This window comes from Thiorhodococcus drewsii AZ1 (genome assembly GCF_000224065.1).
Classification (GTDB): domain Bacteria; phylum Pseudomonadota; class Gammaproteobacteria; order Chromatiales; family Chromatiaceae; genus Imhoffiella; species Imhoffiella drewsii.
In genome coordinates this window covers 1-50,898 of record NZ_AFWT01000033.1, presented here as the reverse complement: position 1 = coordinate 50,898, position 50,898 = coordinate 1, and the positions used below count along the sequence as shown (strand labels likewise).

32 protein-coding genes and 1 pseudogene are annotated in these 50,898 nt (G+C 63.1%); 18 read left to right on the top strand and 15 right to left on the bottom strand.

What is annotated here, in order from left to right:
* Together THIDRDRAFT_RS18025 and THIDRDRAFT_RS18020 are read right to left on the bottom strand one after the other, a co-directional pair.
* Positions 1–218: pseudogene (locus tag THIDRDRAFT_RS18025) on the bottom strand (hypothetical protein); the annotation flags it as partial.
* Complete coding sequence (locus tag THIDRDRAFT_RS18020) at positions 215–997, bottom strand: response regulator transcription factor (RefSeq protein WP_007042336.1); 783 nt, start codon at positions 995–997, stop codon at positions 215–217. The gene THIDRDRAFT_RS18020 and the pseudogene THIDRDRAFT_RS18025, both read right to left, overlap by 4 nt.
* A gap of 202 nt (positions 998–1,199) precedes the next feature.
* Between THIDRDRAFT_RS18020 and THIDRDRAFT_RS18015 the strand changes: the two genes are divergently transcribed.
* Complete coding sequence (locus THIDRDRAFT_RS18015; protein WP_007042335.1) at positions 1,200–1,931, top strand: phytochelatin synthase family protein; 732 nt, start codon at positions 1,200–1,202, stop codon at positions 1,929–1,931.
* Between the two features lie 52 nt (positions 1,932–1,983).
* On the opposite strand, the gene THIDRDRAFT_RS18010 is transcribed toward THIDRDRAFT_RS18015, so the two are convergent.
* Positions 1,984–2,640: a lysozyme family protein gene (locus THIDRDRAFT_RS18010; RefSeq protein ID WP_159105429.1), complete on the bottom strand. Its 657-nt coding sequence runs from the start codon at positions 2,638–2,640 to the stop codon at positions 1,984–1,986.
* Between the two features lie 275 nt (positions 2,641–2,915).
* Between THIDRDRAFT_RS18010 and THIDRDRAFT_RS18005 the strand changes: the two genes are divergently transcribed.
* From THIDRDRAFT_RS18005 to THIDRDRAFT_RS17980, 6 genes are all read left to right on the top strand, one after another.
* Positions 2,916–3,644, top strand: coding sequence for a DUF1845 domain-containing protein (locus THIDRDRAFT_RS18005; RefSeq protein WP_007042333.1), 729 nt, complete (start codon positions 2,916–2,918; stop codon positions 3,642–3,644).
* A gap of 216 nt (positions 3,645–3,860) precedes the next feature.
* Complete coding sequence (locus THIDRDRAFT_RS18000) at positions 3,861–4,502, top strand: STY4526/YPO1902 family pathogenicity island replication protein (protein ID WP_007042332.1); 642 nt, start codon at positions 3,861–3,863, stop codon at positions 4,500–4,502.
* Positions 4,503–4,505: 3 nt separating this feature from the next.
* Positions 4,506–4,874: a hypothetical protein gene (locus THIDRDRAFT_RS17995; RefSeq protein WP_007042331.1), complete on the top strand. Its 369-nt coding sequence runs from the start codon at positions 4,506–4,508 to the stop codon at positions 4,872–4,874.
* Entirely contained in the window at positions 4,855–5,886 is a 1,032-nt protein-coding gene (locus THIDRDRAFT_RS17990) for a conjugal transfer protein TraF (protein ID WP_007042330.1), read from the top strand. The genes THIDRDRAFT_RS17995 and THIDRDRAFT_RS17990 overlap by 20 nt, the downstream gene beginning before the upstream one ends.
* A gap of 12 nt (positions 5,887–5,898) precedes the next feature.
* A complete protein-coding gene (locus tag THIDRDRAFT_RS17985; protein WP_007042329.1) occupies positions 5,899–7,344 on the top strand; it encodes a conjugal transfer protein TraH in 1,446 nt (481 codons plus the stop codon).
* A gap of 53 nt (positions 7,345–7,397) precedes the next feature.
* On the top strand, positions 7,398–11,333 hold the full coding sequence (locus THIDRDRAFT_RS17980) for a conjugal transfer protein TraG N-terminal domain-containing protein (RefSeq protein ID WP_007042328.1): 3,936 nt from the start codon (positions 7,398–7,400) through the stop codon (positions 11,331–11,333).
* A gap of 779 nt (positions 11,334–12,112) precedes the next feature.
* Here the strand turns inward: THIDRDRAFT_RS17980 and THIDRDRAFT_RS17975 are convergent.
* The gene (locus tag THIDRDRAFT_RS17975) at positions 12,113–13,165 is read right to left on the bottom strand and encodes an esterase-like activity of phytase family protein (protein WP_007042327.1); all 1,053 of its coding nucleotides are present in this window, start codon (positions 13,163–13,165) and stop codon (positions 12,113–12,115) included.
* A 442-nt stretch (positions 13,166–13,607) separates the two neighbouring features.
* Entirely contained in the window at positions 13,608–14,069 is a 462-nt protein-coding gene (locus THIDRDRAFT_RS17970; RefSeq protein WP_007042326.1) for a hypothetical protein, read from the bottom strand.
* Between the two features lie 97 nt (positions 14,070–14,166).
* Between THIDRDRAFT_RS17970 and THIDRDRAFT_RS17965 the strand changes: the two genes are divergently transcribed.
* From THIDRDRAFT_RS17965 to THIDRDRAFT_RS17955, 3 genes are all read left to right on the top strand, one after another.
* Positions 14,167–14,502 (top strand): hypothetical protein, encoded by a 336-nt coding sequence (locus tag THIDRDRAFT_RS17965; protein WP_007042325.1) that lies wholly within the window; start codon positions 14,167–14,169, stop codon positions 14,500–14,502.
* 350 nt (positions 14,503–14,852) lie between these two features.
* The gene (locus THIDRDRAFT_RS24025; RefSeq protein WP_050984766.1) at positions 14,853–17,807 is read left to right on the top strand and encodes an SUMF1/EgtB/PvdO family nonheme iron enzyme; all 2,955 of its coding nucleotides are present in this window, start codon (positions 14,853–14,855) and stop codon (positions 17,805–17,807) included.
* A 239-nt stretch (positions 17,808–18,046) separates the two neighbouring features.
* A complete protein-coding gene (locus THIDRDRAFT_RS17955) occupies positions 18,047–18,610 on the top strand; it encodes an REP-associated tyrosine transposase (RefSeq protein WP_007042323.1) in 564 nt (187 codons plus the stop codon).
* Between the two features lie 286 nt (positions 18,611–18,896).
* On the opposite strand, the gene THIDRDRAFT_RS24020 is transcribed toward THIDRDRAFT_RS17955, so the two are convergent.
* On the bottom strand, positions 18,897–21,575 hold the full coding sequence (locus tag THIDRDRAFT_RS24020) for an nSTAND1 domain-containing NTPase (protein WP_007042322.1): 2,679 nt from the start codon (positions 21,573–21,575) through the stop codon (positions 18,897–18,899).
* Between the two features lie 129 nt (positions 21,576–21,704).
* On the opposite strand from THIDRDRAFT_RS24020, the gene THIDRDRAFT_RS17945 reads away from it, so the two are divergent.
* Positions 21,705–22,826 (top strand): hypothetical protein, encoded by a 1,122-nt coding sequence (locus THIDRDRAFT_RS17945; RefSeq protein WP_007042321.1) that lies wholly within the window; start codon positions 21,705–21,707, stop codon positions 22,824–22,826.
* Positions 22,827–23,612: 786 nt separating this feature from the next.
* On the opposite strand, the gene THIDRDRAFT_RS24015 is transcribed toward THIDRDRAFT_RS17945, so the two are convergent.
* Entirely contained in the window at positions 23,613–24,140 is a 528-nt protein-coding gene (locus THIDRDRAFT_RS24015) for a hypothetical protein (protein ID WP_139058795.1), read from the bottom strand.
* 235 nt (positions 24,141–24,375) lie between these two features.
* Positions 24,376–27,729 (bottom strand): Eco57I restriction-modification methylase domain-containing protein, encoded by a 3,354-nt coding sequence (locus THIDRDRAFT_RS17935; RefSeq protein ID WP_007042318.1) that lies wholly within the window; start codon positions 27,727–27,729, stop codon positions 24,376–24,378.
* A gap of 666 nt (positions 27,730–28,395) precedes the next feature.
* Between THIDRDRAFT_RS17935 and THIDRDRAFT_RS17925 the strand changes: the two genes are divergently transcribed.
* From THIDRDRAFT_RS17925 to THIDRDRAFT_RS24005, 3 genes are all read left to right on the top strand, one after another.
* Positions 28,396–28,677 carry a hypothetical protein gene (locus THIDRDRAFT_RS17925; RefSeq protein ID WP_007042316.1) on the top strand — a complete coding sequence of 94 codons (282 nt, stop codon included), beginning with the start codon at positions 28,396–28,398 and terminating at the stop codon, positions 28,675–28,677.
* A gap of 275 nt (positions 28,678–28,952) precedes the next feature.
* Entirely contained in the window at positions 28,953–33,707 is a 4,755-nt protein-coding gene (locus THIDRDRAFT_RS24010; RefSeq protein WP_007042315.1) for a PAS domain S-box protein, read from the top strand.
* Between the two features lie 477 nt (positions 33,708–34,184).
* Complete coding sequence (locus tag THIDRDRAFT_RS24005; protein ID WP_159105428.1) at positions 34,185–39,869, top strand: PAS domain S-box protein; 5,685 nt, start codon at positions 34,185–34,187, stop codon at positions 39,867–39,869.
* 112 nt (positions 39,870–39,981) lie between these two features.
* Here the strand turns inward: THIDRDRAFT_RS24005 and THIDRDRAFT_RS17910 are convergent, their stop codons facing one another.
* Positions 39,982–40,317 carry a DUF4351 domain-containing protein gene (locus tag THIDRDRAFT_RS17910; protein WP_245535883.1) on the bottom strand — a complete coding sequence of 112 codons (336 nt, stop codon included), beginning with the start codon at positions 40,315–40,317 and terminating at the stop codon, positions 39,982–39,984.
* Positions 40,318–40,382: 65 nt separating this feature from the next.
* Between THIDRDRAFT_RS17910 and THIDRDRAFT_RS27350 the strand changes: the two genes are divergently transcribed.
* On the top strand, positions 40,383–40,706 hold the full coding sequence (locus THIDRDRAFT_RS27350) for a hypothetical protein (protein ID WP_040845301.1): 324 nt from the start codon (positions 40,383–40,385) through the stop codon (positions 40,704–40,706).
* 93 nt (positions 40,707–40,799) lie between these two features.
* Here THIDRDRAFT_RS27350 and THIDRDRAFT_RS25775 read toward each other — a convergent pair whose 3' ends face one another.
* Positions 40,800–42,548 (bottom strand): methyl-accepting chemotaxis protein, encoded by a 1,749-nt coding sequence (locus THIDRDRAFT_RS25775; protein WP_007042311.1) that lies wholly within the window; start codon positions 42,546–42,548, stop codon positions 40,800–40,802.
* A 466-nt stretch (positions 42,549–43,014) separates the two neighbouring features.
* On the opposite strand from THIDRDRAFT_RS25775, the gene THIDRDRAFT_RS17895 reads away from it, so the two are divergent.
* On the top strand, positions 43,015–43,587 hold the full coding sequence (locus THIDRDRAFT_RS17895) for a Crp/Fnr family transcriptional regulator (protein WP_245535882.1): 573 nt from the start codon (positions 43,015–43,017) through the stop codon (positions 43,585–43,587).
* A 40-nt stretch (positions 43,588–43,627) separates the two neighbouring features.
* Here the strand turns inward: THIDRDRAFT_RS17895 and THIDRDRAFT_RS17890 are convergent, their stop codons facing one another.
* Genes THIDRDRAFT_RS17890 through THIDRDRAFT_RS26860 form a run of 3 tightly spaced genes read right to left on the bottom strand, consistent with a single transcriptional unit; the run spans position 43,628 to position 45,160 of the window.
* On the bottom strand, positions 43,628–44,329 hold the full coding sequence (locus tag THIDRDRAFT_RS17890) for a VIT1/CCC1 transporter family protein (protein WP_007042309.1): 702 nt from the start codon (positions 44,327–44,329) through the stop codon (positions 43,628–43,630).
* A gap of 10 nt (positions 44,330–44,339) precedes the next feature.
* Positions 44,340–44,891 (bottom strand): NADPH-dependent FMN reductase, encoded by a 552-nt coding sequence (locus THIDRDRAFT_RS17885; RefSeq protein ID WP_007042308.1) that lies wholly within the window; start codon positions 44,889–44,891, stop codon positions 44,340–44,342.
* On the bottom strand, positions 44,888–45,160 hold the full coding sequence (locus THIDRDRAFT_RS26860) for a histidine phosphatase family protein (RefSeq protein WP_281054773.1): 273 nt from the start codon (positions 45,158–45,160) through the stop codon (positions 44,888–44,890). The genes THIDRDRAFT_RS17885 and THIDRDRAFT_RS26860 overlap by 4 nt, the downstream gene beginning before the upstream one ends.
* 90 nt (positions 45,161–45,250) lie before the next feature.
* Between THIDRDRAFT_RS26860 and THIDRDRAFT_RS17875 the strand changes: the two genes are divergently transcribed.
* A complete protein-coding gene (locus THIDRDRAFT_RS17875) occupies positions 45,251–46,198 on the top strand; it encodes an Rpn family recombination-promoting nuclease/putative transposase (RefSeq protein WP_007042306.1) in 948 nt (315 codons plus the stop codon).
* Positions 46,199–46,273: 75 nt separating this feature from the next.
* Here THIDRDRAFT_RS17875 and THIDRDRAFT_RS17870 read toward each other — a convergent pair whose 3' ends face one another.
* Positions 46,274–46,903 carry a tyrosine-type recombinase/integrase gene (locus THIDRDRAFT_RS17870; RefSeq protein ID WP_007042305.1) on the bottom strand — a complete coding sequence of 210 codons (630 nt, stop codon included), beginning with the start codon at positions 46,901–46,903 and terminating at the stop codon, positions 46,274–46,276.
* 322 nt (positions 46,904–47,225) lie between these two features.
* The gene (locus THIDRDRAFT_RS17865) at positions 47,226–50,633 is read right to left on the bottom strand and encodes a hypothetical protein (protein ID WP_007042304.1); all 3,408 of its coding nucleotides are present in this window, start codon (positions 50,631–50,633) and stop codon (positions 47,226–47,228) included.
* A 91-nt stretch (positions 50,634–50,724) separates the two neighbouring features.
* Here THIDRDRAFT_RS17865 and THIDRDRAFT_RS27125 point away from each other — a divergent pair.
* Positions 50,725–50,898 (top strand): IS3 family transposase (locus THIDRDRAFT_RS27125; RefSeq protein ID WP_007042303.1); only part of this gene is annotated, 174 nt, incomplete at its 3' end.

Here is a 50,898-nt window from a genome sequence, read left to right as displayed (position 1 = left end):
GCCTGCCGCGCGACGCCGATCGCGCGATGCGCCGCCTCGCGGCAGGCGGCGCTCTCGCGGTCGTAGCACTCCACATCGAGCAGCAGACCGCCGCGCGTTGGGTCGTCCAGCAGATCGAGCAGGCCGATCAGCATCCCGTCGCGGATATCGGCGCGCCCACCTGCGCGGGCGAGCGCCAGATCCGGGTCGTAGATGGCCTTGGTGCCTGCGGCGGTCATGACGCGATTCCTCCTCCGGGCTCATCGTCGACGAGGCCGAGCGCGCGACAGAGGCGATAGATCCGGATGGTTGTGTCGACGCCGAGGAGCGCCTTGATCTCGGCGATCTTCTTGTCGACGTATTTCTTGGTGATCGGCAGCGTCGCGGCGATCTCGGCGGACGAATGCCCCTCCAGCAGGAGGCGCAGGACATCGCCGCGACGCCCCGCCAGCAGCTGCGAGCGGACGGTGGCCTCGGCACCCGCGAGGTGCAGGTCGAGCCGCGCCTGGAGCATCGGCTCCACATAGCGTCCTCCCAAGGCGACGCAGCGCACCGCCCGCCACAACTCCTCCGGCAAGACCCCTTTGCCCAGATAGCCCGCCGCCCCGGCGTCCAGACAGGCGCGCACGAGGTCAGGCTGGGCGTGAACGCTGAGACAGATGACACGCACCTCGGTCCATTGGCGCTGCAGTGCGGCGATGGTCTCCGCCCCTCCTAGGGTGCAGAGCAGGCCGTCGCGATCGGGCATGCGCAAATCCAGCAGAACGACATCCGGCTGCAAGGCCCGCGTATCGCGCAGCATCTGGCTGCGAGTGGCACAGGCGCTGACGATTTCCACCGCCGCGCCGGCGACCTGCGGCAACAGTTCCGCGACCGCCGTGCGCAGCAGGGCCTCGTCCTCCGCAATCAGGACGCGAATGGGTGAGATCCTGAATGTGTCAAGATCAGGTACCGCCCTGTGCTCATCAGAGGCCAGTCGGAACGGGCGGCGAGGACGCAGAACCCTTTGCGCAATCATGAATTTAGCCCTGTGTTCGTGCATTCCTGGTCAGCATAGCGATGCGCATCAGGTACACAAGGCGTCAAAGACGCCAATTGTTCCGCCAACGCTGCAGCAAGTGGCGTCAAAGACGCCTAGGCAAGCCGCTCACGCCTGGCTAGTGTGGATTTCAGACCTTGATCCTGGCTCCCAGCCACCGCCCCGTCTGGAGACACACCTGATGAACAACACAACATCCTCGGTATCGATCGAAGCAGCGCGTCGACCTCGGCGCGTCCGCCGATGGGCGCTTGGACTGGTTCTGCTACTCGCCATCCTGGGTGGCCTGAGCGGGTACGGGCGGACGCTGGTGGCGCCGCACCCGGAGCGTTTTGCGCCCGGGGTGACGAACGACGGTCCGGCGCTGACGGCGATCCGACAGACGCCGGTGGCTCAGGCCTTTCTGCGGGATTTCCAGACGCAGGCGCATTGGTCCTCGTGTGGACCGGCGAGTCTGCGCAACGTCCTCCATTCACTGGACCGACCGCTCGAGCACGAGCGCGACCTCTTTCAGGGCGACACGGCGCAGTGGCTACGGATGCTGGTGACGGGCATGACGCTCGATGAGGTGGCGGCGCTGGCCGAGTCGACCGGGATCGGGCCAGTGCGGGTGCGACGTGATCTGAGCGAACCGGAGTTTCGCGCCCTCCTGGAATCCCTGAGCACACCTGGACGCCGGCTGATCGTGAACTTCGACCGGGCTCCGATTCATGGCGTGTCGCTCGGGCATTTCTCGCCCATCGGCGGCTATGAGCCGGCGAGCGACCGGGTGCTGCTGCTCGACGTCACCCCGGGATTCGGCGTGCAGCTCGTTCCGGTTGGGCTGCTCTACGCGGCCATGCACACCCAGGATCCGGTGAGCGGGCGTCTGCGGGGGCTGATCCAGATCGATGCCGGACCACGCGATGACTAGACGCTATGGATCCACGGGTGGCTCGGGGCCGCAATCGGCCAGCCGTGCTCGCTCATCCATGCGCGGTCATGGCCCGCACCATCCGCAGCACGCGACGTCCGTAAGCACGCGCAATGGCGGCGTTCTTCCAATGGTGATATCGGCCAACGCCCAGCTCGAGGTCACCCGGCGCGGATTGGATGGCCTCGACAAGGATCTCGGCAGCGATTTCGAGGTTGGTGTGGGCATCGAGCAACTGGACCGGATCCGCCACCTTGTCGCCGTGCCAATGCAGATTGATTTGCATCAGACCGACATCGATCGCCTGAGGGCGATGGCGGGCCATGAGCTGCCGAAGCGCTCGCACGGCGGCCTGGCGAGACCGATGGAACTCTGGACCTTTGGGTCCGCGCAGGGTGTAGGGCCAGGGTGCGGAGGTGTGCGGCCCGACGCGATGACGCGTCTCTTGCAAGGCGACACCGTAAAGCAGTCGGGGGTCGAGTCCGTGACGACGCGCAACGTCCGTCCAGACGGTGCCATCCAGGAAGCCCGAGGCATCCGCACCTGCCCTCAACGCCGGCGCGGTCCCCGTGACAACGGATACGAGCGATGCAGGCGTCGCGGCTGACGTGGGCGCGGCGGCGACCAGCCGAATCGGCGGGTGATCCTGCGCCGTCGCGGCGACCGAGCAGAACAGGACCAGGAACAGAATGAATGATGAATGGAGCATGCGCATAAATGATTCATCCGATCAATCGACCATCAGAGGTTCAATCAATGCACGAGTCTATCCAGCCTTTTCATTTTTCTGGCGCAATAACGGTTAATTTCACTGCAACCGTTCATCGTCATAAACGGTCACTTCGGATTAACCGTTCTTCATTGCGCGGCAGCGTCCCACTGCGCAAGACTCATTGCAGTGCACATCCTCGACACTCGACTGACCAGATCGCCGCAGCGCGGCGGCTCGGTCGGCCGCCCCTCAGCTCGGAGGAGAATCCCGCGATGGCTATCGACCCCAGCGAAGAGACGACCACTTCAGCGCCGCCCCCGCCCTCGGACGCCGATCCCCGTCAGCCGACTGCAGCGGTCAAGGCCGCAGCATCCGGTCGCTCCACCCGCGCCTATCGTCACAGCCGCCCGGTGTTTGATCGCCAGATCCGCATTCACAGCGAGTATGCACGTCGGCTCGTCAGCCTCCGACAGTTCCGCCCTACCATGACCGCCCTCTACGGTATCGACGTCATCCTGCGGATCGTCGCGACCGATGAGGAAGCCGATCAGTTCGAGACGGTGATCACCCAGCGGCTTGAGGAGCTCAGCGCGGCCATCCTCGCCGACCGCGAGCACTGGCAGCTCGAACTCGAGCGGCACGACCTGCTGAAGGCACGTCCCCGCTACACCCATCCGGTCGATCTCAAGGTACAGATCGCCTCGCCCCACATCGGCGCCTATACCCATCTGATCCTCGAACTCGACCAGGTGATGATCGCGATCGACACCCTCTGGCTGTCGGGTCTGCTCTCCAGCAAGGAGCGTACGGAGATCGAAGTCACCTGGCGCAACCGCCTCGGGCGCGCCGCCCAGAGCTTCATCGAGCTGCATCGCTACGCCTATGACGAGGCGAAGCGACGGGGTCAGCGTGACGCGGTCGACACCGCCTCCCGCGAGATCGTGACCGTAAGCGACGAGGACTTATCAGGCGAGACGGACAGCGATCCTGACACGGAATGACGTGCCAACCGAGTCACCGATGGCGCAGAGGACCGTATTCGGATGCATCGAAGACCTGATCCGATCCATCAAAAACGGTAAACGTGCAATTAACCGTTCACAAAATAATCATGCTCCGCATCCCTTCATGATTCACCGGTCTTTATTCGATGGTCTGCGCTCAAACAAGCCACTTACGGTCGATTGAGCGCCATGCATGCACGCAAAGAGGCTTAAATGGAAAATCAAGACATCACCATTCTCCTCTTACAGAGGATGACCCAACAATTCCACGAAGCAGACTATGAGTGCGCGCTTCGACTTGGGCTCGATTGGGATGAGATTCGCGTATTGGAAGAGCTGTCGCTCCTGGACTTCCATGTCCTGACGACCCTGAGTCCGCACTTCATCCGGATCGACATCCAGATCGATCACGTTCAGCTCGAGCTAGCCCTTCGCCGCGTCGTCGATCACAAGCGCAGCCAGGAAATCCAGCAGCGTCTCCTGGTGCACGGCGCGCCGCGACACCTGATGAGCCGGCTCTATGGCTGGATCCCGCAGCAATATCGCAGTCAGCGCCGGATGCTTCACCTGGATGAGGAGTTCCCTAACGGCGGGCGCCCACCCAATCCCACCGTGACCGAGGAGGAGACCATCCTGGCCCACTGGGACCACCTCGTCGATCTGGATTTGGCGGAGCGCTATCTGGAGACCGCCCTGGCGGCCAAGGTGAGTGTTCGTCAGGTCTGCCGTGCGCTCAGTCTGCGCGAGGAGCGCGAGCGTGAGGCACTCGGCGCGACCGCCTCCGTGCGTCTACACGGGGTGGCATCCGGAGCCCATTCCCAATCGATATCCTCAATGACCAATAGGAGTCGATAGCCCATGCGGCAGGCGATTCTCGACCTTATCGAGCGATGTCAGCGCATTGAGGGCTTCGCCGGCAAGCACTCCTGCCCCCTGAATGGGCAGGTCGTGCTCTGGGAAGGCGTCTCGGACGCCGGCATTGAGGCGCTCGGCCGCCTTCAAACGCGCGGTCAGATCGCCTTCGTCGCCCGCAGTCCGCTGGTGTATCTCACCGACGGGCAGATGCTCCGGCTGCCGATCGCCAAGCGCCGCAACCACACCTACAAGCGACCCCTTTGGTATCCGGTGACCCTCTCGACGCCCGCGCAGGTGGCGGCGCACACCGCGCCGCTGCGCCAGTCACGACGCACGCAAGGGACGCCAAATCATGTCCCACGTTGCGCCTAATTTCTGGCCCCGTCGGTGCAGACCGGTGCTACTTGTCTTGGCGCTGACGAACGCGCCTCATCTGGTGGCGGCAGAACTCGCCCGGTTCTACGAGCGTCAGGCCGAGGGATGGTTCTGGTATCAGACTGAGCCTTCTGTACCGCCCCCCACGCCAACGGAGCCAGAGCCGGAATCAAAGAAGGAGCCACCTCCCACGCCGTCTTCGGAAACACCGGCCGGCAAGATCGCATCCTCAGGATCAGCGCCGCTCTCAGCGGCCTGGCTGCGCGCCCATCTGGAGGACTACCGGCTCCAGGCGATCGACGACCCCAGTCCGACCCGGGTCGCGCTCTACCTCTATTTGCAGAAGCTCGCCCTCGACAAGGCATCGCGCTTCACCGAAAGCTTTCAGCGCGTGGTGCAGGCCGATCCCTACCTCGACGAGACCACCCGCCGCCCGGTCGGCAACTACGCCAACCTGCTCAACCGCGTGGCCGGCGAGCAGCGCGACCAGGTCCTCCAGACGTTGGCCAAAGAGGCCGGGATCTGGCTCTTCTACCGCTCGGACTGTCCCTATTGCGCAGCCCAGGCGCCAGTGCTGCGGCTCCTCGCGCAGCGCCAGGGCTTCGCCATCCAGGCCATCGCGCTGGATGGCCGACCGCTGCCCGGCGGGGCCTTCCCCGACTTCCGCCCGGATGCCGGACAGGCGCAGCGCCTCAGGGTCGTCTCGACCCCGGCGCTCTTCCTGGTGCGGCCGCCGGATGGGATCGTCCCGCTCGCGCAAGGGCTGCTGTCCCTGACGGATCTTGAGCAGCGCATCCTGCTCGCCGCCCATGAGGCGGGCTGGATCGATGCAGACAGCTACGACCGCACCCGCCCGCTAGTGGCCGCGCTCTCGGTGGATGCGTCCGATGCATTCCCAGCGGAAGTGCCCGAGGACCCGACGGACTTCCTCGCGCTGTTGCGTGAACGCGCGCGAGGAGGCCTGGCCGCGGGCAAGGCCAGTGCTGCCGATCCGCTCATCGTGCCCTAAGCGAGGCGTCCAATGCCGACTCATCGTCCTGACCGACCTTGGCCGAAGCTAGCCCTGACGGTCGCCCTTTGCACCGCCCTCCCCGCCCAGGCCGACCTGAGCGATGAAATGGACAGCCTCTTCGGCACCCTGGTCAATGTCACCGAGCCCTCCGCGCACTTGGGGCAGCGTCGGGGCGTGCTTTCGGGCGGCTCGATCGTCTCGCGCAACCGCATCACCAATGTGCATCCGATCTCCATCGTCCCGCCCTCCTACGAGGCCGGCTGCGGGGGCATCGACCTCTTCGGCGGCTCCTTCTCCTTCATCAACGTCGAGCAGTTCACCAACCTGCTGCGCTCGATCGCCTCGAATGCCGCGGGCTATGCCTTCCAGTTGGCGCTGACCACCATGGCCCCCTCGGCGGCGGAGATCATCGAGCAGTTGCAGAAGAAGGTCGCCCAGATCAATGCCCTTTCAGCCAACTCCTGTCAGCTCGCCCAGGGTCTGGTGAACGATGCTGCCTCGGCCCTGACCGGCAAGCGCTATGGCGAGGCGAGTCTGATGGCCGACCTCTATGAGATCGGCGACGTGTTCGAGAACCGCTCGACGGTGACGGGCAAGGGTCCGTTGGAGACGGTCTACGAGCAAGTCCCGGCGGCGGCCGCCAAGCAGTTCGAGGGCAATCTGGTGTGGAAGGCGCTGACCGATCATTCGGTGCAGAGCTGGTACAGCCACGGCGACAAGGCCCTGTTGGAAGCGCTGATGAGCCTCACCGGGAGCCTCATCGTGGGCTCAGCGGGTGGCGGCTTGGAGACCAGCGATGACGGCGGCAAGAGCCTGTCGACCACCTACCTGGAGGCCACCCTGACGGTCAGCGACCTGCTCTATGGCAGTGGCGAGGGCGATCTGCAGCAAGTCCTGATCTGGCGCTGCGCATCGCTCTCGGAGTGTCGCGAGCCGACGCAGGACACTGTGACCCTGGAGGGATTGATCCCGCGCGTGAGTGCCTTGCTGATCGGCGATGCCGGCGACGCGGGACTGGTGCAGAAGTTCAAGCTCGGGATAGAGACCCTCTCGGCCGAGGAGCAGGGCTTCATGGAGCAGGTGCCTTGGGGCCTGGGTGGAGCCATCCGCACCCTCGCCCGCCAGGAGCCGGGCATGGCGCTCGCCTTCGCCGAGCGTGCCGCACCCATCATCGCCATCGAGCTGGTCCAGGTCCTGGTGCGCGACATGCTGAGCAGTGTGCGTGTGGCGAGCGGCACCCTGCAGCACACCCATGCCACGATGCTGATGCAGCATCTAGCGGCGGTGCGCGAGGACATCTGGACCGAGTACGACACCCTCGCCGCCCGCTACGGCAATCCCAACGAGTTGCTGGAGAGCTACCGCAATCTACTCGCGCTCTATCAAGCCCCCAGCTATCTGGACGTGATGCAGGCAACCGAGGGCCAGGGCGATGCGGAGCCGGGCCATGAGTGAAGATCCCTTGCGCGGACTGAGCCAATGGGTGCCCGGCCAAGGAGCATGCTGAGATGTGGACCCTCTACTCGATCGGCGATCCGGTCTTTCTCCAGCAGGTGCTCAATGCCGTGGCCATGTTGTTCGGCTCGGCGGACTTCCTGCAGTTCGTCGCCATCGGCTTTCTGATCGGAGTGCTGATCATCGCCTTCCAGGGGCTGACCCAGGGGGCGCAGGGCATCCGCTTTCAGGGGATGCTGGTGTCCTTCCTGCTCTATGCCCTGCTGTTCGTACCGACGGTCTCGGTGACCATCGAGGGGGCCTACTCGGGCACCGCGCGAGTGGTCGACAACGTCCCTCTAGGTCCGGCGGTCGTGGGGTCGGCGGTGTCAAACCTGGGCTATGGGGTGACACGGCTGTTCGAGCAGGTCTTCACCACGCCGCCCCTGACCGAGCACGGCTATGTCGATGCCCTGCAGGTACTGGCAACGGTGCGCAAGACCGCCCTGTCGCGTCTGACGACGGGGGATGCCAACAGCCCGACCGAGGGTGCGGACGTCGAGCAGTCCTGGATCAACTATGTGGCCGACTGCGTGCTCTATGGCGTGGACCGCCAGATCAATGGGGCAAGCATGGATGCCATTCTCAAGGCGACGGATATGGACGCGGCGCTGCAGACGCCGATCGTGACCGGGACGACCGAGATCCAGCTTGGGACCACCCGTGAACTCCTGCCTTGCGTGGATGCCTACAGCCGGTTGCGCAGCTACACCAATCGCCAGTTCCTGCCCAAATTCCGGCAGGCCCTGGCGGCCAAGCTCGGGACCGAGGCGGCTGCGGTCGACACCCGGGTCAATGGTGCACTCACGGCCTTGGCTCGTGACGCGGTCGATGCCCAGCAGTACATGGTCATGGCCGCCCTACTGCCGATGTTCGAGAAGGGGGTGGTGCAGCACTACCGCAACCTGGGCGATCAGGCAGCGGCAACCCAGACCAGTCAGGCGATCCAGCAGCGTAACAGTCAGTGGGCGACCGAGCAGAACCTCTTCGTCGCCATCATGAAGCCGATGATGGTCTACTTCGAGGGCTTCATCTTCGCCATCGGCCCCTTCATGGCCTTCGTCATCGGACTGGGGCCGATCGGGATCTCCATGGTCGGGAAGTATCTGATCTTTGGGCTCTGGATCCAGCTGTGGATGCCAATCCTGGCGGTCTCCAATCTCTATCTGATCCTGACCGCCCAGCGGGCGTTTGAGGCGCTGGCGGATCAAAACAGCGCGGTGCTGCCGTCGTTTCGGGCGCTCTACGAGAGCGATCTACTGCTGCAGAGCTACCTGGGGACCGCGGGGATGCTGATCGCCTCGACCCCGGCGATCAGTCTGATGCTCATCTATGGCAGCGCCATCACCGCCACTCATCTGGCCGGGCGGCTGCAAAGCGGCGACCACGTTAATGAGCGGCTGACCGCGCCGGACGTGGTGCAGCCGAGTGCAGCCAGCACCGTCGGGCCACTGATGCAGACCACCGCGCTCGGCGGAACCCATGCCCCTGGTGCGCAAGGGATGGTCTGGTCGTTCAAGGCCGGGCAGTCGGCGCAGGCGACGCTGCGCTCGGCCGAGCTCAGTGCCGAGCAGGCGCAGGAGAGTTTTCAGCGCACCTTCGGGCAGGCATTCGCGCAGTCGGCGGCGGCGAATCAGCAGACGGCGACGCAGTATGCGTTGGGGCAGAAGTTCGATGCGTCCTATAGCCGGGCGGATGCGGCGGTCGCCGCAAGCGCGGAGGAATTGTCACGACGATTCAGTGAGTCCGGTCTTAGCCAGGAGGGGCTGAGCACCCTGCTCAGTGCCGGACTCAAAGGGGCCATGGCGGGTGCGACACAGGCGCGCCTCGGAGGAGACCTCGCCAGTCAGATCAGCCAGAAATACGGCGTCACAGACAGTCAGGCTTCCGAAGTCGCCCAAGCCATTGCTCAAAAGGCATCCACAGACCAACAGCTGAAAGCCGCCTTCACCGAAGGCTTGGCAGCCGACATCTCGCGCAGCCATGGGGAATCGTACGCCGAGGGACTCACGCAAAACGACACGTCACAGTTGACGCGAAGCGCCCAGAATGTCCTGAGTACGACGCACTCGTACGAGCAGGCAGCGACCTTCGCCCGCTCGGTCGGCACGGACGCCAGCTTCAGTGCCATCGAGACCTCGGCGATGCTGCTCAGACAACCCGCGACGATGAGCCGACTGGAGCAAGCGATCGATCGTTTCGGCCTCTCGGGCGATGCCGCGCGCCAAACCGACGGACTGCTCGCCGGTGGCGTGGTGGGCGATCCCGTGCAGGCCCGCGCCATCGCCGGCATGGGACTGCTGCTGGGCTTCTATGGGGGTGCACGCACGCAGACCATGACACCGACAGAGCGGCAGCGGGCAGAAACGGCGGCAATGCGCATCTATTCCGGCCTGCTCGGGGTGAACGTCCCCGAGGGACTCGACCCACGGGTCAATGCCACTCTTGCCAACACGACGCCAGCACTGGGGAGCGTGCGGACGGCTGTCACCGCCGCAGGCTTGCACGATAGCCAGGACCGAGTCAGTACGGGCTTGAGCAGCCTGCGAGTCAATGCAGATGGGACCATCGCCCAGGTGACGACAGGCCCGGAGCAGGTGGAGACCTTCGCGGCTGGAGCGCGTCAGTCGGTTGCGGACCAGGGAACCGTCCAAGTCAATCGGCTGCGTGCGCAACGGCAAGCCGAGCTCCTGAAGACGATCGACCAACGGGTCCAACTGCCGGCACCCGCCGCGCGCACCGTCCAAGAGCACGTCGGTGGATTGATGATCCAACTGGGTGAGTCGGGCGCCCTCGCTCAAGCTGGAGTCATGGGCCTAGTCGGACAGGCGTCGGCGAGTGCCGCAGCAGCCCTGGCCTATGGCCAAACCCTCTTGAGCGGCTCTGGCTGGGAAGCAGCCCGAACGGCCGGCGAAACCGCAGCAGGTGGGGCGCAAGGTTGGACGCACGCCCGCCAGACGATGGTCGAGGCGCGCCTCGACGAGATTGCTGGCTATGGGCTGACGGCTGCGCAGACAGACCTTTACCGAACAGCGTCTCAAACCACCCTGTTCGCCTTCGCCCCGAGTGAAGCCCAGCAGACAGCCCGCACGACAGTGATCGGGGAAGCGCCGTCGGTCGCGACCGGAGAACAGATCGCCACCCTGATCGAACGCGCAGTGACCGCTCGAGACGACAGTGATCTGCGCCTGATCGGCGCCTACAACCAAACGCACCAGATAGAAGAGCCGGTCGAACCTGCAGTGCCTGTAGGGCAGCTCGGAGAGCACCTGCTACCCCCAGCCGCAGTCACCCTTCCAAATTCGTCATCCGCCGCAGGCGACGACGGAAAAAAAAACGCTAGCCTCCACGCAGCGGCCCAACTCGGCGGACTCCCGCTCCAACACCTGAGCGTTACCGGAGGTGCACTAGGAAACGTCTTGGACTTGATCGCGGCCCCAGAATCCCACGGGAACTACAACGCCTGGTACCGCCACGCCGATCAAGACCAGGTGATCCTCTCAGCGCTGACCGTCAGCGAAGTACAGGCGCTACAGAGTCAATTGCTAGCGCAAGGAAATGGCGGCTCAGCAATCGGACGCTATCAGTTTCTTGCCGACACGCTCGCCGATCTGACGCAGCGCCTGCAGCTCAGCGGATCAGAGCCCTTTACTCCGGCCCTACAGGACCGCCTCGCACTGACGCTTGCTCGCGATGCAGGCATCAACGACTGGGCCTCCGGACGCCTCGACGACGACAGCTTTGCCTACAACCTATCGCGGATCTGGGCCGGCTTGCCGAAGGATGCCTCGAATCTCAGCTACCATGATGGCGTCGGAGACAACGCAGCCCAGATCGACTATGCGCGGGTCATAGACACACTGACGACGATTCGGCAGGGAGATCGTCCAGTCCTTGCCGCATCCGTCTCAGACCTATCGCGCGCACCCGCGTCGATTCCAGCTCGATGAGCTCCACCCATCGAACTCCATCCGTGAAGCCCGCCGCCCGCCGACATCGGGCGTTACATCGACCAGGCTAATCTCTGGTCAAGCGACAGCGGGTACTCGACGCGCGGGGAACCGGGTTTCGCGGTTGCCTGAGATCATTGCCCTCTGGACTATGCTCTCCTGGTGCGCGACTTCCACTTCAGCGGCCATCTGGGATGCACATGCCAACAGACCATGAACAAGCGGGCTGGAAGCCGATCCACTGGATCGTTGTCCTGCTGTCGTTTTTCGTCGCCGGCCCGCTCGGGATGCTGCTCACGGCCCTCGCATGTCTCCTGTGGACCCGTCGAGCACCAGGAGCGGCAAGCCCATCTGCACCTCGGCGCGCAAGGGTTCCCATGGACCCATTCTGGAAACCCTTTCCAGATCCAGAGGATCCGCTCAAGAGCCATCGGGATCTGTTCGAAGACTGATGGAGTTCGCTGACTCTGGCGATTGACCCAAAAGCGACATAGAGCCTGACCGGCATTCAGAAAGATCGTCAGCGGAAGCCCCTGCATTCCAGCTCGAAGCTGGACGCTTTCGCACACGTCGAGCGGGTTCGTCTATCGGATCGCTGCGCTAGCACTGCAGGACTCAGTGTCAGCATGGCGAGGCCAGAGATAAGTAGCCCGCAACAAGTCCGAAAAAACGACCGTTCCATCAGATCACAACCGCAGAGATCGGCGCAGCAGACAGGCTAAAGTCGGCCATACTCCGTCATTCGCAAGGTGGCGGCTATGACAACGAAGGGCGGACGATCAGTTGTCTCCCGCCGGCTCCAGCTCGAACATCAGAAGCAGGGTGCGCTGCAGCATCGGGTCATAATTGTCGTCCGAGATCAGATAGACATAGGTCTTGCCGTCGGCGTCGCGGCGCAAAGAGACGCCTTCGAAATTGTCGATCGCCTCGCTCATGTCGAATTGGGCGATCTCCTGGCCATCCAGGCGTGCGCCGGGCTTCACGGCGGCCGCATCGACCTCGCGCAAGGCGATGACGAGCCCCGAGAACAGCCCAAGAAAGCGGCGCTCCAGAAGGTAGAGATGCGTGCCGTCTGGCCCCATCGCGGCATCGGAGATGTGATAGGGCGGATGGAAGGCGACATGCAGCATGCCAGCCTGGGCGCAGGACTTCGGCGTTGGATAGCACACCAGCCAGGCGTCCAGGTCAGGGCTGTCGTCGTGCGGGGACTCAATGACGGCGAAGAGGGTGTGGGCGTCGAATCGGGTCAGTCCTTCCAGGCCCTGATTGTTGTCGCCGACAGCAACCCCCTTGGGCATCGCCACCGGCTCGGGCAGCGCATCGAGAGCGCGCCCGGTCTCGTAACGCCACACACGCGCCTTCCGTTCGAAGCTGACCAGCACCGGCCCGTCGGGACCTGCGGGCGACAGCGCGGCCAGGCCCTCCGCGTCGCCACGCGACTTCGGCATCGTCTGGCCATCGAGATCGAGCATGTCGGCCAGTTCGGCATGCGTTACGCCGGCCAGATCGCCATGGCGGTCATACACGATGTCGGCGCGGAGCCAATGCGCCTCGTCTGATTGGGAGAGCAACCGCTTGCCGTCGGCGCTGACGATGAGTCCGGACCAACCTCCGAAGCGTGGATCCGGCGAGGAGAGTTCAAGACCACCGCGATAGATCAGTCGACCGACGCGATCGATGTCCTCGCCCCGGGCGGACAGCCGGTGACGTTCGTAGGAGATCGGGATGGCATCGGCGAGACCCGGGGTCGCTGGTACCTCGTTGGCGCAGGCGCTGATCGTCACCGCCAGCGTGCTCAGCGCAATCAGTCGGACCAGCGCGCGTGCGATCACGCGAGCCACCGCAGCGGTGCATGCCGCACGCCGGACAGTAGCGTCGGGTTGCCCAGCCCGCTATGGGCCTTTTCTTCGATGAAGAGGGAGGTCAGTCGCTCGATCATCGCTCCGCCCACTTGCTCGTGCCGATGGTTTCACCCATGCCGGATGAGCCGAGTGCGGGCACGAGGTGCTGGCGGCCTTTTACTTTCTGCAAAGACAGGTTCCGCATCGTTCGATTTCGCCATAAGGGCCGACAGGATGACAGTCTCCGATCAGAGATTGCGCGATTGCAGAGATGCCGCTAGCTGTCGCGACCTGCCAACGGTCTGCAAACATCCGCGTGGGCTTTAAGGGACTGAATGTGGCGCGGCGGCGCGGGCTCTCGCACTGGAGCACGAGCCTGAGCAGGCCAGACCCCAGCGCGAAGGGGCGGCCCAAGGCCCGAGGAGGCGCCAACTCACTTGGCGCCCTCGCGAGGATACTCGATCCACTTGACCGAAGGAGGCGTGGGCGGAAGATCCTCAAGGCCGGTGCCGTTGGCAATGACGAACTGCCAACGTGCCTCGGGGCCAGAGGCATTGGGGTCTGGGTTGAGATAGGCGGTCCCGATCCAGCCAAGGGGCCTGAGACCCTGATCCAGCGCCTCTTTGCTCAAGGCGTGGGAGCGCACGACGATGGTGTCTCCGGGCTTCACCGGGATGGTGGAACGCAGCACCGAGATGACCTGCATCTGGTAGAGCACCGCGTCGCGCTCCCCTTGTCCCGAGTCTGGCGCCACCTGGGCCTCAAGCACCTTCACCTCAAGCGTCGCTGCTGCACCCACCGCAGGCGCTTGTTCAGCCCATGCGGCCCCGCACAGGACCGACAACGCGCCGAGGGCGGAGAGGGTTGCGATCCGAAGGGAATAGATTTGGAGCATGGCAATCTCCTCTTAACGTTGACGGACGCCACCGCAGTCTCGCGCAATGAAGTCCACTTCCAGTCTAGTCCAGGCCGTGGGAGTGGAGGAATCGCTAATGGATGATCTGAACGCCCTACGCGATCACGTCGGCGATGAGCTGAACGCGCGCAACAGCCAGTACCTGACATTCCTGCTTGCCATCGCCGAGCTGGCCGCCAACGGCGACAACCCCAACCGAGAAGAGCAGCTCCTCATTGATGAGGCTTTCGAGTCCGCCACCAACAGCCTCACCGTCGGCTTGAGCGGTACCGATCGTGTCCTCGTCGCCTGTAGCGCGATACGATTGCACATGCGCCTCAATGGCAAGGGTGTCAGCGTGCCGCGAGCGCTTTCCGGCGTGGAGCGACACGCCCGCTACACTGTCGCTTCCACCGAAGGGTGTGAAGGCTGAGTTCCAGGAGCGGAAACTCGGCGTCCTTCTGCCACTGACGGTTCTGTCCCAGAAGAGGTCACTGAGCCGAACCGCTCCAGCGGCAGGTAAGCACGGGGAAGCGGCCACTCACGATGCCTACCCCGGCGGACCTTCCGCCCCATGACCAGACGTTCGCTGTCTAGTCCTCATACCCTGAAGAAACGTGACGATCAATCGGATTCGGTCATCTGCGCTGATGATCAAGATTCCGCGTTTTTTGGATCGATGGTGCGACTGCGCCCGGTCGCCCGCCGTAGCCGCCTACCTGCCGCGATCTCCTGTGAGTGCTAGAGTGTCCTATCCGTGACACCAAGGAAATGCTGACGTCGATGCCGACCGCCTTCATCTCGTCGACAAACCTGGATCTCGCTGTCTTCCGGACAGAGGTCTCCATGGCCGCGCACGGCGCCAAAGTCCTCGCGGACATGCAGGAGAACTGGACCGCAGAAGACCACCCGCCGCTGGATGCTTGTCTGGAGCATGTTCGGCGGGCCGATGTGCTGGTCGTCATCCTCGCCCATCGCTTCGGCTGGGTGCCGGAGGATGCCAACCGCAATCCGGACGGCAAAAGCATCACCTGGCTCGAATGCGAGGAGGCTGTGAAGCACGGCAAAGATGTTCTGGCCTTCGTGCTCGATGACTCAGCCGACTGGCCGGAAAACCAGAAGGATGAGGCCGACCTCAAGCGTGCCTTGACGTTGGAGGATGACGCAGCGGCCGAACGCGTCCTGAAAGCCACGCGTCAATGCATCAAAGGGCTCAGTGCATTCAACGCCTGGCTCAACTCCCGCGGCCTGCGTCGCACCTTCCGCACCAAGGAAGATCTCAAGCTCGAAGTCGAGCGTGCATTGAAGACCTGGCAGGAACGTCAAGCGACCGCAGTCAGGGTGCCGTCAACCATGAACGCTGGACCGCCACCAATCCCCGTGTCCTATCTCGACTGGCTGCGCAGGCAGTACGAATGCATCGAGCTGCTGGGTCTCGAGGCCCAGACGCAGCACCCGACGCATCTCAGTCAGGTCTATGTTCCGGCCATCACGCCGCCTCGCCGCGAGGAGCAAGCAGGCCCCCCCTCGCGCAAGGAGGAAGAGCGGGCGCGATTCGAGCTGCTGCTCGCCCGTGTGGCGGATGAATCCCTCTACGTGCCAGGTGATCCCGGGGCCGGCAAGTCGACCTTCTGCCGCTGGCTGACCCTGGTCACCGCCTCGGAGGCCCTGCCCGAGCATCCCATTACCGCGCCGGACAGCTATCGCGAGAGCTACCCGGAGTCCTTGCGCGGCCGGCTGCCCGTCCTCGTCCCGCTGTGCGACTTCTGGCCGTCGATGCCTCTCGCGGCGGATGTCCGGCATTTGGCGCCCGCGACGCTGATCGACACGCTCGGCCACTGGCTTGCCGAGCGCTCTTGCGGACGCCTCCCCGTCGAAGACCTATCGGCACTCATGGACACGGGCCGGTGCCTGCTCATCTTCGACGGTGTCGATGAGGTTCCAGTCGTGTCCAGCGCACCGGCGCACCGGACCTGTCCGCGTGCCTGCCTGCTCGATGCCCTGAGCAGTGGTCGCGAGACCTGGACCAGGCTCGGCAACCGGCTCCTGCTCACCAGTCGCCCCTACGGTCTGCGCCCCGAGGACGCCCAGCGACTGGGCCTTCCCGATGCCCCGCTGGCGGAGCTGGACGACGACCTGCAGCAGCTCTTCATCCGCCGCTGGTACGCCGCCGCCGATCCGCAGCAAGGCATGGAGAAGGCCGACGGATTGGTCGAGCATCTCGCCGGACGCCCAGACCTGGCCGAGCTGAAACGCAACCCCATGCTCCTCACGGCCTTGTGCGTGCGCTACGGTGAGGGTCGGCGCCTGCCGCAGGATCGGCACGATCTCTACGACAAGATCGTCAACAACGTCCTCTTCAACCGCTATCGGGATGCCGACCATGAGCGAGCCGCCGTGCGCGGGCGGTTGGGCGCCATCGCGCTCGGGATGCACACGGGGTCCAGCATCCAGAGGCGCCGCTCCGCCCCGGAGGCGGCCGTGACGCTGGAGGAGGTCGAGCGGATCCTCGCCGACTACGCGGAGGTCAACCCCGCCACCGAGGCCGGCAGCACCGCCGCCGCCCAGCGGCGTGACGAGCTCTTGGCCCATTCCGGGCTGCTGCTCGGCCGCAGCGGCGGCAAGGCCGGTTTCTACCACCTGAGCTTTCAGGAGTTCCTCGCCGCCGAGCATCTCGCCCGCACCCGCCGCGAGCACGACTGGTTCGAGTCCCTCGTTGCCGTCCGCTCATCCGTTTCCGAATGGCGCCTCACCCTCTGCTTCCTGTTCGGGCGCATGCTCGAGCGCAACGGCGAGCAATGGGCGCTGGAGTCGGCCAAGGCCCTGCTCGCCACCCAGAACCGCGCGGCGGTGCGCACCAATCCCGCCCCTGCCGTGCTTTGCGCGGACTGGATCGAGATCCTGGTCCGCAAGGCGCTGAACCTGCTCGATCTCAGGGAGCGCTACACGCACTTGGCGCTGAGTGCGATCGAGGACGAGATCCCGCTCCAGGATCGGCACCGGCTCGGTCTGATCCTGGGCCTGGTTGGCGACCCGCGCCTCGGTGATCTGCGCGATCCCGACTGGCGTGCGCAGGGTGCGATCGAGGTCCCGGCCGGACGCTACGCCGACCAAAACGGCCATCAGGAGATCGCGCAGCCCTTCTGGCTCGGCCGCTATCCGGTCACCAACAGCCAATACCGCCTCTTCATCGAGGACAGCGGTTATCAGGACCAACGCTGGTGGTCCGACGACGGCTGGCAGTGGAAGGGGCGAGAGGGCGTGAGCGAGCCGAGGTATTGGCGTAACGGCCGGCTCAACGGACCCAACCAGCCGGTGGTTGGTGTCTCATTCTGGGAAGCGGATGCCTGTTGCCGCTGGGCGGGCGGACGCTTGCCGACGGCGCGGGAATGGGAGGCAGCGGCCCGTGGCGCTGAGGGACACGCCTACCCTTGGGGCGAGGCTTGGGAGGACGGGATCTGCAACACCATAGAATCCAAATTAGGCATAACCTCTCCCGTGGGGTTGTTCCCGCGCGCCCGCCAGCGTGAGCTCGGCTTCGAGGACCTCGCCGGTAACGTCGTGGAATGGTGTCAAGACAGTGCTTCGAGCGACCTCGGTGGGATCCGCGTGTTGCGCGGCGGCTCCTGGTACCTCGACCAGGACCTCGCGCGCGCGGTCTACCGCAACGTCAATCTTCCCGGCTACCGCAGCGGCGGCATCGGCTTTCGGGTGTTGTGGTGCTCCCCCATCCGCTGAGCACTGATCCTCTGCCCACTGGGCCGTCGCGTCAGCGACGGCTTGCGAGGCCGCGAAGCGGCCTCGCTACGGACGACATCCCCGGCGTGCACCCGCGACAACGGATCGACCGCCCGAATCCAGCTCGTAGGTTGGGCTGAGGTACGAAGCCCAACATGGCGGTTGCCTAAACCTCTGATGATCGGGCCAACGCAGGAGACCTAACGAGCAGCCAGGAGCTCGCAACAAGCAAAACGACCATGAGATACCGTCGCACCTTGATTGGCGGAGCCACCTATTTCTTCACCGTCAACCTCGCGGATCGAAACGCTCGTCTGCTCATTGATCACATTGCGGCCCTACGCGCGGCGGTGCGCCATGTGAGGCAGGCACATCCATTCGAGATCATCGCCTGGGTCGTCTTGCCAGAGCACATGCATGCGGTCTGGATACTCCCGCCGGGTGATTCGGAGTATCCGATGCGGTGGAACCAGATAAAGGGCGGCTTCTCGCGGCGCATTCCGTCGGGGGAGCGCGTCTCGGCTAGTCGATCGAGCCGCAGAGAACGGGGCGTCTGGCAGCGTCGCTATTGGGAGCATCTCATCCGCGATGAAAGGGATCTCGAACGGCATGTCGACTACGTCCATTGGAATCCGGTCAAGCACGGGTACGTGTCGCGCGTCGTCGACTGGCCATTCTCGTCGTTCCACACATTCGTTCGCCGGGGATGGCTCGACGCCGATTGGGGTTATGCGGGAGATTTTGGCGAGGGTTATGTTATGGGGAGCCGAGGCAGTCGTCGTGATTTGCGGGTTGAGATGTAGGGTTGGGTCGATGGACCAGGTCCACGGGTGGCGTGGAGCGTTGGGCCTCCTGCGTCGGCCCAACCTACGTGCTGGCGTGCCGGGCACATCAGCTTCGGTGAATTCGACGCCAGCGTCCAGGGCTGGATCAATCATGTGCGCTACGCGGACTCGTGGGGCCTGCGGGAGCATCTGCTGCGCCGATTCGTTTGGTGAAGGGGCACGTCGAGGGGCTCCCGAAGCGACAGAAGGCTGCAACATGCCCGTAACCGCGCTGCGCGCGGTCAGAGATCAGCGAAGTCAGTGCTCAGCGAATGGGGGAGCACCACAACACCCGAAAGCCGTAGCGGCCGAAGCGGTCGACGGGACGACGGTCGTAGCGGAGGTCTGCGCGCGCGAGGCCCCGGTAGTCGCGCCAGGAGCCGCCGCGTAACACGCGGGACTCACCTGACGAGTCGATCGTCAGATCGATCGAATCCTTTCGCTTGCTCGCGCACCATTCCCACAGGTTGCCCGCCAGATCGAGCACGCCCTGGACGCTGGCACCCGCCGGATAGAGTCCCACGGCGGTCGTGCAGCCAAGTCCCGATTCGGCTGTGTTGCAGCGCGTGCTGTCCCATTCCGGCCCCCAGGGATAGAGGTTGCTTGGATCTCCTCCGGTCGCGGCCTGCTGCCACTCGAATTCGCTGGGCAGACGGATGTCGAGCGCGAGGCGGTGCGAGAGCCAGCGGCAGAAGGCAACCGCTTCGTACCAGGAGACCGTCTCGCGTGGGCGATTCGGCTCGGACCAACTTGGTGCCTCTGAGCCCGTCTTGGCGTCGGCCGGCATCTCCTCCCACCATTCTGTTTGGCTGTAACCGTCATCAGCGCTGAGGAAGGCGTCGAACTGTGCGTTGGTGACGAGGTAGCGGGCGATCCGGAAGGGTGCGACCTCGGCGGTACCGCCGTCGTCCTTCAAGGTCACGGTGCCGCCGGGGATCTCGACCCAATCGATGTCTGGTGTGCCGTCTTCCCGCACACCGATGCCGGGCCGAGGATCACCCAATTCGGTTAGCAGATCCCCAATCGCCACACGGGTCGTTTGATCCAGACCTAGATCGTCCAGGCGAGGGATAAGGGTCCATTGGGGCCAGGCAAAGTCTCGCAGGACGTCACTGATGTGGCCGGACTGCGGCTCTCCGATGGCGGCTTGCAAACGCCGCAAGCGCTCGGTGTGCCACAGATAGCGCAGGTCGTAGGCTTGACGCCGCCATTCCAATGCCTCCAGCTCGGCCTGGTGGACCAGGCGCAGATCGTCCTGATGCCCGGCGATCCAGCGCGCCAGGGCCGGCCAGGCGCCGAACAGCCGCTCATGGGCGACCGATACGATCGCATCCGGCCCTTCGCCTTCGGCGGCGAGCAGGCGCTGCCGGATCAGTGCCTCGGCAATCGGGCGCACCGCCTCGGGCAAGGGTTCGACCGAGACGCGGCGGCGTGTCACCGACCCCTCGCCATCGACCCGCACCAGGCAGCGGAAGAGGTCCGATAGCCGCAGCTCCAAAATCGATGGGTCCATGGCGGAAGCCAGCCCCCGCTCCACGTCGTCGGCGTGCTCGGCGATGGCGCCCTCGAGGCCGCCCATGGCGTCATAGGCGTCGAGCGTCATCTGACGATCCTCCCGGGCGTCGAACAACCGTCGTAGGGCGAAGGCCAGTAGCGGGAGGTTACCTGGCTCGGTCCCCAGATCGTCGACGAGCCTTCGGACGAGGCCATCGGGCACGGAGACGCCGGCGCATTGGGCCGGGCGCAGGATCAAGTCATGGAGGCGATAGGGAGCGACTCGCCCGAGCGGGTAATGCCCCGGGCCACGCAGGACCTGGAGCATCTCCGTGTGGCGGTAGCAATGGTGCAGAAAGTCGCTGCGGATGGTGGCGATGACGCGCAGCGGCAGGCTGTGCGCCGATTGGTGAAGACCGGAGAGGAAGCGGACCGCCATGGTGCCGTCAGCGACGAAAAGCTCCTCCATCTGATCGAGAAAGAGCACCAGCAGATCGGCTTGCAACCCGCCGTGGAGCAGGCGCTCGAGGATGACGGCAAGGTCCTCGTGATCCTCGGCAAGCCCCTGGGCGAGCTGGTAGGCGTCGAGTCCCGCGCGCTCGCACAGTCCGTGCAGGACGCGAAGCAGGGCATCGAAGGGGTCACTGCCCCGGCTCGGGGCCAGGCGTGCGGTCTGGACACGCGCGGCATCCGCCAGCCCCTGCTGCTCGAGCCGCGGCAGGACGCCGGCGTCCACCAGAGAGGACTTGCCGCTGCCTGAATCGCCGCTGACGATCAGGAACCGAGCCTCCGGCAGGCGCAGGCGGTCGAGGACGTCGCCGATTTCGAGCTCGCGGCCGAAGAAGACCGGCGCATAGCGGCGGTTGAAGTGCAGCAGGCCAGGGTATGGGGAACCATGCTTGCTCAGATCCCACGTCGGCAAGCTAGGCGCCTCGCCCGAATCATGCTCGCCCGATCCTCTGGGCGGCCGGATCTGAATGACCGCCGACTGGACTTTGCTCGCCAGCTCATGTGGGCTGGAAAAGAAGCTGGCGAGTCTCTCCCGCCCCAACTCATCCCGCAGGGAACGAACGCGAGCACCTCCTTGGCCATCGCCCGTCCACCCGTCGGTGGACGTCATTGGCCAGGGTGCCTTGTCATCCGCCAAGAAGACCAGGGTATGCGTCTTCGGATTTGCTGCAGCACGCCGATATTCGAGCTCGGTGATGGATCGTCCATCGGGGTTCCCGTGCTCGGCTGGCGGAACATAGCCATAGCGGAAGGCGAAGAGGCCCACGTAAATGTCGGCGCAATCGACATCCTTCAGGCACTTGTCGACCGGCCGCTCGTCCGTGGCTACATAGTCCTCCATCGCGATGACCTGATAGCCGGACTGGCGCAGCGCATCGAAGACCGCCTTGCGATGGTCTTTAAGATCCTGGTATGTGGAGGAGAGATAGATCATTGTCATCAGCTAGCGTCCAAAGGCTCGGTTATCATTCCCACACAAATGAACCGCCCATTGGGGCCACTCGCAGAGTAAGCGTTTGGCCGGAGAATGCACAATGCGGTTGACTCTCGGCAGGAGACCAGGGACTACATGGCACTATCGTCGATAGCAAATCGCCCCATCGTCGCGATCATCGGCAGCGCACGCAAAGAGATCACGGGTGACAAGGAAGCGGAGGCCCGTTGGGCTTGCAAAGCCTTGGGAGAGGCACTGGCCAAAGGCGGCTGGCGGCTAGCCGTCTATTCCGAGAGACCCGACTTTATCGAAGCAGACGTGGTGCGAGGCTACGTCGCCAGTGGTGCCGCCGAAACGGGCTCAGTGCTGTGCTACTACCCGCAGGGATCGACCTGTCGATTCGCCGAGCGGACCCAGACCCCCGACGTCTTCCGTGATGTGATCGACCCGTCCGACGACTGGGAAGTCTCCTTCTATCGGTCCCTACTTGAGGTCGACGCCGCGCTGATTCTGGGCGGGGCGTCGTCGACCTTGATCGCTGGCCATCTCATCTTGTCTCGGCACTTGCCGATCTTGGCGCTCGAGTCGTTTGGCGGCGCTGCCTGCAAGCTCTGGCGTTACATAAAGCTTCGGCCGGAGTGCATGGCCGAGACCGATCTGGATGCGATGGTGGGCTGGCGACCAGCGTCAGCCACCGAATGCGTCTCCTCGCTCACCAGACAACACGAGCAATTTCAGGCGCGCGAGCGCGCTGAAGAGACGAAGCGAATTGAGCTGCAGCAGCGATTGGCGCAGTTGGAAACGGCAAAGGTCGCCGACCGACGCCGCCTGACAGACATCACAGTGGCCTTGCTGCTCTTCCTTGGGATGTTCGGCCTGATCGTTGCCTCATTCGCCCACGGCCTTGTCGACAAAACCAATGTTACCCTCCTCCTGGGGAGTCTCTCGCTCGCCGGTGCCCTGGGTGCTGCCGCGAGAATGCTGACGCCAAGCGCGCCGCAATACGCGCGCTGGACCCCGCTCTTACTGGGGCTTTTTGGGGGATTCTTCCTGGGCCTGCTGTACCTGCTTCCGCTCATGGTCGGGGATAACTCACTGATCAGCCTTGGCACGCCTATTACAAACGCCTTGCGCTTCCAACACCTCTCAGCCGTCGTCGTCAGTTTTCTTGCTGGCTTGGGATTTGAAATCACCTTGTCTCAGTTGGTTTCGAAGGCTGAAAGCACCAACAAGAAGACTCTGAAACAGCTCAATTGAAGGATGAGAGAGGGCATCGGCCGGACCCTGCAAAGCCGCCATCAGTTGACGCAAGCGGCTGCTTCGCACCACCAGGCGGACGCATCGCAAGATTCTGAAACGGCAATGACCCCAGGATCCCCATCCATGAAATGGAGAGTGCAGGGGCTTTCCACTATCCGGATCGAGGCGTCACGTCCTCGAGATTGCCGACCGGCGGTTCAGGGAGGCAAACCGGACATTCGGGATGAAAGCTCGGGTGACCGCTTCGGGTCGTGACTTGTCGCTCCCTCCACAGGCTCGACTGACTCCTTCCCGCGTCGAAGAGACGGTCGCGTCAGCAAGGTGACCAACGCTTCGAACCAAGGAGGTTAGCAGACCTCAGCTGGTCGCAGACGCTGGGTCTACGCGGAAGTGGCGGCTGGTGACACGACTGTTGGGTCTACCCCGGATACGGTAAGCCACATCTCGGAAGGCGTCGATCTGTGCGATCGAGAAGAGAATCGGTTGCATGAGAAGTTCTCCATACGAAGTTGACCGATTGCTCCCATCCACATCAGGGAGCCTGCTGCAATGCTCGCCGCGTGAACCTTTGCAGACTGAGTCGGCATTTCGGAAAACTGCTCAGTCAAACCCTCATACTCCTGGACTTTGCCTCCGCGGCAGGCAGGACCGGAGTGCCCTTGACCCTGAAATTTAGTCGGGACCTTAAGCACCTTCAAGGTCCAAGAGCACGAGATATAGCGAATTGCTGTACTAACAGACACAACATCCAGTTGTGAACGCCGTCAGAAACAGCGTGAGCACTCAGGGCGAGCTAAATCGATCCTGTAGCTGCCCCGCGATCCAAATGTACTGTGGACCGAAGAAGCACTCCCCGGCCACCTGCTGGGCGATCTCATCCGCTGAGGTCGGCAGGCGATCTCCCTCGTAGCGATAGAAGACCAGCTCAAAAAGCGCTTCCTCGACGAATTCCCGCAGCTCCTCCTCGCTGAAGTGCTCATGCCCCGGCCTGCCGTCTTCCTCATCGGACTCATCGCGCGCGAGCTGATACACGCACTCCTCGAAGAACAGCCCAAGCAGCTCGTCTTCGACATAGCGGCCGTCAGGAAGCTCGATCGGCCTGCCTTGGCAAACTTCTGCGTCCTTGAAATCCATCGCGAACACGACGCCTTCGCGTGCCGCAGTTTCGGTCGGAAGCATGGCCTCATGGGCGACGACAACCTGCTGCCAGTTGTCAAAATGGACAGAGCGCGCGACGGCTTCGATGGCCTCGTGATGGGGAATGCCCTGCTCGCGCTTGATGTGCCGGGCGCGTTGCTTGAGGCGCTGCAAATCGTCCGTGGAGACGAAGCCTCCGATTCCCGTGCCTGACACGCGGTGCCCACTGCCGATCGTCGTCTCAGGAACGGACGCTCAAATGCTCGGTAAGACGTGTGGTGAAGATCGTCCCGTCCGGGTTTGCCAAGGTGGGCAGCAGGCTTCGATCCAGCCTGCGCCCAGCGTAGCGCAGAGGGGACCGAGTGCCACGCGTCCTGCCAACCAGGACCTGACCAACGGGCTCGAACACTCAGCCGCCTGACAGCGGCATGCGCGGTGGAGCCGTTCGCCAGAGCAGATCGATCTCGTCGTCGGTGAGCCGGTACGCCTGGATGACCAGATCCGACAGACGACGCTCGATGGCGCGCCGCTGCGCCGCCCGTGCCGTCTCCGCCGTCGCGTACTGCCGGTGGGTGTCGGCCAGCTCGGTGACGATCTTTGGCGTCAAGCGGGGTGCCCCTTTCGGGCGGCGTTTGCGAACCTCGGCCGCGAACTCGTCGGCGGTCAGTTCGGCGAAGGACTCGAGACGCTGCCCTGGCTTTTCCACGTCGAGCTCCACGCGCAGCCAGGTGAGCAGCTCGCGTGATGCGTGCTGAGAAGCGCGCGTCAGCTCGATCGCGGCGCTCGCGCCTTCCTCTACCTCCCGGCGGATCTCGGGACTCGGCTCGGCGATCGGGAGTGTTTCCATGCGGAATCCGGCCGGGTTCAGGGCCTCATCCTTCATGTGAGGCAAATAACGCCAGTTGTGCCACCACAAGAGCGGAGCGTTGAGGACGGCAAGCAGGTAATGATCTGAGGTCGGCAGCAGGAATGTCTTGTCGTTTCCAAACAGGCCAGTTAGATCGAGAGCAAACTGCGGGTGAAACTGGATCACCTGGTAAACGATCTTTGGCTGATCGAACGCCTCGTAGTAGTCGCACGATCGCAATTCCCACCAATATCGCCCCTTGTCCTGGCGTCGGCGGAGACGCTCCTCGAAGGTCTTCATGTGCGCATGTAGGCTCGGATAGGTCTGGGCGAAAACCGCCTCGGCGTTTTCCCCTGCATCGTGCCAAGGCCAGGCAAAGGTCTGACTCGACTTCAGGACGATCATCCAGAGCCCTTGCCAGTCCGACGTCCAGCGCTTGATGTCCTGGCCGCGCAGGTAGGGCTTGATGATGTCGGCACAGCCTGGGTCCTGGCGGATCAGCTCAGCGCGCGCAGCATCGTCGATCAAGAAAGCCTCGTTGAGGCCAGTCTTGATCCCGTACATGGGCTTGGCGCCAAGGATTTCGCTGAGCGGAACACCGCGTTCGCGGAGTTTTCCCATCAGGCCGTCCACCTCGGGCGGCTCCAGGCTCCAAGGCTCGGCGTCGTAGCGGCTCCAGGGGACGGGGTAGCCATGCTCATGCACGTAGGTGTCCAGGGACAGCTCGGTGGAGCGGTCACGCGGGACCGGGCAGACCTGGACCGTCGCAGGCTCCGGCGCGGGCTCCAGGGGCTTGCGGTGCGCGACGATGATGCAGGGGAAGGTATCGGCGTCCTCGAAGATGGGCGCATGGCCGAAGTCGAGGATCTCTTCGAGCTGCGCCCGCTCGGCGAAGTGCCGGCGAAGCGGTTCGCCGTAGCCGGCACGCAGCCACTTGTTGGTGACAATGAAGCTGAGCTTGCCCTGCGGCGCGAGCAGCTCCAGGCCGCGCTCGTAGAAGTAGACGTAGAGGTCGGCAACACCGTGATAGCTGGCGTAGCGCTGGGCCAGGTAGGGCTTGATAGGGCCAAGCACTTCTTGCCGGACGTAGGGCGGGTTGCCGATGGCGATATCGAAGCCGCCTTGCGCGAAGACCTGGGGAAAGACACTGCGCCAATCGAAGGCGCGATGCACGTCCAGCAAGCTCGCGAAGGCCTCCGCGAGGTTCGAGGACGCGCCCGAAGCCGGCGGCTCGATGAGCGAATTTCCGCAACGGATGTTGGCGTCGAGGTTGTTGAGCGGCTTGTCCCGCCGTGCAGTCTTGAGCCAGAGACTCAGCTTGGTGATCTCGACCGACTCGGGATTGAGGTCGACGCCGAAGAGGTTCTCCTGAAGGATCTGGCGATCGAGGTCGAACAGCCCGAGCTGCATGGGGGTGCCCTGAAGCTCGGCGATCGCGCGATTGGCCTGCTCGTAGCGGGCGAGCAGCTCGTCGAAGGCCGCGACCAGGAAGGCGCCCGAGCCGCAGGCGAGGTCGAGCACCTTGATGCGACCGAGCACGTCGAGGTAGTCGACCCACACCTTGAGGCGGGTCTCGTTCGACATGGGACCGGGCTTGCCGGTGCGGTGGCGGGCCTCGATCTCGGCCAGGCGCTCGGTGAGCCAGCCGCCGATGGTGCGCGACACCATGAAGCGCGTGATCAACTCCGGGGTGTAGAAGATGCCGTCGCGCTTGCGGCGCGAGCGCTGCTTGTCCGCAGTCGTGCCGTGGATTTCGGCACGGAGGGCCTCGAGGTCGCTGATCGACTGCTCGAAGATATGGCCGAGGATGTTGACATTGAGGTCGGTCTCGAAGTCGTAGCCGGCCAGCTTCTCGATGCCATCGAGGCAGATATCGCTGACTTGCAGCGCCTCGAGGTCAGCATCCGCCGCAAACAGTCCGCCGTTGTAGCCGTTGATCTTCATGGGCGGATGCCCCAGGTCGACGGCGCGGAACAGGCCGCAGAGCTGTTGCCAGCGTGAGACCTGAACGAATCCCTCACTCTTGGCGGTCAGGGCCTGCGTGAGGATCTTAGGCGGCAAGAGTCCGGTGTCCTCGCAGAAGCAGATGAACAGGCAGCGGTCGAGGATCTTCTGCGTCAGCTCGAGCAGGCGGACACCGTGCGCCTCGGCGGCTTGTCCGGCCGGGGCCGGATTGTCGCGGCGCAGGTGGTCGAAGAGGTTCGCGCGCAGGTCACGGTAGAAGACGTAGAACGCCTTGCTGATGCGGTCCTCTTCGGCATAGGTGTGGGTGGCAAGGCGCTCAACCGGGCTGTCGGTGTCCAGCGTGGTCCCGAAGAGGCTCTCGCGCGTGAGTAGAAAGAGGAAGGTGCGCAGGTGCTCGGCGTCGGCCAGATCGGCGAGCGCGAAGCGCCGACAGTAGCCCTGCCCCCGATCGGTGCGGTAGAGCCGCAGCTCGATGAAGTTGCTCACCAATACCCAGCGGCACCCGTCCACCTTGGCGGCGTAGCCGAAGGCTTGCTCGACCGGCGTCAGGCGCCCATAGGCGGCGCCCTGCTTGGCATCGAGGTTCGCTCCAGGAGCTTTGAGCTCGAGCACAGCGCGCGTGCGGTCGATGTCCTGGCCATACCAGCCGAGCCGCGCGTCCGGCGGACGATAGCCCTTGACCGCTTTGGAGCTGGTCTCGGGCTCCATGTGATGGATGCCGTCGCTGCCGACGATCTGGTGGTAGCCAAGCAAGCGATCGAGGACCTGGCTGAGAAACTGGCCCTGGAGGGGCTTCTCCTTCTGACCCAGCAGCGACCCGTTGGCGGCACTCGCCGCCCAGCTCGCGGCGATGCGCCGCTGCTCCTCGTCGAGCGCCGGGACAAAGGCGCGGCGCGCCTCTTCCAACAGGTGTCGGTTGAAAAGTGGCTTGCAGTGATTCGTGGCGGCCATTCCTTGCGGCGCTCCTGTGCGTGATTTGACTCGGCACCCGGAAGTGCCGAGTGACGCCGTGATTCTGTCATGAACGCCGCGCATTCCACTAAGAGAGACCGCTGCTCGCCAACGAGCAACCCCGAGTGTCTTGCGCGCGTCAAGGGGGAGCCGAGAAAACCATAACCTGGATTAACTGACGCCAGCGTGGTCTTGCGGGCAAGCTGAGGTTTTCGACAAACGTGATTAGCGGACCAGCCACGAGACGGCTGAGAAATTGAGCGCGTATGAAGAAACCGAAAACCTTGAGGGTACAAACCCATGTGGAAGATGATGGTCTCGCGAGACGCTCTCCCCGAGCTTCCCCCGAAAGCAGCGCAACTGCTGGCGAGCTTTCTCAGTGTCGCTGACGGAAGCATGTCGCATCCCAACGACGCCAGGCGCTTCTATCGCTTTGTGCGGCACTGTCATGCTCGGCGCGTGCGTCTGAGCGACACGACGCTGGAGGCTATCCTGCTGCGCGTTGGCTGTGTGAAAGCTCAGGCAGCGTCACTCGCCGAAGCCTACCGACATGGCCGAAACGTGCTGAACACTCGATAGCCTCTGTGATGTGCGAGCGGCCAGATGCCAAGATGGACGCAGTGGAGCCGATGATCCGTAACCGTTGGCCGGAGGAGGGCCGCCTAGGTGAGCAAGCGCCTGCCTGGTCTCGTGCTTCCCGATGTCCAGTCAGGTAAGACCGCGAGGTGGTGTCATGCTGAAAAGGCAACAAGGGCGCGCGTCGCCATCGCTTTGCTGTTGTTGATCATTCCGTCCGCCCCGAATTGGGCGTCCGGCACGCTGACAGGACAGGTTGTGCGGATCATCGACGGTGACCAGGACGTGAACCTCGGGTTGGTCGAGGACGGCATGTGCTGGTGGTATCGCAAGTACGCGAACGAGCAATCAGACATGGACCGGCGCCTCTAGGAGGCCGCCGAGCGCGACGCCCGTGGACAAAGGCGCGGTCTTTGGAGCGACCCCAAATCGGTGGCGCCGTGGGAGTGGAGGCGGCGTTGAGGGGCCGGGACCGCACGATGAAGGGCGGGCATATAAGCCTCTAATCTGTGTACGTTATGCCATGTCGATCAATCTGCAGCGCGAAAAGACAACTACTATTATGGCTTGAGATGACTTTGCGTGCTCGACATGGAGCAAACCACGCGACCGCCCTCAGGTTAGGCTGTCCTCACCCGGAGCCGCAGATGCCCTCGCTCGCTAATCGTGTCTTATCCACCCGTCGTCCAAAGGGTGGTCGACTACTGATTGTCTTACTGCTCGTCGTGGTGGGAATTACTCTGACCATTGGCGGCATCTACGGTGTGCTGCGCCAGGACCTTCGGGCCGATACACACGAGCAGCTCGAGCTCATCGCCGCTTACAAGGCCGAGGAGATTCAGGGTTGGTTACGTGAGCGCCGAGGTGCATTGGAGGCTTTGGCCGTCAGCCAGACCTTTCATACGATTTTGCAGAAGATGCTCAACGGTGTGGACGCATCCGAGCAAAGCACGTCAGAACAGGCGCTACGCGCACGCCTGGAGCATCTAAGGGAGAGCCATCACTTCCGGTCTGTGTTGCTCTTGGACACGCGCGGGCAGCCCCTGCTCAGCGTTGGAGAAGCAGAACCGCCGGGGGAGGACCGGCACCTTACCGAACGCGCGCGAACGCCGGGCGTGCAGCTCGATGATTTCCACCGGCAACCGAACGGCGCAATCGCGCTTGGACTCTTCACCGCGATCGCGCTACCGACGCCGGCCGCCCAGCCAGTACTCTATGCCCATATCGACCCCCAAGACTTTCTTTACCCCCTGATCCAGCGCTGGCCCACATCGAGCCCGAGCGGCGAGACACTGCTCGTGCGCCGCGAAGGAGAACGGGTTCTCTTCCTCAACGAGCTGCGCCATCGCGCGCGAACGGCGCTACAGCTCACCCATCCGCTCGATGCTCCCGAGCTGCCGGCCGCACAGGGGCTGCGGGGCCGAAAGGGTGTGGTGGAGGGAAGCGACTACCGCGGCGTGCCGGTCTTGGCCGTCTTGACCCCGCTCGAAGGCACTCCTTGGCTGATGGTGACCAAGCTCGATAGCCACGAGGCCTATGCCACGCTACGACAAGTCACGCGGCTCAGCGCTCTCATGCTGAGCGGCGTGCTCAGCGCCGCCGGACTCCTGCTGTGGCAGTGGTGGCGCGGCCAGCACGCGGCTCAGCGCGCCGAGCGCCTCGCGCGCGACCTGCAGCAGCAGCGCCTCGCCGAGCGCTTCGATTTCCTCACCCGCTACGCCAACGATGCCATCCTGCTCTTCGATGCCGGCGGGCGCGTGCAGGAGGCGAACGAGCGCGCGCTCGCGCTCTACGGCTACAGCCGCGAGGACTTCCTTGACCTGCGTCTAGAGGACCTGCGCGCACCTGGGGAAACCGAGCGTCTTGCTCCCAGCTGGGAGCAGCTAGTGCAGCATCCATCCCTGGTCTACGAGGGCCTGCACCGCCGCTGTGACGGCACTCCCTTTCCGGTCGAGTGCAGTGTGCGTCGGCTCGAGCATCAGGGTGAGGTGCTCTATCAGGAGATCGTGCGCGACATCGGCGAACGGCGCGCCGCCGAGCGGCACATCGCCCGCCTCAGCCGACTGCACCGACTGCGCGCCCGGATCGATGCTGCGATCGTGCGCAGCCCGAGCATGTCCAAGGTGTGGCAGGAAGCCTGCCATCTGATCGTCGAAGATGGCGATTTTCAGCAGGTTTGGATGGGACGGCTGGAGCCCGAGTCGGGGCGGCTCGTGGCGCTCACCGAGCCGGACCTGGGCGATCCCTGCTGCGCAACGCAGCCCGCGCTGAGTGAGGTACAGCGCCTGCTCGGGCAGGACTTGCAGGCGGCACACGAGGGCCGGGTCCTCGTCTGCAACGCGGTGCGTAGCGATCCTCGGACCTCTCCCTGGAGCGCGTACCTGCTCGAGGCCGGGATCGAGGCCTGCGTCCTGCTGCCGGTGCCCAGTCAGCAGGACACGCAGACGGTGCTGGTGGTCGAGAGCGGCGAGCCCGGGCGCTTCGATGCAGAGAGCGTCGCCCTACTCGAGGATCTGGCGAATGATTTGGGGCTCGCGCTCGACAACTTCGCGACCCGGCATCGCGCCGAGCAGGCCGAGGCGGCGCTGCGCCGCTTCGAACTGCTTGCCCGCCATAGTCGCGACATCATCCTCTTCTTGCGCCGCGACGATGGCCAGCTGCTGGAGGCCAACGAGGCGGCACTGCAAGCCTACGGCTACGATCGTGAGGAGTTCCTGTCCCTGACCATCCATGACCTGCGCGTCCCGCAGACGCAGCCCATGACCCTGTCGGAGATGGCGCAAGCGGATACGCACGGGCTGCTGTTCGAGACGCTGCACCGCCGCCGCGACGGCAGCACCTTTTTTGCCGAGGTGAGCTCTCAGGGAGCCTTGATCGGGGAGACGGAGACCTTGATCAGCGTGATCCGGGACGTCAGCGAACGCAAATCCGCCGAGCAGGCGCTGCGGCTCTCCGAGGCGCGCTTCGCCCAAGCGTTCAGCGCCAACCCTGCAGCGCTGACCCTCTCACGGTTCGCCGACGGGCTGATCCTCGACGTGAACGAGACCTGGCTGACGCTCTTCGGCTTCCGCCGCGAGGAACTCATCGGGCATTCGTCGCTGAGCCTGAGCGTGTGGCCCTCGACCCAAGAGCGCGCCCGATTCATGCAGGAACTCGCGCGCGAGGGGTCGGTGCGTGATAGAGAACAGACGCTGCTGACACGGTCCGGAGAACCCATGATATTCCTGCTCTCGGGCGATCGATTGACCATCGGGGATGAAGATCTCGTGCTCCTGACATGGCTCGACATTACGGCGCGCAAGCATGCCGAGCAGGCACTCCAGGAGAGCGAGCAGCGCTATCGCACCGTCGGCGAGGCCATCCCCTACGGCGTCTGGACGACCGATCCCACGGGACGCTGCACCTATGCCAGCCAGTCCTTTCTCGAGATGGTCGGCATGACCCTGCAGGAGGTACAGGAGTTCGGCTGGCTGCACTTGCTGCCGCCCGAGGACGTCGAACCGACCAAGACGCACTGGCTGCGATGCATTCAAAGCGGCGAGGATTTCGAGCAAGAGCACCACTTCCGGGATCGCGACGGGGCATGGCGACACGTGCTCGCGATTGGCCGGCCCGTTCATGACGGCGCAGCGATCGAGTCCTGGGTCGGCATCAATCTCGACATCACCGCACGCAAGGACATGGAAGAGGCCCTGCGCGAGGCGCACGACACCCGCGAGGCGATCCTGCAGGGCATGACCGAGGGACTGGTCATCGCCACCCCAGAGGGGATGGTGCTCGATATGAATCCCGCCGCCCAGCGCCTGCATGGATTCACCCACCAGGGCGAGGCGCTGCACGCACTCGCCGAGTTTCCTAACATCTTCGAGGTTTGCGATCTGGCCGGCGAGTTGCAGCCGCCCGAGAGCTGGCCGCTCTCGCGCGCTTGCCGCGGCGAGATCTTCAGCCACCACGAGCTGTGGGTGCGCCGGCACGATACTGGACAGAGCTTCATTGGCAGCTACGGCGGCACGCCGGTGCGCGACGTGACGGGGCGGCTGCGCCTCGGGATCGTCACCATCCACGACATCACCGAGCAGAAGCGTGCCGAGGAGCGGATCCGCCAGCTCGCCTTCTACGACCCGCTCACCGGACTGCCGAACCGACGCCTGCTCGAGGAGCGACTCGCCACCGCCCTCACCCGGGCGAAGCGTCAGCAAGAATGTCTGGCGGTGATTGTGCTCGATCTCGATTTTTTCAAACAGATCAACGACTCGCTCGGCCACGCGGCCGGCGACGCGCTGCTGGTGGAGGTGGCGCGGCGGATGAGCGCCTGCGTGCGCACCGTCGATACCGTTGCCCGCCCTGGAGGTGATGAGTTCATGCTGATACTGCCCGAGACTGGCACCGAGGGCACCGCTCATCTTGCCGCAAAACTCATCGCGCGCCTCAATGCGCCGCTACACCTTGAGGGCCAGGAGCTCAGCATCAGCTGCAGCCTCGGCATCAGCCTCTTTCCGGACCATGGCACAGAGGCCAGCACCCTGATCTCCTGCGCCGACACGGCCATGTACCGCGCCAAGCAGAGTGGACGCAACCGCTACCAGTTCTTCACAGAGGATATGCAACGAGAGGCGCGTCGGGCGATAACGCTCGAGCAGCAGCTGCGTGCGGTGCTCGCGGGCGAGGGTCTGTGTCTGCACTACCAGCCGCAGGTCACCCTCGCAAGTGGACGGGCGATCGGGCTCGAGGCACTGGTGCGCTGGGCACATCCCACCCACGGGCTGCTCGGCGCGGACGCCTTCGTCCCGCTCGCCGAGCGGAACGGCCTGATCGAAGATCTTGGCGCCTGGGTGCTGCGGGCTGTCGGCGCACAGCTTTCGGCCTGGTCTCGGGCGCGGCTGCCCCTGCTGCCGGTGGCCGTCAATCTCTCCGCCCAGCAGTTTCGTCATTCCGAGCGCCGCCGTGCGCTGATCGCCCAGCTGAACACGCTGCTCGCCGACGGCACCCTCGATCCAAGTCTGATTGAGCTCGAGATCACCGAGAACAGTCTCCTCGAAGAGACCGATGAGACGCTGGAGACCCTTCAGGCGCTGCGCACCCTCGGCGTGCGCCTGACCCTAGACGACTTCGGCACCGGCTACTCGAGTTTGCACTATCTCAATGCCTTCCCGGTGTGCTGCCTGAAGATCGACCAGAGTTTCGTCCGGGCCGCCCCCGAGCAGCCCAGGCAGGCCGCCATCGTCCAGACCATCCTTGCGCTCGGCCGACACCTGGACTTTTCGGTGATCGCCGAAGGGGTAGAGACCGCCGCACAACTCACGCAACTGCGCCGCCTCGGCTGTGAACAAGCGCAGGGCTATTACTTCAGCCGGCCGTTGCCAGCTCGAGAAGTGGAGGAGTGGCTACGACGGGCAGTCTAGCGCACTGTACTGCCACGTCTGAACGCGTTGTGCGGGAACGGGAGAAATCGAGAGGAGGCGATATGCAGAGCGCATCCGGCACGCCGTCCGGTCATTCGTTCTTCGAAGTGGCTATAGAAGAGAGGTGCGCAGAGCCAAATCGAATCCTAGAAGCGGGACAAACCCGAGCGAAAAACCGGTTGTCGCCATTCCATAAGTCCCGGTGACAGCAGGATGTCCCTACCGGGTATCACAAGGGTTGACGCAACACTCTCCGCTTAGAGGGCGTTCACATAACTCACGCGACTTTCCCTAATAAAACAATAATATAGAAAGATAATTCTGATTTCGGGTCGGGCAATCGGCATTTGAGTCGACAGAACGGAGCTTGCGCAACACGCTGCCCGACGAGGTATTGGCGACGGTCGCATTCAGATCAGTTCCATACTTGTCCACAGCAGGTCAAGCGGCGTAACTTTGAAATCGCGACGATGTGGAGTGCGCACGACTGCTCCAACATGGAGTGAGACATTAGATTCTCAGAGAAACGCAGTGGCAACGGACCCCAAAATCGTCTCCCCGAATCACGACAATCCCTCTTTCAAGGTCGCCATCATCGGTGGCTCGGCCGGTTCATTGACAGCCATCCAGGAACTGCTCATAAACCTACCCAGTGACGGCGGGATCGCCTATGTCGTCATTCAACATCGTAAAAGCGGGCACGATAGCCATTTGTCGAATCTCATCGCGCATTGGACCCGGATGCCCGTGGTCCCTGTCGGTGACGGCTCCCGGCTGGTACCGGATCAGATCTATGTCATCCCTTCTGAAGGAAGACTGGATTTAGCGGGGAATGTGTTCAGGCTTTCACCACCGGTCGGAAGAAGCAAAGTATTTAAGCCCATCGACGCTTTCTGCACGGTTCTTGCGCGGGAGCGAGGACCACGCGCGGCCCTGGTGGTCCTATCCGGGACACTCGATGACGGGACGCAGGGTGCGGTGCTCCTCAAGCAGATCGGCGGTCTGGTCATCGTCCAGACTCCGGGTAGTGCCAGCTATTCCGGCATGCCGGAGAGCGTCGTCAAAGCCGGTCAGGCCGACCTAGTGCTGGAACCAGGCGCGATCGCCGCCGCCCTTTGTGCCTGGGGCCAGGACAAGGTGCCCAGCACGGCGACGCCCGTGAGCGCAACGCCCGAAGAAGAGGAGCGGGTCTTCGAAACCATCCTCGCCCTGATCCACGATCGCACCCAGCAGGATTTCAGCGGGTACAAGCCCGCCACCCTGCGGCGGCGCATCAAGCGCCGCCTCGAACTGAGCCGCTGCCGCAGCCTGCACGGCTATCTCCAGATCCTGGAGCAGGATCCCGACGCGCTGACCAGTCTGTCCAAGGACCTGCTAATCGGTGTGACCGAATTCTTCCGCGATCCAGAGGCTTTCGAGACGCTGGCGAGCAAGGTCATCCAGCCGCTTTGTGAGACCAAAACCAACGGTGAGATGCTGCGTGTCTGGGTGGCTGGCTGCTCCACCGGTGAGGAGGTCTATTCCATCGCAATACTCCTGCTTGAGTGTCTCGACGACAATCCCGATGGAGCACGTCCACAGATCTTTGCTACCGATGTCGATGAGGCTGCACTTGCGTTGGCGCGGATAGGACACTACGAAGCGTCCGCCTTGACCGAGATGTCGCCAGGGCGTAAGGCCCGATTCTTCACCGAAGACCTGGATGGCCTGCGGATCATTAAAGAGGTACGCGAGCATATCGTTTTTGCATCACACAATCTGATCAGCGACCCGCCCTTTTCACGCTTGGACTTGGTGGTCTGCCGCAACCTGCTCATCTATTTGAATCCCGACACCCAGTCAAAGCTGATCGACCTTTTCCGCTACGTGCTCAATCCCGGCGGCTGCCTCTTCCTGGGCAGCTCTGAGAGCCTCGGCGCCGCCAACCACCATTTCGAAACCCTCTCACAGCCCTGGCGTATCTTCCGCCAGCTCGACACGGCACCGCGCCCCGCACCACGTCTTCCCATCACCATTCTTCCGACGCTGCAACGCCCCACCGACAGCACGCACACGGAAAATACGATCGACCAGCTTGGCCGCGAGCGGCTCTATCGCCAACAGATCGAGGAGTATGGTCCGGTCCAGATTCTCGTCGATGCACACTATGAGATCCTGTGTGTCACTGGTCGTTCGTCGCCTTATCTGACAGTACCGTCCGGAACCGCCTCGCACAACCTGCTGAAGCTGGCCGCACCCGCCCTGAGCCTGTCACTGCAGTCGGTTCTGGGCCGAGCGGAGCGTGAGCATGTCAGAGCGGTGGCTTATGCGCTCGAGACCGAGTTCCCGACTGAAGCCAGTCCGGGTACCCGCATCGAGGTGACGCCGATCCTGAATGACGGCCGCCTGGTCTCGCTGCTCGTGTGCTTCAGCCCCGAATGTGGTTCCCAGGGCGCGCAGGCGTGCGTCGGGGCGGAGCGGGATGACTGGCTCATCCGTCAGTTGGAGCATGAACTCCGCGCCACCCGGGAGGATCTGGTGCGAACCCTCGAGCAGTCCCGCTTCTCCAGCGAGGACATGGCGGCCGCCAACGAGGAAATGATGGCGATGAACGAGGAGCTGCAATCCGGCAACGAGGAGTTGGAGAGCTCCCGGGAGGAGCTGCAATCGGTCAACGAGGAGCTCGCCACCTCCAACGCCGAGCTGGAGGCCAAGATCAGCGAGGTCAAGACGCTGAACAGTGACCTCGGCAACCTGCTCACCAGTACCGAGACGGCTACCCTGCTACTGGACGCAGAGCTTTGCATCCGTCGCTACACGCCGGCTTGCGCGCATCTGATGCGGATTATCCCCTCGGACATTGGACGCCCGGTGGAGGATCTGGTACGTCAGTTCGACGACCCGGAGCTCGTCAAGGACTGTCGCCAGGTACTCAGTGGCACTTCGATCACCGATCGCGAGACCCAGGGCCAGTCCAAATGCTGGTATCTGCGCCGCATCCGTCCCTATCGCGATCTCAGCGGAGCACTTGCAGGGGTAGTGGTCACCTTCCCCGACATCACCGATCTCAAGCAGGCCGAGGAGACACTGCGCACGCGCAACCAAATGCTCGAGTGGCAGACGAATTTGCTCAGCCGGGCGGCGCCCGTGATCGGTCTAGACCTTCTAGAGCGAATCATCTTCTGGAACCACGGCGCGGAGTTGCTCTATGGCTGGACGGAACAGGACGCACTTGGACGAAACGTCCACGCGCTACTGCAAACCGACTCTAGCGAACCGCTCGTCGACATGCGCGCGCAGCTTGAAGCCCGTGGCGTATGGCGTAGCGAGCTGACCCAGGTGTGCGCCGACGGCCGGGTGCTGATCATCGACGCACAATGCTCGCTGTATCGCGACGAGAGCGGAGCGGTCCAGGCGATCGTGGAGGCGTGTACCGACATCACCGAGCGCAAGCAGGCGGAAGAGCACCTACGGCAAAGCGAGGCCTTCGCCCAGCGGATCCTCGAAGCATCGCTTAATGGGCTCTACATCTATGATCTCGAGCAGGGGCATAATATCTATATCAACCCCCAGTACTCGCGCTTAACTGGCTACAGTCAGCAGCAGCAGGAAGCGACGAGCAAGAGCGCCTTTGAAGCGCTCTTCCATCCGGACGATTCCGCGCGGATCGCGGAACATATCGAGCGAGTCGCACACGCCAAGGACGGCGAGACATTGGAAGTCGAGTACCGCTTTAAAACTGCAGACAGCCGCTGGATCTGGTGTCTGTCCCGTGACACCGTCTTCCTGCGCGACAGTTGTGGCAAGGTCGAACAGCTCATCGGCTCTTTCCTAGATGTTACAGAGCGTCGAGCTGCCAGCGATGCTCTCCAGGAGAGCGAACGCCGCTACCGCGAACTGGTGCAGAGCGCCAACAGCGCCATCATCCGCTGGGCTCGTGATGGCACCATCACCTTCTTCAACGAGTTCGCCCAGCAATTCTTCGGCTGGACCGCCGAGGAAGTCGTCGGCAAATGTCACATCAGCATCCTGGTTCCGGGCCAGGAATCCAGCGGGACTGATCTCAGCGGGCTGGTCCAAGACATCCTGACGTACCCGGAACGCTACCGCAACAACGTCAACGAAAACCTCTGCCGCGATGGCCGCCGAGTCTGGATGACCTGGACCAACAAGGCGTTACGTGATACGCAAGGTGAGTTGAACGAGATCCTCGCCGTCGGCAGCGACATTACCGAGCGCATCCAAGCGCGCCAGGAAATCGATCGTCTCAACGCCGATCTGGAGCGGCGCGTGACCGATCGTACCACCGAGCTAGCCCAAGAACGCGCCCGGGCCGAGACCGCCACGCGGGCCAAAAGCACCTTCCTGGCCAATATGAGCCACGAGATCCGCACTCCCATGAACGCCATTCTGGGTTTGACCCATCTGCTACAGCGCGAGACGCCCACGCCAGCCCAAAAGGAGCGGCTGGGTAAGATCGAAATCGCTGCTCAGCACCTCCTGACCGTCATCAATGACGTCTTGGATCTCTCCAAGATCGAAGCCGGAAAGATGCAGCTGGAACCCGTCGATTTCGCTCTGGAAGAGATGCTGGACCAGGTGCGTTCTCTGATCTTGTTGGAAGCCGACGCCAAGGGACTCGAAGTCCTCCTGGTGACCGACGGAGTGCCATCCTGGCTGCGCGGGGATAGCAATCGGTTGCGTCAGGCGTTGCTCAACTATGCCGGCAACGCGGTCAAGTTCACCGAGCGGGGCCGCATCGTCTTGCGTGCCCGGCTGCTGGAGGAACAAGGCACGCGCTTGTATCTGCGCCTCGAGGTCGAGGACACCGGGATCGGTATTCCTGCCGACGCGGTGGGTGGACTCTTCCGCTCCTTCGAGCAGGCGGATGCCTCCACCACCCGCTGCTATGGCGGTACCGGTTTGGGGCTGGCGATCACTCGTCACTTGGCCGAACAGATGGGCGGCAAGGCTGGTGTCGAAAGCACACCGGGCAAGGGCAGCCTCTTTTGGTTGACCGCCTGGCTCGAACATGGCCAAGGGTGCAAACCGGCGCGGCCAAGCCCGCCGAAAGCGGCTGAGGCCGAGTTGCGCCGACTCCATACCGGAGTCAGGATCCTGCTAGCGGAAGATAACCCTATCAATCGAGAGGTTGCCCTGGAACTGCTGAGCTCCACTGGGCTCATAGTGGAGACTGCCGAAGACGGTGTCGAAGCCGTGGAGAAGGCCGGCACGCGTGACTATGCGTTGATCCTGATGGACGTACAGATGCCCCGCATGGACGGTTTGGCCGCGACACGAGCCATACGCGCGCTGCCCGGGTGGGCTGAACGCCCCATCCTCGCGATGACCGCCAATGCCTTCAGTGAGGACCGCCAGGCCTGTCTTGCGGTTGGCATGCAGGATTTCGTCGCCAAACCCGTGGAACCGGCGGTCCTCTATGCGGCACTGCTGCTGTGGCTGTCACGGGAACCGAAGGCTGAACCCTGCCAGCCAGTCGAACCCTCGAGCGCCCCAAGCGCACAACTCGCCGCAAGTGGCCTCGATCGACTGGCGATGCTGCCCGGCTTCGACCTGAACCGCGGACTCGCGATGATGAGTGGCAAAACAGCTAAATATGTAGCACTCATACGGCGCTTTGTCCTCAACTACGGCGAAACTCCCGAACGCTTGACCACATACCTGCACACGAGCGATAGGGAAGCGGCGCACCACCTTGTCCATGACCTGAAAGGCGCTGCGGGCACCCTTGGTGCGACGGCATTGGCAGAGGCTGCGAGCCGTCTCGATACCATGTTACGTGACGCGCAGGGTTTGGGCGCAGCACCGTGGGAGGCTTTAATTCAACAGATGAGACAAGCGTTCGTGGATCTGTCGAGAGCATTGCCGAGCACCAATGGCGACTTGATAACCACTGACGCCCCTGAGGCAATGACCGCATCCGATCTCCTGGAATCGCTCACCATACTGCTCACTGAGTCCAATCCAGCCGCGCGGGAACTCTGCGACAGACAGGCTTCAAAGCTCCGCGAAATCCTAGGGAATGGCTTTGAACTCCTCATTGAACAGATCGATGCATACGATTTTGACGCTGCACTGGCGCTCGTTCAGACCGAGTGCCCGCAGGATGTAAGGTCGTTTGATCGTCAAGTGACACAAGGTCGATCGGGTCAAGGCAATTGACGGCAACGGCCAACGGATCCGGTTCCCATGCGTGCGCTCGGCGAGCGCTCCCCCTGGCAGAATAGATGTGTATGCCGCAGCAATGCGGCTTCGGCCTGCGAAGAGCTAACACTCAAGCCGGGTCTTTGAGTACCTCTTCCAAGGTCGCACACTCCAGGACGCGATCGGCCCAGACCTCGAGCTCATCCTCGCTCGCCTGCTCAAGATGCGCTTCGGCCCAGGGCGGTAGTACACCAAAGCGTCGAACCAACTGCCGGCGCAGCAGCTTGGCCTCGCCCTCCGAGACACCCTGTTGTTTCCACTCCTCGGTCCAGATTTTCACCCGTTCGGCCAACATGGCACGCATCTCCTGAAGATCGTTGACGTTTGGTAGTTCGGCGCCTGGAACCCGAGCCGGCAGCAGAACACGCTTGAGCCAGACCAGCGCACCTGGCCGCGCTGCTCGCAACGCTCATCCTGCTCGCCTTCCTCGCCCATACGGTGCTTGATCTGCTTGACCCACGATACCGCGCGGTGCGCCAACACCTGCCCTCGCGGCGAACCTTCTTCGAGCACTTGCGCGCGCTTACGCACGACATGCTGTTCACCTCCTGGGAGCACCTGTTCGACTTCATGCTCGAGGCACTCGAGCCCGCCAAACCCCCGCCGACTCGTCGCTCACGCTGTTGGAATGCCCTGGCCGATCCGGTGAATTCCGCCGAAACCCTCCGATCCGGTGATGCATGCGATGGCTTTTCAGGCGAATCCGTCGGCGAGACGGTGGGGATCGAAAACGGACGGATGTTGTACAACGTCGTCGATTTAAACCTCACCTGGCGCGATGCTCGCGTGGCCTGATGCCGCGCACCCGCCTGAAGGCGAGGATCAACGCGTAGGGTGTGCCGTAGCCGACCCGCGCGGCCACCGAGTCCACCGTCGCATTCGGCACGCTCAGCAGCGAAAACGCGCAACCATCGCCCGCAGCTCGCCCGCAAGCTCCTCGAGCTCTTGGGCCGTCTCAGCCGTAGCACGTGTGGATGCACTGGTCTCTTCAACCATTTGAGCAATTTGCTCGACCTTTTGGGCGATATTGTTGCTGGCACTGCTTTGCTCGCGGGTGGCGTCGGCGACCTCACGAATGCGCGCGAGCGCGGCTTCCGCGCCTTCCTTGATCTGACGCAGCACGCTTGCCGCACCGTCGGCCGCCTCTACGCCTCGCTCAACTTGTGGCAAGGCGGTGTCCATGACCTCGACCACGGTGCCTGTATCCGACTGGATGCCTGCAATCATCTCTTCGATTTCGACGGTGGCCGACGAGGTGCGCCCGGCGAGCTCACGCACCTCGTCCGCTACCACGGCGAAGCCGCGTCCCTGCTCACCGGCGCGTGCGGCTTCGATGGCGGCATTGAGTGCGAGCAGATTGGTTTGACCGGCGATGTCCTTGATGACGTTCGTAATCGAGGAGATCTGTTTGGCCCGGTCTTCGAGCTTCCGAACACGTTCTGATGCGTCCTGTACGGTCGAGGCGATCTCCTTGATCTGACTGCTCGCCATTTGTACTTGCGCAGTGCCCTCCTCGGCGAGCGTCGCCGATGTGTCGGCGCCGCTTTCGGTTTCTCTCGCACTCTCGGAAATATGACTGATACTGGCGGTCATCTGCTCGATCGCGGCGGCCATGGTCGCTGTTGCGTCCGACTGTTGCTGGGCCGCGTCGGCGACTTCCCGCGAGTTCGTGGTGATCTGGCCACCGCTCTCGGCCAGGCGACGCGAGCGATCGCCGAGCTCTTGAACCATGGCCCGGATAGAAGCGGCCATTAGGCCGATCGCCTCGAGCATGCTACCCTTCGGCGCCGCTCCCGCATTCACGGTGAGATCGCCGTCAGCAATTCGATGAAGGATATCGTGGACGCTATTCAAACGGCCGCCGAGCACGGCGCGCACCTGTTGCTGGCCAAGCCAGATCAGGACCGCAACCAAGGCGACTACGAGCAGTAGCGCCCCGACGAAGGCATTCTTCGCGGTTGTCAGCTGCCCCTCGGCTGCGGCTACCGCTCGGGCGGTGCGCTTCTCCATCAAGACGTAAAATTCGTCCAAAGGCCTCATGATATCGGCCTTGTAGATGTGATACTGCTTGCTGTGCAGAAGCTCCCGGGCCAGTTGGGTGTCAGGCTCGCGGCGCACGTTGTAGTTTCCCGAAGCATCCGCGAACAGCCCCTTGACGGCTTTCATCGCACGCACTTCCAAGCCGACCAACCCATCGGAGTTGGCCTGAGCCTCTGCAAGCTTGGCGAATTCCTCCTCGGTGAAGCCGTTCTCGCGCATCAATTCCTGCAAAGGCATGGTGACGTCGCTGTCTGGACGAGGCTTAGGATCGCCAGCGGCAACGAAATCCCAATAGACCCGGTAATAGCTTTTCGGGCGCGGCGCCTCTCCGTTCCTAATGGCGAGAATGCTCAGATATTGCTGCTCGTAGGCGGGATCGCCGGTGACAACATAAGTGCGCGCAAGCCGAGTCAAGTCGTCGGAGCTTTGCCTGAGCTCGCTCGCCAGGCGATAGGAGCGAATCTGACGCGCATTGGCCTCCGAAAGCTGAGTAGCAGCGTTGTTGAACATAAGAAATGCGTAAGCAACGCCGAGCAGGGCGAGTCCCACGAGTGCGACCGTGCCAAGCGTCAAGATTCTTCGTGTACGAGCGCTCATGCGTATGCGTCTCCATCGTAGCGCTGTTGTCCAGGGAGTCGGTTCAACCGACATCGTGCCAAAAAAGCAAAGACGCGGAACGCGATATAGGTCTCGATCTTGAGGGTATCTACACCGTCATGCCACTGAGCACATCAGAGGAAAAGCCTCGAAGGCGTTTGGTAGATGTCGATTGAGACTAGCTACGACCGGTCAGGTGATCCTGGAGCCAGTCGCCGCAGCTGCACCAACTCATCGGTCAACGTGCGCACGCGCAGATGCACGAGTCATAGCGAACCCACACGGGTTCGCCAGGCTGTTCGGTCTCGCACCAAGCCAACGAATTTCATGGCTACGTGCGCAACCGTACCGACCGCTCTCGGTCCTGTGCCTATTCTTCCTGGTGGGGTCGGCTATCGCATTCCATGTGCGCGGGCATCGATCGATGCATTTCACGCTGGCCCTGGACTCATTGGCATGACGCTGCATGCATGAACATCCTCTGGCCGAGGATGCGCAGGCGGGGGATGTCCGTCATGTCCTCTTCCCCTTGCCACCAGAGGACACAGGTTCGATGAATGAAAACGATAAGTTGGAAGCGCTTCGCCGCTCCCTCCTGGCGGCCGAACTCGATGATGGCGAAACGCAGGCGCTCGCGGACCGGATGGGTGTGACGACGCTGTGCGATGGTGAGGTGCTGGTCGCCGAAGGGGATCTGTGCCAGACCCTGTTCCTGCAAGCGGCGGGTGCCATGCAATGCTATCGGGACCAGGCTGGCGGTAAAGAGGACATCCTCTACCAGATGCACGTCGGTGAATGCGTGGGGACACGTAGCTTCATCGACGGTTCGGCGTATGTCTTTGGGCTGCGCTCGGTCGGTGACAGCAGGGTTATGACCTTGGAGTCCGCCGCCTTGGAGGCCATGGAGGACGATCATCCCCGTTTACTCTACAAAGTGATGCGTGCCTTCGTGCTCATCACCCACGCAACATTGGCGCGCCTGCGCCTCGAAGACGCCGAGCTGCGTAATTATTTGTGGGCGTCCGGTGGGCGCTATTGAGTGCGCGATGACAACGTCTGCACCAGAAACCGAAACTGCATCAAACAGCGCCACCGAACACTGAACCTACACCGGCCGTGATGGCCATCGCCAGCGCTCCCCAGAAGGTGACCCGCGAGGCGCCGACCAGCATGCTGGCACCACCAACCCGAGCGGCGATGGCGCCCAACAGGGCGAGGAAGGCGAGAGAGGCACCCGACACCCAGGGAATCAGGATGTGCTCGGGTGCCACTGCCGTGACGGCCAGCGGCAGCGCCGCGCCGACCGCGAAACTGGCGGCCGACGCCAGGGCGGCCTGAATCGGCCGTGCGCTGAGGGTCTCGGAGATGCCGAGCTCGTCGCGCGCATGGGCGGCGAGGGCATCGTGCGCCATCAGTTGCTCCGCCACTTGCGCTGCAAGGTTCGGCTCAAGTCCCCGGTTGACATAGATGGCCGCGAGTTCACGGCGTTCGGCGGGTGGATTCTGCTCCAACTCCGTGCGCTCGCGCGCCAGGTCGGCCTTCTCGGTGTCGGCCTGTGAATGGACCGAGACATACTCGCCAGCGGCCATCGACATGGCGCCGGCCACCAAACCCGCAACCCCGGTCAGCAGAATGTCGGCGTGACTGGCATTGGCCGCCGCCACGCCGACCAGCAGACTGGCGGTCGAGACGATGCCGTCGTTCGCACCGAGCACGGCGGCCCGCAGCCAGCCGATGCGGTCCGTGCGGTGGCGTTCCTTGTGGTGTCGCGACCCTGTCATGGCGTCGCGATCAGGCCGCGTGCCTGGTGACCCAGGCGACATAGCGGTCCATCCAGCCCTGCAGGAAATCTCGGCTGTCCACGCCGATGTTGCCGGCCTCATCGAACAACCCGTCCTTGGCCTGGATGAAGGCTTCCGGTTGGCCCAGGGTTGGCACATCCAGATAGGCGAGAATGTTGCGCAGATGCTGTTGCGCCAGGGCGGTGCCCATGGCGCCGACCGAGACGCCCAGCACCCCAGCCGGTTTGCCCGCCCAAGCGCTCTGACCATAGGGGCGCGAGGCATGATCGATCGCGTTCTTGAGCACGCCGGGGATCGAACGGTTGTATTCGGGCGTGACGAACAGCAGACCCTGAGCCGCCGCGATCTCGGTCTTCAGCCGCGTGACGGACGCGGCCGGGCTCGCGTCATCGTCCTGGTTGTAAAGCGGTAGGTCGCCGATCTGCACCTGGCTGAATGAAAACGACGGTGGCGCCAGTTTCGCGATGGCATCCGCCAGCTTGCGGTTGAAGGAATCGCGGCGAAGGCTGCCGACAATGACGGCAATTTGGTAGTGGCTCATAGCGGTTTCCTGTGATAGTGACAGCATTCGTTCCACAGCTCGATCGTGCGCTGATCCGGATGGTGTGCGTCGCAGCCTAGCATGCTGATCGACGCCGGGTGCAGGGTGAAATGCTGGCCTTCGACCAGCGCCAGGCCGATCCAACGCACGGCGAGGGCCGCGCCGAACTGACCATACGAGAAGAGCGCGACCGTGCCCTGCATCGTACTCAGCCGCGCAATGAGCCGGTCGGCGCGGGCGCAGACATCTGAGCGATCGCTGCGGGGCAGATTTGAGGTTCTTTTCGTTGCACAATCGCTGTCATCTGGGTGTGATTCCGGTATGGTTTAGTCACGCTGAAAACACTCCACTCGCCCCTGATGGCCGACCACGATCCATCCTACAAGCTCCTGTTTTCGCATCGCGACCTGGTGGCGGACCTGATCCGTGGCTTCGTGCAGGAGGACTGGGTCGAGCAGTTGGACTTCACCACACTGCAACGCGTCAGCGAGATTGGAATCAGTCACGACCTGCGCGAGCGCGAGGACGACATGATCTGGCGGCTGCGCTGGGGCGATCGCTGGGTCTACGTCTATCTGCTGCTGGAGTTCCAGTCGACGGTCGATCGCTTCATGACGGTGCGGCTCTTGACCTATGTCGGACTGCTCTATCAGGATCTGGCCGCAGCCGGCGAGATCCCGGCCGGCGACCCGCTGCCGCCGGTCCTGCCGATCGTCCTCTACAATGGTGAGAAGTCCTGGTGGGCCAAGACGAGTCTCGATGAGCTGATCGAGCCGGACCTTCCCCAGCAACTGCGCCGCTGGCAACCGCAGTTCCGATACCTGCTGCTGGACGAGCAGCGGCTCGCGGACACCGCGCTGGCCGGGCAGCGCAATATCGCCGCCGCCCTGTTCCGACTCGAGAACAGTCGCCGCCCCGAGGATATCGAGCGGGTGCTGGCGAGTCTGATCGAGTGGCTGGCCGCCCCCGAGCAGGATAGCCTGCGCCGTGCCTTCGTGGTCTGGCTCAAGCGCGTGCTGCTACCGGCGCGGGTTCCAGGCGCCGAGCTACCGAACGTCAACGATCTTCAGGAGATGCGTGCCATGTTGGCCGAACGGGTGAAGACCTGGACCGAGGAGTGGAAACAACAGGGTGTCTCGGAGGGCGAGGCCAAGCTATTGCGCCGGTTGCTGATCCGGCGCTTCGGTGCACTGCCGGCCTGGGCCGAGGCGCACCTCGAGCAGGCGGGCGAGGACGCGCTCGAGGTCTGGGCCGATCGCGTCCTAGAGTGTGCGACCCTGGAAGAGATACTCAAGGACCCGACTTAAGGATCAGCTCTTCGCAGGCACCCATGAATAGACTTCCGAGACGCGCCCAGCCTTCGCTGAGCGCCTGCCTCGTCTTCAGCACTCAATGTGCTCGGCAATGTCGAGAGCGTCATCCACCTCCACTCCAAGGTAGCGCACGGTGCTTTCGATTTTCCGATGCCCGAGGAGCAACTGGACGGCCCGCAAGTTCTTGGTCTGTCGATAGATCAACGTCGCCTTGGTCCGGCGCAACGAGTGCGTTCCGTACTCCTGGGGATCACCTCCCATGAGCTCGATCCACTGCTTCACGATGCGCGCGTACTGACGGGCGGACACGTGTGGCGAACCACTTTGCCGACTCGGGAAGAGAAAGTCTGTGGAGGACAACGTCGCTTTCTTGATCCAATCCTCCACGGCCTCGCGCGTCTGCTCCGTCAGCTCGAAGCGCACGGGCTCCTGAGTCTTGTGCTGAACAACGCTCGCCCGGGAGACAACATGATTGCCATGGGCGATGTCGCGGACCCGCAGACTGACCAGATCGCACCCGCGCAGCTTGCTGTCGATTGCCAGGTTGAACAACGCCAGTTCCCGCGTCTTCCCTGCCATGCGAAGCTGCGTTCGGACGGTCCAGATCTCGTGCAGCTTCAACGGCGGCTTCTGGCCAATCAGCTTGCCCTTGTTCCACGGCTCATGTGCTGCTTGGGATGTTGTCGTGTTGGTCTTCATCGTCTGTTTCCTCATTTTCAGGAAGGGAAACAGAAGCATGGTCGGCGGTTGACGAAGCGGCTCGGCCTGAAAGCAGTCACTGCTGGGTGACTGATCTGGGGCAGTAGGGTCCCAGTATCGGTCACCCGGCCTTCCGGGCTATCTGTCAGCTCCATCCTGACAGCTATCACTCCGGTTTGGCACTGAAACGACAGGATTCTGCTGGAGAGCGGTCACCAAATTGGCGTCTGCGGCGTGAACCATGCATTTTCATGGAATAATCGCGAAGTCAGACGGTTGACGGTCAACGTGAGGTCGTCGACGTTGAGGCGCTAAGCGAGGGTTATTCGAAACGCTCATCCCTATTACCCTCGCGTTCGCGCTCGAAGGCGATTTCATCCTGCAACGTCCTTTCGATCTCGAGTGCAGCTCCGGCAACCCATACATCTTCATCATCGAGGAATGGCAGTATGAGAGACCGTCGCTCCTCAAGGAGGTCCGCCCGTGAGCCAAAGCTGTTGGGGCGAAACTGTGGTGCCAGCGCTTCTAGGACTGCTGAACGATCCGGTGCCTCTTGCAGGAGTGAAAGCGTTGTCTGGGAAAAATTGGCAATCCCATCGACTTTCTCGAATGCAGTGACAACAGTAGCTAGTCGTGGAAAGCGCGTCTCGGGGGCTGCGTGTGCCCAGTCCAACAGGATCGCTGTCGGCACTTTGCTGAGTGGGTTGTTGCGGTCGAGGTGGCCAGAAGAGCTCATCCATTGAAGCCATCTGGGATCATCGCGGCCGCCAAGCCAGCAATCGAGTACGGTCAGCGGATGCAGCTCAAGTAGAATCGAGACCAAAGGCCGCAGGGTGCGCCAGTCTCTGTAGCGGTCAGTCGTCATCTCCAAGATGCGTCGACTGGCCTGGTGCGCATCCTGGACTCCTTCCTCACCGGGCAGACAAACCTTCGCGATCTCGGTGAGGTGGTAGATCGCCGTGTCGTCCTGTTGATCGAGCGGATGCTCTCTAAGAAGTTTCCGGCCACATTCAAGTAACGATGTATCCCATGACAGTTCGTCTTCATGCTTATGGCGAAAGTGGTGGCATAAAATGTTCCCGGCGATCGCGAGCCCATCCGTCGAGCTTGCGATGCTCAGAATGAGGCGAGCCAAATCCTCAGCAGGGATGTTCTCTGTTGTCCTGCCGAAGACGAGCCCCCAATAGGCTCGTGGTTGGGCTAGACCACCCTCAGCGGACTCAATGAGACGCCGAACCGCGCCTCCCTCGATACCAGCCTGCAACTGCAGAAAAGGGAAGACTGGACCGAGCACAGGATCGGAGACCGCCTCGTCGAGGAAGCGTTCGACGCTGGTCCTGTCCATCTCGGCACTCTTCCGAAGAAAGCCCCCCATTAGTGCTGAGTTTCTGCTGTCTTGTTTGCTTGCGCCGTAGCGCTCGACGAGAGAGGCCCATCCTTCCGAGATAGCCGCAACCGCCTCTGCGTATCCTTCCCCGACCCAGCTCGCTTGATGAGCCGCTGGACTGAATAGGTCGTTCCAGACAGAGGCCGGGAAGTCCTGTGTCTCTGCGATCTCTCGTCCCAACTGTCTCGCCTCTTCGACGGCTGCCTCAGACGCTTGCGCATATCCATCAGCGTCATCGCCATGCTCGGTATCGAGGATCTTGTGAAGTGGCTGCATCACATAGGCCCGGAACCGCGCCCATCGGTCGGTTGGCACCAAACGCTCTTCCAGCTTTCGCAGCCGATCGAGCAAAGTCGCATCCATTCGATCGGCATCCAAGGCGATGGTATGCCTGACGGCCAGCCAGCCTTCTGGCCAATAGTCTTGAGCGTTGATTTCCTGGGCGAGCGCTTCAAGCTCGTCGAACAGGGCTTCAAAGCACCAGAGATCCCTGAAGTGATCGGCAATAGCCTTGCGCGCTTCGGCGCGACGCGGTGAATCCGCGAAGGCTAATCGCTTGGCGATCGCAAGTGCACCCAAGTACCAGTCGCGACGCTCGGTCGCGTCGGCTGGCTGCCATCCCTCGTCGATTGGGTATCCGCCGAAACCGCAGTCGACGCTTCCCGAGAAATATCCGCTCCTCAACATCCCGCGAAGGGCGATCATCCCGAGCTCTTGAGCGGGCTCGTCTGCGCTGAAGAGCAGCTCTTCGAGAGCAGCCAGACGCTGCGAGGCATCGGCCTTCGTCCCCGATAGTCTCAACCAGAACAGTTCCTCGAGCTGGTTGGCGTTCGTTAGCGCTCCATGCGTATCGCGCCCAGCCCAAACAAAGCGGACCAAGACGCGAACCGCGGTCTGGAACAGTTCCGGGAACCAGGCGATCTTTCGTAGCAAGAACACCCACGGCTTGCAGTGCCAACAACTTTGTGGGCCAAGCTCATCAAGGCTGGCGTTCATCGTGAACTGGTCGAAGGCGCTTAGAACCGCAGTAGGGTTCACGGCGGCCATGTATTCGATCAAGTCATGGCGAGGGTCGATGCTCGACGAGGCGATCTCCCGGAGCCGGACCAGCGGTCCAGTGGCGCTCAGCCACGCCTCTGCAATTCGGCGCGCCTCAGGGGAGTCGTGCAAATAACTCAGTCGATGCGCGAACGACCTAAGCAAGCGTGGGTTACCGTAAGACCAGAATCGATCGGCAATTCCGAGCGCTGGCTGGTTCTCTAGGGCACGCTTTGCGAGCCAGTTCGCAAGCGGCTGGGGCAGGATTGCCCGCCAGCGTCCGCGACATTGGATGATGTCGCGGCGTTTCAGTTCGGCGACCGACCGGTACAGCGTCCTTGAATCGAGCCCGGCGAGGCCAGCGAGCAGGGTGATTTCCGTCTGATCGCTATCCAGGGTTTCACCGTCGAACGAGTAGACCAAGGCCAATGCCTCAGCTGCCTGAAGGAGCCCTGCATCGGCTTGATTCCTTTGATGGAACAACCGGCGGAACATGCCTTCATTTCCCAGATCGGCCAGGTTGGTATCCGGTGAGACGGAGTGGGCGATCAGCAAAGCGACCCGTGCATTGCCGCCGGAAAAAACGGCGATGCGCCACCGAACAGGCTCGGGAAGAGCAGGATACCGTTGGTCAAGCAACCCTTTGATGACCGATTCGGATGCGTTCAATAAGCGAAATACATCCGTTCCTTCCGTTATGTCGTCTTGGATGTCCAAGTCGACCGTGATGAGACTCAGGACGGGGCTCGACTGGCACTGCTGTGCGATGGCATCGTGGGTCGCGCTGGGGCAGTTGTCCATCAAGAGGATGGCGCGCCGGCCCTCGGCTGTGAGCTGCGTGGCAAGCTGGCTGGGCCGTGGCTCCGGAGACTCGTGCCCGATATCGGCGTAGATGGCGAGCGAGGGATCGAGCGGCTGCTCGCCGATGTTTGGATCGAAGAGCGCTTCGAGCAGGCGCGTCTTTCCGGTTCCGGAAAGGCCGGTCAGCCTGACGATACCGCCAGGAGCGGCGAGTCTAGAGCGCAAGCGAGTGATTCCGTCGATGATCGAGATCATCCCGTCTTGCGGATGCGTTTGATCCCTCAGCCGGGCGGTCTCATCGATGATGTATACGCTATTCGCGTCGTCGGGCGCGTGCGACCAGTTGCCGTAAGGGCGCCATCCTGCAAGCGTTTGACCGAGCTGCTGTCTGACCCACAAGACCTCCCCTGGATACTCGTTGACCCAATCGGCCATACGCGTGCGGTCGTAGAAATCGGTATGGAGATCATCGGGACTGGGAAGATCAGCAATCGCGTCGCGCATCGCCTGGCGTCGAGCGGCAAGTCCTGTAGTGGTTCAATGAAAACGGACACCTTGCCAAGCGGCATAATGCCGACCGAAAGCGAGGTGAAGCATGGCGAAGCAAAGCAGACGTCAGTACACAGAAGATTTCAAGCGTGAAGCAGTCAAGCTCGTGGAGGAGCAAGGGCGCGGGGTCGCGGAGGTGGCCCGTAGTCTCGGCGTGCACCGCAGTCAGATCGAGCGCTGGCGAATCCAGTATGGGCGAGGTCTCATCCTCGGCCGGAGC

Excerpts from the sequence above, each read along its gene's own strand:
- THIDRDRAFT_RS17945 (WP_007042321.1), top strand. The coding sequence starts at position 21,705 with ATGGCACTATCGTCGATAGCAAATCGCCCCATCGTCGCGATCATCGGC.
- THIDRDRAFT_RS17985 (WP_007042329.1), top strand. The coding sequence starts at position 5,899 with ATGCCGACTCATCGTCCTGACCGACCTTGGCCGAAGCTAGCCCTGACG.
- THIDRDRAFT_RS24010 (WP_007042315.1), top strand. The coding sequence starts at position 28,953 with ATGCCCTCGCTCGCTAATCGTGTCTTATCCACCCGTCGTCCAAAGGGT.
- THIDRDRAFT_RS17965 (WP_007042325.1), top strand. The coding sequence starts at position 14,167 with ATGGATGATCTGAACGCCCTACGCGATCACGTCGGCGATGAGCTGAAC.
- THIDRDRAFT_RS17995 (WP_007042331.1), top strand. The coding sequence starts at position 4,506 with ATGCGGCAGGCGATTCTCGACCTTATCGAGCGATGTCAGCGCATTGAG.
- THIDRDRAFT_RS17935 (WP_007042318.1), bottom strand. The coding sequence starts at position 27,729 with ATGGCCGCCACGAATCACTGCAAGCCACTTTTCAACCGACACCTGTTG.
- THIDRDRAFT_RS17970 (WP_007042326.1), bottom strand. The coding sequence starts at position 14,069 with ATGCTCCAAATCTATTCCCTTCGGATCGCAACCCTCTCCGCCCTCGGC.
- THIDRDRAFT_RS17895 (WP_245535882.1), top strand. The coding sequence starts at position 43,015 with ATGCATGAACATCCTCTGGCCGAGGATGCGCAGGCGGGGGATGTCCGT.
- THIDRDRAFT_RS18000 (WP_007042332.1), top strand. The coding sequence starts at position 3,861 with ATGGAAAATCAAGACATCACCATTCTCCTCTTACAGAGGATGACCCAA.
- THIDRDRAFT_RS17865 (WP_007042304.1), bottom strand. The coding sequence starts at position 50,633 with ATGCGCGACGCGATTGCTGATCTTCCCAGTCCCGATGATCTCCATACC.
- THIDRDRAFT_RS17955 (WP_007042323.1), top strand. The coding sequence starts at position 18,047 with ATGAGATACCGTCGCACCTTGATTGGCGGAGCCACCTATTTCTTCACC.
- THIDRDRAFT_RS18010 (WP_159105429.1), bottom strand. The coding sequence starts at position 2,640 with ATGCTCCATTCATCATTCATTCTGTTCCTGGTCCTGTTCTGCTCGGTC.
- THIDRDRAFT_RS17870 (WP_007042305.1), bottom strand. The coding sequence starts at position 46,903 with ATGAAGACCAACACGACAACATCCCAAGCAGCACATGAGCCGTGGAAC.
- THIDRDRAFT_RS17875 (WP_007042306.1), top strand. The coding sequence starts at position 45,251 with ATGGCCGACCACGATCCATCCTACAAGCTCCTGTTTTCGCATCGCGAC.
- THIDRDRAFT_RS24025 (WP_050984766.1), top strand. The coding sequence starts at position 14,853 with ATGCCGACCGCCTTCATCTCGTCGACAAACCTGGATCTCGCTGTCTTC.
- THIDRDRAFT_RS24020 (WP_007042322.1), bottom strand. The coding sequence starts at position 21,575 with ATGACAATGATCTATCTCTCCTCCACATACCAGGATCTTAAAGACCAT.
- THIDRDRAFT_RS17980 (WP_007042328.1), top strand. The coding sequence starts at position 7,398 with ATGTGGACCCTCTACTCGATCGGCGATCCGGTCTTTCTCCAGCAGGTG.
- THIDRDRAFT_RS25775 (WP_007042311.1), bottom strand. The coding sequence starts at position 42,548 with ATGAGCGCTCGTACACGAAGAATCTTGACGCTTGGCACGGTCGCACTC.
- THIDRDRAFT_RS18015 (WP_007042335.1), top strand. The coding sequence starts at position 1,200 with ATGAACAACACAACATCCTCGGTATCGATCGAAGCAGCGCGTCGACCT.
- THIDRDRAFT_RS17885 (WP_007042308.1), bottom strand. The coding sequence starts at position 44,891 with ATGAGCCACTACCAAATTGCCGTCATTGTCGGCAGCCTTCGCCGCGAT.
- THIDRDRAFT_RS18020 (WP_007042336.1), bottom strand. The coding sequence starts at position 997 with ATGATTGCGCAAAGGGTTCTGCGTCCTCGCCGCCCGTTCCGACTGGCC.
- THIDRDRAFT_RS17890 (WP_007042309.1), bottom strand. The coding sequence starts at position 44,329 with ATGACAGGGTCGCGACACCACAAGGAACGCCACCGCACGGACCGCATC.
- THIDRDRAFT_RS17990 (WP_007042330.1), top strand. The coding sequence starts at position 4,855 with ATGTCCCACGTTGCGCCTAATTTCTGGCCCCGTCGGTGCAGACCGGTG.
- THIDRDRAFT_RS18005 (WP_007042333.1), top strand. The coding sequence starts at position 2,916 with ATGGCTATCGACCCCAGCGAAGAGACGACCACTTCAGCGCCGCCCCCG.